At 43.0% G+C, this 49,538-nt stretch carries 53 protein-coding genes (1 of these 53 only partly in view); 40 read left to right on the top strand and 13 right to left on the bottom strand.

Features of this window, described 5'->3' with window-relative positions; all coding sequences use genetic code 11:
• Nucleotides 1-397, top strand: partial view of an SDR family NAD(P)-dependent oxidoreductase gene (locus CHL76_RS11930; protein ID WP_094908678.1) — the 3' portion only. 335 nt of this gene lie to the left of the window's left edge; only the last 397 of its 732 coding nucleotides appear in the window; its start codon lies off the left edge, out of view; it ends in the stop codon at nucleotides 395-397.
• Between the two features lie 835 nt (nucleotides 398-1,232).
• Here the strand turns inward: CHL76_RS11930 and CHL76_RS11935 are convergent.
• The 5 genes from CHL76_RS11935 to dpaL form a co-directional block, all read right to left on the bottom strand.
• Nucleotides 1,233-2,141: a DMT family transporter gene (locus tag CHL76_RS11935; RefSeq protein ID WP_094908679.1), complete on the bottom strand. Its 909-nt coding sequence runs from the start codon at nucleotides 2,139-2,141 to the stop codon at nucleotides 1,233-1,235.
• A gap of 397 nt (nucleotides 2,142-2,538) precedes the next feature.
• Nucleotides 2,539-3,705, bottom strand: coding sequence for a M24 family metallopeptidase (locus CHL76_RS11940; protein ID WP_094908680.1), 1,167 nt, complete (start codon nucleotides 3,703-3,705; stop codon nucleotides 2,539-2,541).
• A 26-nt stretch (nucleotides 3,706-3,731) separates the two neighbouring features.
• Nucleotides 3,732-4,400 carry a GntR family transcriptional regulator gene (locus CHL76_RS11945; RefSeq protein WP_233133392.1) on the bottom strand — a complete coding sequence of 223 codons (669 nt, stop codon included), beginning with the start codon at nucleotides 4,398-4,400 and terminating at the stop codon, nucleotides 3,732-3,734.
• Between the two features lie 92 nt (nucleotides 4,401-4,492).
• Nucleotides 4,493-5,623, bottom strand: coding sequence for an ArgE/DapE family deacylase (locus CHL76_RS11950; protein ID WP_094908681.1), 1,131 nt, complete (start codon nucleotides 5,621-5,623; stop codon nucleotides 4,493-4,495).
• Nucleotides 5,624-5,817: 194 nt separating this feature from the next.
• Nucleotides 5,818-7,044, bottom strand: coding sequence for a diaminopropionate ammonia-lyase (gene dpaL, locus CHL76_RS11955; protein ID WP_094908682.1), 1,227 nt, complete (start codon nucleotides 7,042-7,044; stop codon nucleotides 5,818-5,820).
• A 1,012-nt stretch (nucleotides 7,045-8,056) separates the two neighbouring features.
• Between dpaL and CHL76_RS11960 the strand changes: the two genes are divergently transcribed.
• Nucleotides 8,057-9,226 carry a replication initiation protein gene (locus tag CHL76_RS11960; RefSeq protein ID WP_094908683.1) on the top strand — a complete coding sequence of 390 codons (1,170 nt, stop codon included), beginning with the start codon at nucleotides 8,057-8,059 and terminating at the stop codon, nucleotides 9,224-9,226.
• A 121-nt stretch (nucleotides 9,227-9,347) separates the two neighbouring features.
• On the opposite strand, the gene CHL76_RS11965 is transcribed toward CHL76_RS11960, so the two are convergent.
• The 3 genes from CHL76_RS11965 to CHL76_RS17210 form a co-directional block, all read right to left on the bottom strand.
• A complete protein-coding gene (locus CHL76_RS11965; RefSeq protein ID WP_094908684.1) occupies nucleotides 9,348-9,719 on the bottom strand; it encodes a hypothetical protein in 372 nt (123 codons plus the stop codon).
• Nucleotides 9,691-10,476 (bottom strand): ParA family protein, encoded by a 786-nt coding sequence (locus CHL76_RS11970; protein WP_022795261.1) that lies wholly within the window; start codon nucleotides 10,474-10,476, stop codon nucleotides 9,691-9,693. Before CHL76_RS11970 ends, CHL76_RS11965 begins: the two co-directional genes overlap by 29 nt.
• Before the next feature lie 218 nt (nucleotides 10,477-10,694).
• Entirely contained in the window at nucleotides 10,695-10,847 is a 153-nt protein-coding gene (locus CHL76_RS17210) for a ribbon-helix-helix domain-containing protein (protein WP_022795260.1), read from the bottom strand.
• A 478-nt stretch (nucleotides 10,848-11,325) separates the two neighbouring features.
• Between CHL76_RS17210 and CHL76_RS11975 the strand changes: the two genes are divergently transcribed.
• The 24 genes from CHL76_RS11975 to CHL76_RS12090 all read left to right on the top strand — a co-directional run bounded on the left by CHL76_RS11975 (nucleotide 11,326) and on the right by CHL76_RS12090 (nucleotide 35,068).
• Complete coding sequence (locus CHL76_RS11975) at nucleotides 11,326-12,339, top strand: helix-turn-helix domain-containing protein (RefSeq protein ID WP_094908685.1); 1,014 nt, start codon at nucleotides 11,326-11,328, stop codon at nucleotides 12,337-12,339.
• A gap of 49 nt (nucleotides 12,340-12,388) precedes the next feature.
• Nucleotides 12,389-13,351: an alpha/beta hydrolase family protein gene (locus CHL76_RS11980; RefSeq protein ID WP_233133394.1), complete on the top strand. Its 963-nt coding sequence runs from the start codon at nucleotides 12,389-12,391 to the stop codon at nucleotides 13,349-13,351.
• 2 nt (nucleotides 13,352-13,353) lie between these two features.
• The gene (locus CHL76_RS11985) at nucleotides 13,354-14,721 is read left to right on the top strand and encodes a sensor histidine kinase (protein ID WP_094908686.1); all 1,368 of its coding nucleotides are present in this window, start codon (nucleotides 13,354-13,356) and stop codon (nucleotides 14,719-14,721) included.
• Nucleotides 14,693-15,286 (top strand): response regulator transcription factor, encoded by a 594-nt coding sequence (locus tag CHL76_RS11990; RefSeq protein WP_158219173.1) that lies wholly within the window; start codon nucleotides 14,693-14,695, stop codon nucleotides 15,284-15,286. The genes CHL76_RS11985 and CHL76_RS11990 overlap by 29 nt, the downstream gene beginning before the upstream one ends.
• A 179-nt stretch (nucleotides 15,287-15,465) precedes the next feature.
• Nucleotides 15,466-15,699, top strand: a complete 234-nt coding sequence (locus tag CHL76_RS11995) for a hypothetical protein (RefSeq protein WP_094908687.1) — start codon at nucleotides 15,466-15,468, stop codon at nucleotides 15,697-15,699.
• Between the two features lie 293 nt (nucleotides 15,700-15,992).
• Nucleotides 15,993-16,424 (top strand): hypothetical protein, encoded by a 432-nt coding sequence (locus CHL76_RS12000; protein ID WP_143747457.1) that lies wholly within the window; start codon nucleotides 15,993-15,995, stop codon nucleotides 16,422-16,424.
• A 13-nt stretch (nucleotides 16,425-16,437) separates the two neighbouring features.
• Entirely contained in the window at nucleotides 16,438-16,656 is a 219-nt protein-coding gene (locus CHL76_RS12005) for a hypothetical protein (protein ID WP_094908689.1), read from the top strand.
• A 22-nt stretch (nucleotides 16,657-16,678) separates the two neighbouring features.
• The gene (locus CHL76_RS12010; protein ID WP_094908690.1) at nucleotides 16,679-16,951 is read left to right on the top strand and encodes a hypothetical protein; all 273 of its coding nucleotides are present in this window, start codon (nucleotides 16,679-16,681) and stop codon (nucleotides 16,949-16,951) included.
• A gap of 181 nt (nucleotides 16,952-17,132) precedes the next feature.
• Nucleotides 17,133-18,137: a hypothetical protein gene (locus tag CHL76_RS12015; protein WP_143747458.1), complete on the top strand. Its 1,005-nt coding sequence runs from the start codon at nucleotides 17,133-17,135 to the stop codon at nucleotides 18,135-18,137.
• Nucleotides 18,138-18,149: 12 nt separating this feature from the next.
• Complete coding sequence (locus tag CHL76_RS12020; RefSeq protein ID WP_094908692.1) at nucleotides 18,150-20,708, top strand: VirD4-like conjugal transfer protein, CD1115 family; 2,559 nt, start codon at nucleotides 18,150-18,152, stop codon at nucleotides 20,706-20,708.
• Nucleotides 20,677-20,880, top strand: a complete 204-nt coding sequence (locus CHL76_RS12025; protein ID WP_094908693.1) for a hypothetical protein — start codon at nucleotides 20,677-20,679, stop codon at nucleotides 20,878-20,880. The genes CHL76_RS12020 and CHL76_RS12025 overlap by 32 nt, the downstream gene beginning before the upstream one ends.
• A 24-nt stretch (nucleotides 20,881-20,904) precedes the next feature.
• Nucleotides 20,905-23,976, top strand: coding sequence for a pLS20_p028 family conjugation system transmembrane protein (locus CHL76_RS12030; protein WP_094908694.1), 3,072 nt, complete (start codon nucleotides 20,905-20,907; stop codon nucleotides 23,974-23,976).
• 15 nt (nucleotides 23,977-23,991) lie between these two features.
• Complete coding sequence (locus CHL76_RS12035; protein ID WP_094908695.1) at nucleotides 23,992-24,315, top strand: DUF5592 family protein; 324 nt, start codon at nucleotides 23,992-23,994, stop codon at nucleotides 24,313-24,315.
• A complete protein-coding gene (locus CHL76_RS12040; protein WP_094908696.1) occupies nucleotides 24,316-24,963 on the top strand; it encodes a hypothetical protein in 648 nt (215 codons plus the stop codon).
• 3 nt (nucleotides 24,964-24,966) lie between these two features.
• Nucleotides 24,967-26,931 carry a VirB4 family type IV secretion system protein gene (locus CHL76_RS12045; RefSeq protein WP_233133396.1) on the top strand — a complete coding sequence of 655 codons (1,965 nt, stop codon included), beginning with the start codon at nucleotides 24,967-24,969 and terminating at the stop codon, nucleotides 26,929-26,931.
• Between the two features lie 4 nt (nucleotides 26,932-26,935).
• Nucleotides 26,936-28,039, top strand: coding sequence for a bifunctional lytic transglycosylase/C40 family peptidase (locus CHL76_RS17290; protein WP_233133397.1), 1,104 nt, complete (start codon nucleotides 26,936-26,938; stop codon nucleotides 28,037-28,039).
• A 13-nt stretch (nucleotides 28,040-28,052) separates the two neighbouring features.
• Nucleotides 28,053-28,649 carry a hypothetical protein gene (locus CHL76_RS12055; protein WP_094908697.1) on the top strand — a complete coding sequence of 199 codons (597 nt, stop codon included), beginning with the start codon at nucleotides 28,053-28,055 and terminating at the stop codon, nucleotides 28,647-28,649.
• Complete coding sequence (locus CHL76_RS12060; protein ID WP_094908698.1) at nucleotides 28,639-29,499, top strand: hypothetical protein; 861 nt, start codon at nucleotides 28,639-28,641, stop codon at nucleotides 29,497-29,499. Before CHL76_RS12055 ends, CHL76_RS12060 begins: the two co-directional genes overlap by 11 nt.
• A 285-nt stretch (nucleotides 29,500-29,784) precedes the next feature.
• Nucleotides 29,785-30,057 (top strand): hypothetical protein, encoded by a 273-nt coding sequence (locus CHL76_RS12065; RefSeq protein ID WP_094908699.1) that lies wholly within the window; start codon nucleotides 29,785-29,787, stop codon nucleotides 30,055-30,057.
• A 3-nt stretch (nucleotides 30,058-30,060) separates the two neighbouring features.
• The gene (mobP2, locus tag CHL76_RS12070) at nucleotides 30,061-31,245 is read left to right on the top strand and encodes a MobP2 family relaxase (RefSeq protein ID WP_094908700.1); all 1,185 of its coding nucleotides are present in this window, start codon (nucleotides 30,061-30,063) and stop codon (nucleotides 31,243-31,245) included.
• On the top strand, nucleotides 31,242-31,691 hold the full coding sequence (locus CHL76_RS12075; protein ID WP_094908701.1) for a hypothetical protein: 450 nt from the start codon (nucleotides 31,242-31,244) through the stop codon (nucleotides 31,689-31,691). Before mobP2 ends, CHL76_RS12075 begins: the two co-directional genes overlap by 4 nt.
• Before the next feature lie 2 nt (nucleotides 31,692-31,693).
• Nucleotides 31,694-31,963, top strand: coding sequence for a hypothetical protein (locus tag CHL76_RS12080; RefSeq protein WP_094908702.1), 270 nt, complete (start codon nucleotides 31,694-31,696; stop codon nucleotides 31,961-31,963).
• A gap of 17 nt (nucleotides 31,964-31,980) precedes the next feature.
• On the top strand, nucleotides 31,981-34,080 hold the full coding sequence (locus tag CHL76_RS12085) for an LPD25 domain-containing protein (protein WP_094908703.1): 2,100 nt from the start codon (nucleotides 31,981-31,983) through the stop codon (nucleotides 34,078-34,080).
• A gap of 16 nt (nucleotides 34,081-34,096) precedes the next feature.
• Nucleotides 34,097-35,068: a DUF3991 domain-containing protein gene (locus tag CHL76_RS12090; protein WP_094908704.1), complete on the top strand. Its 972-nt coding sequence runs from the start codon at nucleotides 34,097-34,099 to the stop codon at nucleotides 35,066-35,068.
• 137 nt (nucleotides 35,069-35,205) lie between these two features.
• On the opposite strand, the gene CHL76_RS12095 is transcribed toward CHL76_RS12090, so the two are convergent.
• Entirely contained in the window at nucleotides 35,206-35,559 is a 354-nt protein-coding gene (locus CHL76_RS12095) for a hypothetical protein (RefSeq protein ID WP_094908705.1), read from the bottom strand.
• 285 nt (nucleotides 35,560-35,844) lie between these two features.
• On the opposite strand from CHL76_RS12095, the gene CHL76_RS17220 reads away from it, so the two are divergent.
• Nucleotides 35,845-36,021, top strand: a complete 177-nt coding sequence (locus CHL76_RS17220) for a hypothetical protein (RefSeq protein ID WP_186807353.1) — start codon at nucleotides 35,845-35,847, stop codon at nucleotides 36,019-36,021.
• Between the two features lie 90 nt (nucleotides 36,022-36,111).
• The gene (locus CHL76_RS12100; RefSeq protein WP_222594642.1) at nucleotides 36,112-36,342 is read left to right on the top strand and encodes a DUF6007 family protein; all 231 of its coding nucleotides are present in this window, start codon (nucleotides 36,112-36,114) and stop codon (nucleotides 36,340-36,342) included.
• A gap of 124 nt (nucleotides 36,343-36,466) precedes the next feature.
• On the opposite strand, the gene CHL76_RS12105 is transcribed toward CHL76_RS12100, so the two are convergent.
• The 4 genes from CHL76_RS12105 to CHL76_RS12120 all read right to left on the bottom strand — a co-directional run bounded on the left by CHL76_RS12105 (nucleotide 36,467) and on the right by CHL76_RS12120 (nucleotide 38,592).
• Entirely contained in the window at nucleotides 36,467-36,655 is a 189-nt protein-coding gene (locus CHL76_RS12105) for a hypothetical protein (protein WP_094908706.1), read from the bottom strand.
• A 117-nt stretch (nucleotides 36,656-36,772) separates the two neighbouring features.
• Entirely contained in the window at nucleotides 36,773-37,009 is a 237-nt protein-coding gene (locus CHL76_RS12110) for a hypothetical protein (protein WP_094908707.1), read from the bottom strand.
• Nucleotides 37,006-38,229, bottom strand: coding sequence for a DNA polymerase IV (locus tag CHL76_RS12115; RefSeq protein ID WP_094908708.1), 1,224 nt, complete (start codon nucleotides 38,227-38,229; stop codon nucleotides 37,006-37,008). Before CHL76_RS12115 ends, CHL76_RS12110 begins: the two co-directional genes overlap by 4 nt.
• Nucleotides 38,230-38,244: 15 nt before the next feature.
• Entirely contained in the window at nucleotides 38,245-38,592 is a 348-nt protein-coding gene (locus tag CHL76_RS12120; protein ID WP_094908709.1) for a YolD-like family protein, read from the bottom strand.
• Between the two features lie 152 nt (nucleotides 38,593-38,744).
• On the opposite strand from CHL76_RS12120, the gene CHL76_RS12125 reads away from it, so the two are divergent.
• From CHL76_RS12125 to CHL76_RS12180, 12 genes are all read left to right on the top strand, one after another.
• On the top strand, nucleotides 38,745-38,984 hold the full coding sequence (locus CHL76_RS12125; protein WP_094908710.1) for a hypothetical protein: 240 nt from the start codon (nucleotides 38,745-38,747) through the stop codon (nucleotides 38,982-38,984).
• 17 nt (nucleotides 38,985-39,001) lie between these two features.
• Nucleotides 39,002-39,178: a hypothetical protein gene (locus tag CHL76_RS17100; protein ID WP_158219174.1), complete on the top strand. Its 177-nt coding sequence runs from the start codon at nucleotides 39,002-39,004 to the stop codon at nucleotides 39,176-39,178.
• Nucleotides 39,179-39,361: 183 nt separating this feature from the next.
• Nucleotides 39,362-41,374 carry a type I restriction-modification system subunit M gene (locus CHL76_RS12130; RefSeq protein WP_094908711.1) on the top strand — a complete coding sequence of 671 codons (2,013 nt, stop codon included), beginning with the start codon at nucleotides 39,362-39,364 and terminating at the stop codon, nucleotides 41,372-41,374.
• Nucleotides 41,371-42,744, top strand: a complete 1,374-nt coding sequence (locus CHL76_RS12135; protein ID WP_094908712.1) for a restriction endonuclease subunit S — start codon at nucleotides 41,371-41,373, stop codon at nucleotides 42,742-42,744. Before CHL76_RS12130 ends, CHL76_RS12135 begins: the two co-directional genes overlap by 4 nt.
• Complete coding sequence (locus CHL76_RS12140; RefSeq protein WP_094908713.1) at nucleotides 42,741-45,740, top strand: type I restriction endonuclease subunit R; 3,000 nt, start codon at nucleotides 42,741-42,743, stop codon at nucleotides 45,738-45,740. The genes CHL76_RS12135 and CHL76_RS12140 overlap by 4 nt, the downstream gene beginning before the upstream one ends.
• 414 nt (nucleotides 45,741-46,154) lie before the next feature.
• Entirely contained in the window at nucleotides 46,155-46,349 is a 195-nt protein-coding gene (locus tag CHL76_RS12150) for a hypothetical protein (protein WP_022794996.1), read from the top strand.
• Between the two features lie 10 nt (nucleotides 46,350-46,359).
• The gene (locus CHL76_RS12155; protein WP_143747461.1) at nucleotides 46,360-46,554 is read left to right on the top strand and encodes a hypothetical protein; all 195 of its coding nucleotides are present in this window, start codon (nucleotides 46,360-46,362) and stop codon (nucleotides 46,552-46,554) included.
• Nucleotides 46,555-46,684: 130 nt separating this feature from the next.
• On the top strand, nucleotides 46,685-47,035 hold the full coding sequence (locus CHL76_RS12160) for a hypothetical protein (RefSeq protein WP_094908715.1): 351 nt from the start codon (nucleotides 46,685-46,687) through the stop codon (nucleotides 47,033-47,035).
• Between the two features lie 36 nt (nucleotides 47,036-47,071).
• The gene (locus tag CHL76_RS12165) at nucleotides 47,072-47,731 is read left to right on the top strand and encodes a restriction endonuclease (RefSeq protein ID WP_094908716.1); all 660 of its coding nucleotides are present in this window, start codon (nucleotides 47,072-47,074) and stop codon (nucleotides 47,729-47,731) included.
• An 18-nt stretch (nucleotides 47,732-47,749) separates the two neighbouring features.
• Nucleotides 47,750-48,358, top strand: coding sequence for a recombinase family protein (locus CHL76_RS12170; RefSeq protein WP_094908717.1), 609 nt, complete (start codon nucleotides 47,750-47,752; stop codon nucleotides 48,356-48,358).
• Nucleotides 48,359-48,525: 167 nt separating this feature from the next.
• On the top strand, nucleotides 48,526-49,026 hold the full coding sequence (locus tag CHL76_RS12175) for a hypothetical protein (protein ID WP_094908718.1): 501 nt from the start codon (nucleotides 48,526-48,528) through the stop codon (nucleotides 49,024-49,026).
• 20 nt (nucleotides 49,027-49,046) lie between these two features.
• Complete coding sequence (locus CHL76_RS12180; protein ID WP_094908719.1) at nucleotides 49,047-49,331, top strand: hypothetical protein; 285 nt, start codon at nucleotides 49,047-49,049, stop codon at nucleotides 49,329-49,331.
• Nucleotides 49,332-49,538: the final 207 nt, after the last annotated feature.

A 49,538-nucleotide genomic window follows, 5' to 3' on the forward strand; every position in this document is an offset into this window, starting at 1 on the left:
TTTTGCCGGAATGAAACACGTGGTCCCTTATATGAAAAAACATCAAGAAGGCGCCGTCGTGAACATTTCTAGTTACACCGCTCAGGTCGGCATGGGACTGAATGTTTACACTGCTTCTAAAGGAGCGGTACGAGCCATCTCTCGGGCTGCCAGTGTGCAGTATGGCCCCAGTGGTATTCGTGTCAATGCCGTATTCCCCGGGGTAATTGAAACGCCGATGACGAAAGGATTGCAGGAATCTCAAGAAACGCTTCAACGACTGGTGGGAGCAACTCCCCTTGGACGTTTAGGCAAACCAAGAGAAGTCGGCCAAGCGGTCTTGTTCTTAGCTTCGGAGGAAGCTAGCTTTATTACCGGGGCTGAACTGGTCATTGATGGTGGCTTCACATCCCAATAATTCCCTTTATTCTGTTCCAATTACATTAAATATATTAGAGTTAACATATGTTTTCTTTTGTCAGTACGTGGCTAGCACTAAAAGCAACCGGCGGATCCTTGCGAGCCATCGGTTGCTTTTATAATTTATGCTATTTAATGAATGCTATTAAAATAAATCGAAATTATAACAACAGTTGATTGATTAAAGGAACGATTAACAGTAAACGGATCACATCATTAGGCTTCTAAAATTATAAAAACAACGATCTTCTTATTATTAAACTGACTCCTTTTAAATAGAAATGAGAGCAAGTAAAACTTTTAAGCGGCTTATTCCAGTAATCCAACAGGGATAAGCCGTTTAAATATTCCTGGTATTGCTAGTAGTCGCAAAATTCAATATAGCGATGAGTCGCTTCCGCTAGGTTGTTCTAAATGATATAAAACGAATCCGGCAGGTATTATTCCTCGGATTTCAGTAATTAAAAAAATTTTCATGGGGACCGTTATTTAAACCTCGGGATACCCCGAACAAGAACAAACCGCTGTTTACGCCGTAGCTTTCCACAACAGCCTAAAATTATAAATTTTCATAAGCCGGTACAGGCGTTTTAGTTGATCGACCGGCCAAGTTTACGGCTTGGATGTTGACCCCTCCGCCAGTAGTTATACCCCCACTCCAAGCTCGAATGTTTTGCACGAGTATCGTCAGCGCCTTCTTAGGCTTTTCCTTAGTCGTGGGCGGCTGTTTCCGAGACTGACTATGGACTACCCGGAAAACTAAGATTTCATTTTGCGCATAAGTTTCCTATTGTTTAGCTTAATTTTGCCGTCAGCATCATGAAAAATGAACTTTAAATCTTGTCGTTGTATGAAGAATAGTAAGGTTGTGTGCGGCTTAACATTATTGAACCAATAACAACGATAACACCAATGATCATCGATATTGTTATGCTTTCATTCAAAAAAAACGAACCGAGAACTATCCCCACTAAGGGCACCAAATAGTTCGAAAAAGAAGCAAACACCGGTCCTTCTCTGTGAACTAGAAGCGTATACAACCAATACACGAGCCCTGTTTGAAAAATACCTATGATGAATAAGGGGAGAAGATCCGCTGGATAGAGCCTTGGCCAAGAATTATCCATAACCAACACCGCTGGCCATAAGAGAATGACAGCGCACCATAAAATATTTCGCATGGACAGAACAACCGAGGTCGTCGGAAGATATTGCATCAAAATAAGGGCGCTAGCATAACTAACAGCAGCCATCAAAAGAGCTACCAGTCCAGCGGTTTCTCCAGAGAAGATTGTGGCGTCAGCATAACTAATACGGGGAATGAAAATAATCATGACTCCAATAAAACCAAGCATGACACCGAACGCTTGATTTCGATGTAACCGTTCTCGAAATAATAGCCATACAATCAACACCGTCCATAAAGGGGTGGTCCCAATAAGAATAGAGGCTAGGCTACTATTCACCTGGTTTTGACCCCAGGCAACTAAAAAGAAAGGTAATACCGCTTCTAGCAAGGCGATAACAACATATAAAGTATAACGACGCCAGCGAAAGCCTGTTTTCACTGGAGCTGAAGAATGAGGGAGAAGTATTGCAAGTAACGTTAACGTGCATGCTCCTATCGTCGAACGAATTGCCGCCAAGGCCATCGGCTCCACCGTGTCTAATACTTGTTCGGCGAAATAAAATTGGGAACCCCACATGAGACTAATGCCCAATAAAAAAAGATATTTTTTCATTGTTTTGAGCCTTTCCAGTTTGATTATTGAAATTTTTTAGGATCAACTTTAGGTGCTTTTCATAACATCATAAAAAATGCCAAGATCGGACCCTTCTATCCTTAGCTAAATTTAAAGGCATTTAGCATCCGTTGATGTACGCCCCTTACCTATTCTATTAAAGTCGAAAAAGTTGATTCGTACATATATCATTATAATAACATAAGACCATTTACCAAAGGACATGGCAACAGTCTAGCGAGAGTTCGTATCGTGCCCGCATAGGCGTTTTTTCCTTTGTTGGGATCACTTTAAATTTAGTAGAGACTTGCCTCCCCCTACCATGAGTACTCAAAAACTGAGGAATAGTCATTATTAACTTATACATTTGCTCAGATAAGTCATAATAATTTTTATACTATACAATAAAATGAACATTTCTATTCGCCCCGGATAAAATTTCACAACCATTTTTCGTAATCACAAGGTCTTCTTCCAGAATGAAAGCCCCAAGCTCATTGACTATTCCTGGCTCTAAATTAATAATCATTCCTTCCTCTAAAATGGCGTTGTCCTCTTTCATAATAGACGGAGGCTCAGTACTCATGAGACCCATGCCATGTCCCAGCCGGCCACACTCAAAATTGGTGGAAATACCTGCTTTTTTTATTTCAGCAGTACATATATCTACTACCTCCGTCACAGGCACCCCCGGGCTTATATGTTCTATGGTATTCATGGTTACTTCATGTATTTTGTCTTGATAAAAATTGCGCTGCTCATCTTTCTTGCCCAAAAAACCTGTACGGCTGAAATCTGACCAGTACCCATTGTATTTGGCTCCAAGATCTAAAAAAATAAAGTCTCCCTTGGAAAGCGCACGTTCGGTTGCTGTTTTGCTTAAACGATCGTAATTACCTGCACCTGAAGTGATCAGAACAAACCCTGGATAGTCTGCTCCTCCATCTAACATATATTGTTGGGCCAAACGAGCTATTTCCCATTCTGTCATTCCTGGTTGAATAGCAGCGAAGGTTTGCTCATGGGCGTAACTTGTGGCATCACAGGCTCGTTTTATGCAATTAATTTCTTTTTCTGACTTTATCATTCTTTGACTCCATATCAGTTTAGAAGCATCAAAAAATGTCGCTTGAGGTAAATTCTTTTTTAACGCTTCATACACATTTACATTAAAACCAATCAATTGTTCCTTCCCTTTTTCAACGCCAACTTTCCCCTTTGCCATATCTAATTCCTGCATGATCCCTGCCAATTCCGATTCTATGGCACTAAATAAATTTTCATAATAGCGGACCTCGCATCCTTTGGCGATCATTTTCGCCTCTGGGTATTGAAATACATGAACATAGAGAATTGGAAGACCCGTGTGACCTATAAATAGAAATATCGGCCTAGCCATAGTACTCCAGGGCGCATGAGTTCGGAAGTCAGAGTAGTAATTAATATTAGGTTCTGCGGAAAGGATAAGACCGGTGTATTCTTCTTGTTTCAACCTTTTTTGACAATTGAGTACTCGTTGACGAATGTCGGTTTCTGTAAAGTTTAGTTCCTCCATATAGTCCATGCTTCCCTTCCTTAACAATCACTCGATTATTCAGAACCTTGAGTTTGGCGAATCCTTTGTAAGCTATTTTCCCAATTAGCGCTCACCGTTTTTTTAATTGAAGTTTTATCATGACTTTTCAAGGCCTCAATTATTCTTTCATGTTCGTCATAAGATTCAAGACTATTATCCACCTCACTAAAATAATGAATTTCCATGCGTTGCACTTTTGTTTTTAAATTTGTTAGTAATTTAGTTAGTTCCGGGTTTGCTGCTAACTCTACAATGGTATGGTGGAAATCATTATCTGCTTGTAGAGCAGCAAACTTATCTCCACTTTTAATCTTTATTTTAAAATCTTCATTTTGCATTTTAAGTTTTTCAATGGTTTCGGCAGAGAAATAATTGAACCCTTGTTCAATGGCTAAGTTTTCTAATGATTGGACAATAGGATAAATGTGCTCAGCTTCTTCAAGGTTAATAGAGGCCACTAAAGTCCAACGGTTAGCATAAGTAACAACCAACCCCTCATCTTCTAACCGCAGTAAAGCCTCTCTGACCGGTGTACGACTAATTCCTAACATGTCAGAAAGCTCCTGGTCTCTAAGCTTAAAACCAGGCTCAAGCTTTCCAATCATAATCCATTCACGAAGAATACTGTATGCTTCATCTCGCATAAATGTGCGTTTTATCTTCATTCCTTCATTCTTCACCATTTTTTAATGCACTCCTATTATTAGACATGACGTAGTATGAGCGATTACGCAACGAATGAGCCAGTCTTCACTAAAAACTTCAGCAACTAGATTTATTTCAAAAAACGTTTAGCTGTATCCACCAAGACTCGTTGAATTTGAAGCATAGAATCAAATTCGACCCATTCAACGGGTTCGTGCAAACCATAACCAATAGGGCCCAAATTGATAGAAGGAATATCCCGTTGTTGAAAAACAGCTGCGTCTGTCCAGAAATCCCATCCTACTACCTCTGGTTTCTCTCCTATTAATTCTTGAAAAGACGAAGAAGCTGTTTGAACAATGAAGTCATCTAAAGAGCATACAGATGGTTTTCGTTCAAATACCCAATTGATATGAGCCCATTCCTCCACGTCTTTTATTACGCTTTCTATTTCATTGGTGGTGTGTTGATATTCTTCCGATGGCAGTGTTCTTCGTTCAAAATGCATCTCACTAGTGGCAGCATAGGTGGATATTTCAGTTCCTCCATCAATAAGGCTTACATGCATAGAGGCCGGCCCTAATAAATCATGCGTTTTATTGCGTAATATACTCTTATCAAATTGATCCAGGGCTGTAATAATAGGCCCCATTTTCGTGATAGCACTTTGCCCTAAATCCCACCTGCTTCCGTGAGCACTCTTTCCATGTGTAGTAACTTTCCCCCACAAAAAGCCTTTGTGTGCAGCTACCAGCTTCATATCCGTAGGTTCTGTGATAATGCATGCATCAGCATTATATTTCGATACAAAATGCTCTGCTCCGATGCTTTTGTACTCTTCATCACAAACTAAGGCCACGATTAATTTACCATTTATATTTCCTTCTTCGGCTATGTCAACAGCTGCGCCCATAATCGCCGCTATACCAGCTTTCATATCACAGCTCCCTCTCCCGTAAACACGTCCTGCCTCTAATCTTGGATCAAAGGGATCGATTTCCATTCCCATAGCGCTAACTGTGTCTAAGTGGGCACACAAACACAATGTAGGCCCATCATCTTCACCCACTTCTGCAACAACATTAGGACGTGAACCTTCTATATATTCCAAGCGAGCTTTTATGTCATTGGCGGTCAACCAATCTACAATATATATTGCAATCTTTTCTTCATTATAACCTTCCTGCGGGCATAAACCGGGGTTAACAGACGGAATTTGTATTAATTCTTGCAATAAACGTAATATTTTCTCGCTGGTCATCTGGCTCCTCCTTTAAATCATAAGGACATTCAACAATTTGACGGCGCAAAGTGATTATGAAAAAGAAACGCCCTTTCAGGTATAAAGACAATGGCCATGTTTCCGGATAAAAGGACGATATTTAGAAAAAGTTATTGGCTGTTTCTCAAAACCGATCAATATTTTTAATAATGGCAGAAGTAGTCTTAAAATTATTAGATGCACTCATTTGGAAAACAACCATTCCAGACGATGTTCCTGTAATGCTGTTGATCTGTATCACCTTCGGTGCTGATAATTAACACTCTGGCATTCTGATCCAGGTTAATCGCTTCGCATGTTTTATCTCGTTCCTTCGTGCGCAAGCGATACAGTAATCCAAGTGGTACCGCCCCTGATTCTCCTGAAATAATTCGTGGGTCACCCTGAAGGGGATTACCTAAAATCCTCATCCCTAAAGCTGCGATGCTGTCACCACATGAATACGAAGCAGCAGCATAGTGGCTCAAGAGCCGGAACGCAATACTGCTCGGCTCTCCGCAAGCCAAACCAGCCATGATGGTATCCATTTCTCCTTCTACTATTTCCATTTCATTATGAGTATTTAAAAAAGAACGATAATAGCATTCTGCTTTGTCCGGTTCCACCACAATAATTTTAGGCGCTTGACCTTGATAATGTTGCTTCAAATAGCTTGCAATCCCTGCAGCAAATGAACCCACACCTGCTTGAAGGAAAACATGGGTGGGTGCTGGATCATCTGTTTTATCCATTTCTTGGACAATTTCATGTGCTATCGACGCGTAGCCCTGCATGATCCAGAGAGGGATTTTCTCGTAACCTTCCCATGCCGTATCTTGAACCATTACCCAATCGTTTTCTTTCGCCAGTCTTGCAGCCATTCGTACAGTTGCATCGTAATTTAACTCTGTTATTTCAGCAAATGCTCCTTCATTTTGAATAGCCTCCAATCGAGATGGCTGCGATCCTTTGGGCATATATATGGCAGCTTCCTGGCCTAATTCTCTAGCTGCCCACGCCAATCCGCGTCCGTGATTCCCGTCTGTCGCCGTAATAAATGTAATGTCTCCAAGGGCATTTCTTGTTTCTGCTGATTGCAGCTCTTCAAAGGAAAGGTTATCAACATCTTTATCTAAAAGCTCAGCTAAATATTTAGCGACGGCATAAATGCCTCCCATGACTTTAAAAGCATTTAAGCCAAAACGTGTCGATTCATCTTTCACTTTGATATCTTTTACACCAAGATAGTTTGCCAGATGGCGTAACGAATAAAGCGGAGTGTTTGTATATTTTTTATGAGTTTGTTGGAATCGCCAGACTTTGCCGATTTTCTCTGCAGAAAAATAAGCCGAGTCTTCATGTGTAGTGGAAGAAACATTTTTATTTGTTACGTACGAATACGCTTCGGTCGTTTTTTTCATGTTATTCGCTCCTGATCGATATAACTTAAGTGTATGTATAATGTAATATATCACATGTAATATTTTTTTCAACTACTAGTAACATATAAATTACTCATACTATTCATACTTTAAACTATTACAAAAACGTTTTAGTTTATGTAATAGTTTAAATAAAAGTTCTTACTATTTAAGTAATCAATAATTTTAAGTCACCTCCAATACAACTCATTAAATTTCTAATCCCCCGTTAGATCTGCTCAAAGGACTACAATAAAAGGCACAATAATTAAATGTTTAAGTAAACATAAACATAACAGTTTTATTAATTTGTTAAGTTTACTTTTATATTTTAATTATTGTTATCTAATATCAAAAGTTAAAGTGTATCAATTCTTTGGAAAACTATTTCTTAAAATTGACTCCTCAATGTGTAATAGTTATTAGCATTACATACATTTTACGATTGGTCTTTAAGTTTAAATTCAGTTTGTTCTTCGAAAAAAAAAAATAAAATATTATTATACTTATGCAAAATTCATTAAAACTGAAACATTTACATAAATGTAATAACAAATTTAAACATTTATAACTTTTAAACTCCTCAATGTGTAATAGTTAGAGACATATAATTCACAAAATTGCACTCCTCTTTTTGTAATAGTTGGACTCCCTAATGTGTAATAGTTACTCCTCGATGTGTAATAGTTCACTCCCCTAATTGTAATAGTTCACTCCTCAATGTGTAATAGTTAGACTCCCTTAATTGTAATAGTTCACTCCCCAATGTGTAATAGTTTACTCCTAAATGTGTAATAGTTCAAAATTGAAACCCTTAATACGAGAGGCGTGCAGAGCTCTCTAATTATTAATCATTGTAATTTAGTTGTTAAATAAATAAACGATGTAAACAACAAGGTGAAAATTTGAATAATGTTGTTTCATCGAATAACTATTACAAAAAGAGGAGTAGACAGAAGAGAGAAGCAGTAATTATAATTAACTTACTAATAACTGGGAGGAGTGAAGCGGCATGGTGAGCGAACAGATGAATTTACCTGGAGTCTCTGAAATATCGCCTGAGCATACAGTCACACAGTCCAACGATCTCATCATGTCCCGCCAGGATCTCACTATTCAAGAACGTCGGATCATTTATGCCTTTGCTTCGTTAATACATAAAGAAGATAACGATTTTAAAATACACAGAGTAAAAGTAAAAGATATTGCTGATATTCTGGGTATTCAGACCAAAAACTATTACCGAAAAGTGCAGAACATCGTGCTCGGTTTGCAACAGAAAGGCGCATATATCCAGAAAGAAAAATCGGAATTATACGTAAATTGGGTAGCGTCAAGCGAATATTTTCATGGTCAAGGATGCGTGGAGCTCGAATTTTCTCAAAAAATGAAACCTTACTTGTTAGAATTAAAACAACGCTTTACGCCATTCAAATTAAGGAACGTCCTTCGATTGCGAAGTGAATATTCTATGCGTATGTACGAGTTGTTAAAAAAAGACGAATTTCGCCACCAGGTGAGTTACTCCATTCCAGAACTTCGACAGCTATTAAATATCGAAGAAGGAAAATATGAACCTTATGCCAATTTCAAAAATCGTATTCTAAAAAAAGCCCAAGAGGAATTAGAAAATTACACAGATTTAACGTTTTCATATGTTGAAATCAAAGAAGGTAGAAAGGTAGCAGCTTTAACGTTTGCCATCCAACCCAATGACAAATACGTCGAAAATGCAATCGAAGAGAACGATAACAATGAAATCATTCAGTTGCTCATTACGTATGGAATTGACGAAAAACAAGCAAAAAAACTTTTGACCGAGCATGAAAAAGACAAAGTTATTCGAAACATCGAACACATTGCTTCTCAAAATGAAAACCAGTTTCATAATTTAGCCGGAGCGTTAATAGATGCCATACGGAAAGATTATGCAGCCAGCCAAACACTTCCCTTCGAATCATCAATTGCTGATATTGAATACGAAAAGAAGAGTCTTCCAGAACCTAAAATGGCGGAACTAATTGTAAAAGATCTTATTAAAAAGTACTCAGGAAATAATTCCGGCCCGATTCCAAAATGGATGGTTGAAGATGAATTAGAACGACGGTTAAATGAAGAAGGATATTCTAATGAGGAGCTCGAGACTGTAAAAAATCATTGGCTACCTTATTTAACAAAATAGATAATAAAGAAAGGCGTTCGGTATATTAATATGCTGAACGCCTTTCTCATACTTAAATACGGATCCTTGAAAAAACAATAACGTAAACTGAAACATTTCAGTTTACGTTATTGTTTACATGTTATCTGTTTTGTTTTATTTCTTTAATCAAGTTTTCTAAAGCGTAATTGATAGCTTGCGTTTTAAAGCCTTTGCCTTGGCCTTCTGCAAGACGATTAAATTCTTCAAGCAAATCTTTCCGAATTAAAAATGTTCCCCGTTTATGGGTGTCTTCAACCTTTTCCTTTTTTTGACCAAAGTTAGACCAGAAAGTTTCCTCTGAATTTTCTTTCTCACCAGAGGTGTCATTTTGCTCCCCGCTTGCTTCATCTTTATCCGATGTTTCTTGGTCGTCAAAAAACATATTAGCTGGAGAAGGTCTTTGTTTACGCTGTGTCATGTTTTCAAGTACTTTATCTGTTCCTTTATTGGTTTGTTTTTTCGCTTCTGACACGATCCATCAACTCCTTTACAAATGATTTATGATAACTGAATGCTTGATTGGATTCTGAGTTATTGACGAGACCGTAAATAGGAAGCCGTCCCGTTGTCGCTCGTCGGTGAATAACCGTATCAAAAACATAGTTCGGGTACTCGTTTTCAATTAATTGAATCATTGCCTGGGAATCTACGCGCTTAGCATCAGCAAGGGTTCGCAGAATACCTGCAATTTCAAGATCTGGATTGAGCCGTTCTTTGGTTGTCAAAACGGTATCAATAAAGCGAGGAACTGCTGAATAACAAAATTTGCTAGTTTCGAACATGATCACCACGTGCGTAGAGGTACTCAGTGCATTGATCGTCTGCTCTGAAAGAGCGGGAGGAGTATCGATAATAATAAAATCATAAAACTTATGTACAGGCTCGAGAGTGTGGTGCAATGCAAGGGAACGATTGCCATCATACTCCTGATACAAAAACTGGCCAATGGTCGCCAAGTAATCGTCAGAAGGAAGTAGATGAAGGTTCTCGCTGATTCCTTTGATATATGGCCTGGCATCTTGCTCTTTGATTGCTTCTAAAACTGTTTCATTTTCAAATTCGGATAGGTCATCAATACCAGATATAAACTGTGTTAGATTGCCTTGGGAGTCCATATCTACACAAAGTACTTTGTAACCTGCTTCAGATAGCAGATAGGCAGTAACTCCAGATGTTAATGTTTTTCCTACGCCGCCTTTTTGTATGCCAAATGTGATCGTTGTCGTCATCGTGTCACCCCGCTTATGTAATTGTTTCTATTAAAAGTATACATAATATAAAATGTAAATGCCATAGTTTATTGAAATTTAAATGTATTCATAAACTTAAAAGTTTATGTTTCAGTTTAATGAAACATAATAGTATATTATTCAATAACGAACTTGATTATTAAATAAAAGAGTATCTAAGCTTTTTATAGAAGCAAGGAGTTAGATACTCACTTCTTTTATTTGTTTTTGTCTTTCTCAGATTGCTCCAATGCATATTGCAATAGGTAAATAATGGCTTGGGTACGAGTTTGAAATCCCTTATCTTGTTTAAATTTATCAATTCGATCTAATAATTCTTTAGGGTATCGCATATTTACAATTTGGGACAAAAGAAATTCCTCCTGCTTATTGTGTATCTTTTTAATACACGTTACAATTACTGTATATTATTATAATATACGATTATTCTCAACGAAACAATTTTTAAATTTCTAATTCCTACAATTTTTCTTATTAGTAGGGGCTTATAAAGATAGGGACTTATAAAGAAAGGAACTTATTGCTATTATTAGGAAATATATTAGTAAGTGAAGCTTCGATGAGACGTTTTATAAAAAATAATACATGAAAAAATCCCTGCTCATAGTATCCGGTTTGGCCGCCTAGGTACTATAAACAGAGATCTCTCTAAAAACATCTTGAAATTTAGCGTATCATAGAGATGAAAAATTTTGAACCTTTTGCTAAATTTTATATACTGTTTTTCAAAGTTTGTCATGAATAAATGTAAGAGAAGAACCTATACTTGCATTTTATTCCTCTTTCTAGGGAGTCTCTAGCAGGGATATCTAGAAGGAGGAATTTTGCATGGATACAGTAATTCAATTTGAGGGCACTATTTATGAAAATGGTTATGGACTAATAGCTCAAAGAGTTATGCGTGATAAAACACTTCCAAAACAATCAAAACTTATTTATTCTTATATGTGCTCGTTTGCTGGCACAAATGGGGATGGTGAAAGGACAGCCTTCCCTAGTGTCAGTCTGCAATGCGATGAATTAGGTATGTCAGAAGATACGTATTATAAGTGGCGTAAATACTTAGTTGATCGCGGGTATATTCGTATTACACGGCAACGTAAAGAAGGGGCAAAATTTGATCGAAATATATACTCTATTTTAGCTGTTCCAGTAGAGTCTAAAAAGGAAGAAAGTAACCCGTACCAAAAAATTGCGAATACGGATCCACACCCTAAAAAACCGAATACGGTTAATCCAAGTACCGATAATTTGGGCACTAACAGTAATAACTCAAACAATAATAGCTTTAATAAAAAGAAACAAAAAGAAACGAATTTTAAAGATTTTTCTCCCCAACAAAAATATAATGATAAAGAAAAGAATAAAGAAGAACTGTTAAAAGCTAGTTTAAAATCTGTACTCCCAAATAAAATCTTTTATGCGTTAGATAATTTTAGTGACTCTTATCAAGAATTATATGAGTGGATCGGCATTTTATTTAGATCGAAAAATCAAGTAGAAAAAGATAATGATCAATTAATTTTATTAGAGAATTATGAAGAAACCTTCTTCATAATTCTTCAAAACGCGATTAGAAATATAAAAACCAATGCTAAAGTTAATAAACCTAGCGATTACTTGTTTATCACGATCAAAAGTGAAATAGAAAAGCATATAGCTTCTCAAACAAGGCTGGACGCTATTAAGAATAAAGGAATGAATCAAGACGGAGGATTAGAAACATCTTTATTTGCCGACGAAAATTCTTCTTTAACTTTAGATACGGATAACAATTCAAATTTAGAAATAGAGAAAGCACATTTCAAGGCAATGTTGGCTGAAAGACGAGAAAATAAATAATCAGCTATTCTTTAATTAGATTTAATACTTAGTTAGGATGATTGAAATCATGATAGCAAAATGGATCGATAAATATGCTTTAAACCAACTTCACAAAGTTAAAAGTGAAAATTATCAATATGCTCCTCCCAGGCGGGTGCCAAGACAAGACGAACGAGAACAATTTTATGCTGCAACCGATCTTGATCTTTCATTTAACCTTCTTCCAAGCAAACATTATTTAGAGGGTACATTTCAAGCTCAAAGTGCGATCAAAGCAGAGCATAAAGAGAATCAAATTTTGTCTGGCGAAGCGTATATTCAACATGTGTCAGCTCCTAACATTGTCTTTGTCCACGGATGGCGAGCAGATTCACATGATCGTACAAAAAGTATTTTTCACGAGACGTTTCAAAAGCAAGGATGGAATATGTTTTATTATTGTATGCCATATCACTTAGAACGAGAGCCTGAAGCTTCCTCGTATAGTGGAGAAATGATGATTTCTGCTAATATTGCTCGAACAATTGATACAGTCCAGCAGACCATTCAAGAACTACGAGGTCTAATAAAGTGGCTGAAAACGTATCATGGGGGACCAGTCATTGTCGTTGGAATTAGTTTAGGTGGATTTATTTCTAATTTATTAGCTACATTGGAAGAAGAGATTGATGCTCTGATTTCTGTTTTCTATGCTAATCGTATGTCATACGCTATTTACCACACGCCGGCTGGCAAGTACATCAAACAGGATTTGAAAGATCATGGGGTAGAGTACGAAAATTTAGCGGAGTATTGGCGTATCATTGATCCAAGCGAAGCAACACCTAAAATATCTCAAGATAATATTTTACTTATGAGTGCAAAGCATGACCAATACGTAAGTAATCAGGATGCAAATAAATTATGGGAAACCTGGGGGCGACCGGCACGTTCGATATACAACAGCGGTCATGCAGGATTTGTTTTTAAAAAACGGGCTATTGCGAAAGAAACCAAGGCATTTATTCAAAAATCTTTAGGACCTCAATAACTATGGTAGTACTAGTTATTTTGCTTTGGCTCATGGCATTGGTCTTAATCGCTGTTTATCCATATAGTGAGACGACACGGTGGGCTGCTTCGATCGGGTTTGGTGGGGGGGCTGGTGGCTTGGCCAGTGTATTAGGAGCAGGCACAGATCGGCCAAGCTATATTCTTATTGCCGATAGTATTTTGAGCTCGGTGGGTCACTTTTGGACACCGGTAGCTGTTTTAATGTTTGCGCTTATATATAGTGACATATTTCAAAACCAAAAAATGAAAAAAATATGGACCATTCTTTTTTTAATGCCTGCTATAAGTATGTTATTCTCAACCGAAATTTATCCTGATTTTTTACTGAATCATCAATTTTTTGCCGTGTGGGTTACCCCCTATGTTTTAGTTTGCAACGGTCTGCTTGTATATACTGCATGGAAAGAAACGAGGCTATCGATTAAAAAACAAAAAATATTAACAGCTATTATTATCGTTCCCATTCTTTCTTTTGCACTTGTAACAAACATTCTTTTAGAAGCTATGAATATTTCGGGTATGTGGCGATACAATACCTATATTATTGGATTTCAGTTCATATTGTTTTGTGTATTTGTTGTTAAATACGGATTTCTTGGTGTTCAAGTGCAATTTGTGCAGCAGTCGCGCAGCGTGCAAGCACAGAAATCCGGTACATCGTTATTTAATCACGCAATTAAAAATGAAGTAAGTAAATTGGATTTAATGGTCAAACAATTTAATCAGGATTTACTGTCGGAAAGTCAGCGAGAAAACCTCCACATGATGCAGCAAACCACCCAGCATTTGCGTGAACTATCGCAAAGAGTACAAAGCAAATTAGATACTATTGAACTACGTCGAGAGAATTTCGATCCGCATTTGTTAATAAAAGCTGCTCAAAAAGAACTTTTGTTAGCAGACGACAATATCGAGATCCATACTCACATTCGTTCTAAACATTCGTTTTATGGCGATCCTATTCATATTCAGGAAGTCATTAATAATATTATTAAGAATGCCAAAGAAGCACTGAGAGGAAATGGAGATATAAGTATCGATGTGTACGAGGCGAGAAAGTATATGGTGCTAGATATTACAGATAACGGTCCAGGTATGGATAAATTGGAAAGCCAGCGAGTAATGGATCCGTTCTATTCAAAAAAACAGCAGACGGAAAGCTATGGTTTAGGGCTAACTTATTGTTTCAATATTATGCAGCAGCATGGTGGAGACGTTACAGTTCAAAGTCAGAAAAACCGTGGGACTACCTTTTCGTTATGGTTTCCAAAGTCCAAATATGTCTGGTTTTCGCCTGGCACAAGTAGGAGGTATAGTAATGCCCCAAATACGGGTAGCTATCATTGAGGATGATTCTATATGGTCCACGTTGCTCTCGGAATATTTAGAACAGCAAGGCGGGATGCATGTCTCAGTGATAGCCAAGAGTTATGAAGAAGCATTGGCTATAGATATAAAACAAATAGATATTGCTTTAATTGATTTATCTTTAGACAAGGATCAAGAGGAATTACAAGGACTGAAACTTACGAAAGCATTTCAAGAACGATCGTTTAATCATGCAATCGTCCTAACATCATGGGACGATGAAGACACGATAGATGAAGCTTTCCAAGCAGGCGCGGTAAATTATATTACCAAAAATTCTTATGAAGACTTACCAATCATGATCCAAAGTGTTTATGCAGGCAAACCTCTCATTCACGGGGATGCAGCACAAACGTTATTGAAATCCTATCGTCAAGAAAAGGATATGCGTGATCTGACACCCCCAGAGAAGGAAGTTTATATTCTTCACAAGAAGGGATGTACAAAAAAGGATATTGCCCAAAAGCTTATTAAATCGCCTGAGACAATAAAAATGCAACTCCGAGAGGCAAAGAAAAAGGTTAAAAAAGCCAAAAACTTTTGATAATCTCAATACAGTGAGTAAGCGACTAGAACGAAAGGGAGGGTTAGTATTTTAACCCTCCCTTTCGTTTTTTCTTTTGATTAAAATAAATGTAGAAATGGAAAGAAAGGGTTTCAAAACCACAAATAAAAATAACTAAGATAATAATTTTTACGGATTTTCATATCGAGGTGAGGGAAATGAATCAAAAACAACAGAGAGTGTCCTCATGTGAGTTGGCTTTTCGAGCCAAATTTATCCGCACATTTGATGATGAATACTATGAACTAAAAGGCAGTATGGCAGTGGAACGAAAAGGGAAAGTCGCTCGATTAGCCGACATTTACTATCGAGTACGTTCTGCACAGAATCATCAGCGCTGTCAGATCGCCAAACGAAAAAAACCTGAGGAAGAGTTGATCTTACATCAATAGCACGTCTATAACTACATATTGCGTGTCCTTCTGATTTTCCGGCATGATCTTGAGGATATACGACTTCGATGCAGGTTTGCGAATTCCAGCCTAAAACTCGCCGCTACTTTGACGGCGTAAAATGTCGCTTTTCTTTCTGGTTCTTCGTGCATGCCTAAAACGTTGTGCATTGGGAAGCTACGGCTCCGGCTGTACGCATGTTTCCATAGGGTTCCCGCTTTCAGCCATAAAGTGGAAGTCCCCGAACACCGAACCAGAAGGAAGGGGGAAGTGTACAGGAAAGGATGTTTGTAATGCGAATGAAACGTCTGGCTCTTGTGCCGTTGCTTGGTTCTGTTCTCACGCTGTCGGCCTGCGGCGGTCCGGCCACGGAAGAAATCGAGGACTACGATCAGTTCATGGAAACGATCAATGCTGATGATTTCACCGGGTTTGCGATGTATATTTACAGCCCGGACGTGGACGAAGCCAAAGATAACGTGTTCCAGGCATTTGACGAAACCAGTGCCACGCTCACGTATACGAACGGGTGGGAGTATGACCAAGAAACGAAAGACCGGGCCAATGAAAACAGTGGAAAAATGGATTTAATTCATCCTAGTGATGATGTGGTGTACGTCGAGAACGGTGAAGTATTAGAAGAATTTGAGGTGGACGGGGACGACATTCAACGAGAAGAATACGAGGGTGAACTGCAAGCCTTTGTCGAAAAATACGCTGAATAAACGAGGTGTCTCCGTGGCAGGACGAAAGGAACAAAAACAGAAAAAAGATATTGCTCGAAAAATGATGGAAAAACAGAACGTGAACTACGAGGACTGGTTGCACGAACAGCACACCAAATACATTGACGATCATCTGTTGGATTTTGTCGGCTTGGACGAGGACAGTAACGAGAAAACGCCAGCCAACGAACCAACATCTTCACGCACCGAAGCATCCACCGAACGATACTAACACACTCTTAGGAGGGACAACGATGAAAGAACTAATGGCACAATCTTTGACCGTTGGGGCCGCAGGCGTTGACGGACTGGTATCGACCGGCGAACAAATTTTAAGCATGGCCCAAACAATGGGGCTGATTTGCGCGGCAATTGCGCTGTGTGTCGGCGGCTATTACTTGATTCTCGGCGGCGACCGTGGCCGGACCAAATCGGTCGGATGGTTTATCGGCGCAGCGGCCGGCCTTGTGATCGTGATGGGCGCTTACGGGCTGGCCCAAGCGATTGATTCCAATATATCCTTTTAACGACATCATATAATTATCTAGCATCGAAACAAGAGCCGTTCTGCGGCTCTTTTTTTCATGCTTTTTTTAAGGAGGACGAACCATGCTGCACGTGAATTTTACGCAAGGTAATCACCCGAAGATTCCTCGGCATCAACGGATGCCCTTCGATGAAGCCGTCAAACTCTCGCAGGAGATCGAAATGGACATGCGAGACCAGAACAAGACCATTCCGGCCTATTTCTACGTCTTGGACGATGATTTGAACGAAGAAATGTATGAAGGCCGGTTTACGTTTGGAAGCAAACAGGCCCCGAACCTGTTCATGCACATCAAAAAGAACCTGCCGAAGATTCGCACCAGCAAGGAAAAAGAACGGATACGGCTGGGTTTTCTGGAAGATATGGATGCATTGGTAGAAGAACAATACAAATTCGAGGAACAGATCAGCCCGAACGAGAACGTGGATGCCAACTATGTGTCCCGGTTGAAACGGTGGCAACGCAAAACGGTGTACGGCGTGGCGGCCTTTTTCGTTCTCACGTCTATTGGCCTGTTTTCCTTCTTTATTTTGCAATTATCCTCGGTCAGTGCGGAAATGCAGGAAGTCACGAACACGAAGGAAACGCAGGAAGCCAAAGTCAGCACCTATCAAGATGCGCTGATGGGGGATGAACAGGAATTGCTGGATTACTACAAGGATAAAGACCCGGCCGATCTTTCCACGCAGGAACGCAATATCTATGCCAGTTTTCTGGCCGACAAGGACCAGTTTCAACAGATGAACAAGCTGTTCGACAACAAAGCCACGGCCGTGGAATTTATTCGCTTGAACAAGAATACCGATACATTGAACGCCTATCACGATGCGTTTCCTACGGACGAAGGGGCGTTTGAACTGGCCTATCAGAACGGCAACTACGAGAAAGTGATTCAGACCGACAACGTAGACATGACGAACCGCCGAAGCGAAATGCTGGCAAAAGCCTATCTGCATCAAGACGATGTGGAAGGAGCTGAACAGGTCTATCAGAACCACCAGAATGATGCCGTTCGGGAAACCATCGACACGTATCAAGAAAATCAGTCCACGATAGATGATTTGAACAGTCAGATCGACGATCTGGACGAGGACGAGGATGCGGACAAGATCGAGGAATTGGAACAGGACAAAGAAGAAGCGCAACAGCAACAAGACGACCTTTAAAGGAGAGACAGGATGAAAATACTCAAAACAAAAAAAGCCCACGGCATTTTAGCCCTGCTCGGGGCATTGGTGTTTTTTCTATTATCCAATACGCTGATTAATTTTTGTATCACCAACGTTCGCAACCTGCTTCAAGGGCTTGGCAACCCGGACCCTCCCGGCGTGTCCTTTAACTTCTTAGGGTTACTATTCACGACCTCAGACATTCCGGCGCTTGGTTATTTGTTTCTATTTATCGCAACGCTGATCGTGGGCGGCATTTTCTATTACAAACTAAGGAGTAACTTTAAAGACCTTACCGAAGGGGATGCCAAAGGGTCCAGTCGCTTTACGACCTTGAAAGAGATTCAACAGCAGTACAAAGCGATTCCCGAAAAAGCAACGGAAGAAGAACAGCGCTTCCCCGGTGAAGGCGGCGTCCCGGTTTCTCGGGAAGGCAAGCAGATATACATTGATGATTCCAAAAGCAATAACTTATGGATAGGAACAACAAGAAGTGGTAAAGGCGAAATCGGTATGTTTCCGATGATCGACATTTACTCCCGGGCCGAACAGAAGGCGTCAATGGTTTTAAATGACCCCAAAGGCGAGTTATTGGCGGCATCAAAGGCAACGCTCGAACACCGGGGCTATCATGTGGAAGCCCTGAACTTGATCGAACCGGAAATCCGGTCCATGAGTTTTCAGATCCTCCGCATGGTGATTGACGCCTATGAGGAAGGCGATCTGGGGAAGGCTGAACAACATGCGAAGGCGATTGCTCACATGCTGTACTCGGACCCGGAAGCCAAAGATAAATTCTGGCAGGATTCGGCCAGTTCCTTATGCACAGCGCTAATTTTGGGGCTGTGCGAAAAGAACCTGCCGGACCACCCGGAAAAAATCACGATGTACTCCGTGGCGAACATCCTTAACGAACTGGCAAGCCAACAGACCGCCGATGAAAAAGGCAACACACGAACAGGACTGGACGACTTTTTTGACAGTCTGCCAGCAAGCCATCCGGCCAAACTCCAGTATGCCACGGTGAAATTCGCAAGTGGGGCAGGCCAGACGGTCGCTGGGATTTATGCCAATGCGTTTGATAAGTTGAGCATTTTCACGCTCACGCCGATTGCGAAAATGACCTCGCACCATTCCTTTGATATGCGAAAGGTCGGGTTTGGCAAGCACATCACGGGCATTGCATCGGCGCAGGGCGAAGTCACGGCCACGTTCCCGGAAGGAACGGAACGAACCCGGGCGAACACGAATGGCCTGTTTAAGTTCAGTCATGACCGATCACTGGAAAAAGGCCAGACCGTGACCTTTCACGATCATAAGAAAGACACAACCCTCACGGTGATGGTGGAAGCCATTAACGAAGAAACCGGAACAGTTACGTACAAGGTCCAGAACGAACCACAAGAGGTGATTACGCTCCGGGAATTTGAACACTTCACGAAGCCCACGGCCGTCTTTCTATTAACCCCGGATGATGATACGTCCCTGCATGTGATTGCGTCCCTTTACGTCAAGCAGCTGTACACCGAACTGGCGAAAACGTCGTACTTCACGCCGGGACGGAAATGTATTCGGCAAGTCGTCTTTATTTTAGATGAATTTGGGAACATGCCCGCGATCTCGGACATGGGCAACATGATTACGGTCAGTCTCGGCCGCCGGATTCACTTTAATCTGGTCGTGCAGGACCTTTCGCAGATCAAGCACAAATACGACAAGGAAGCCGACAACATTATTGGCAACTGTGCCAATAAAATGTATCTGCTTTCTACGGACTATGAAACGAACGAGGAATTTTCCAAACTGCTGGGCGAAAAGACAATCAGCTCCAACAGCCGGTCCGGGAGTACGCTTAGTACGGATAAAAACAAGACCGAAGGGACGGACGGCCGCCGCCTGCTCGATGCGTCCGAACTCGGACGATTGAAACCGGGCGAAATGGTGGTGTACCGGGGCATCAAACGGGAGGACTTGAACCGGGAAAACGTGACCCCGTACCCGATTTTCAACCACGGCAAGAGTCAAATGAAATTCCGGTATGAATATTTAAGTGACCAATTTAATACCGACACCGACCTGGAGGACATTAATATTACCTGTGACCATGCAGGGCTTGATCTGACAAAAGTGATTTACCGATTCGAGGAAGAAACCACCGATCACGGACCGGCCAATCAAGACGGGCCAAAGCAAGATCAACCCCAATCACCTTCTTCCAACGACCAACAAAAGGAAGGCGACAACAACCAACCGGCCGATAATAACGCACCGAAACAGGCCGTAGGCATCAGTGAGGATGCGGCGGCCTTTGAAAGCAAGCCCGTTCAAGAGGTGATAGATGCTACGCTCTTGCAGATATTAGACCAGCAAGTTCCTTTAGACGTGCATCAGATGAATGTGAGCGAGTGTGAGGCTTCATTAACCGAATGGAACGAAGCCGAATGGATACCCGAACGAATGATGACCCAAACGAAAGATGCTATTAAAAATGAACGCCGAAAGTATCAGAAATCCATCGACAAAGGGGAGAATGAACATGCCGAACCGATCTCTTCAACGACTGGCTGACGTCTTGCACCATTTTGAAGATATGAAGGTGGGGGGCGAACTGATTATCCGGCTCACGGATGGAACGGTCAAAGTCAAAGAAAAGAACGATGATTCCGGGAATGTGGACGTGCTCGTGGATGAATACGATTATGCGATCAACACCAGTGTGAACGAGTTTTTGACCTGCTAGACCGGGCCGAAAGGAGGGAACGCCGTGAACGATGAACAAATACTGGAATACCTTGAACGGTTTTCCGACGAATTAACGAAAGGCACGATCGTGATTGATCTGCTTCGCATGATGGCATGGATGTTTGTGAAAGGCATGGCGTGGATTGTTGATGCGTTCCAGAACATCACGGATTCGATGCTGGGACTGAAACTCTTATACGATAACCCGCAGATCACCGAATTTGTGAACACGATGCAACCCGTGTTGGTTATCCTCATGGCGATCAACCTCATGTTCATTGGCTATCTGCTTATCTTGAAACAGGACGCTGTGAACCGACCGGCCCTTGTCTCGAACGTATTCATGGCACTGGCGATCATGACCATTTTATCGGTCGGCATGAATCAGGCCAACGAATTTACCGATCAAGCCGTGGATGCGGTGAACTTTGAGAATGGGACCAACACCTTAGCCGATGATGCGATCAAGAACAACATTACCGATGTGGCGCTCTATGATCTACAAGGATGGGAAAGCACCGAATTGGAAGAAGAAAATCAGATCAATCCGTCCTACGCCCAAGACCTTACGATCAATGCGCCGCTGAATGAAGATACGCAGATCAATAGCGATGAAACCTTGAATGATAGAGGACAAGACATTGTCTCGAAAAAAATTCAGACGTTGCCAGACGGGACCCGGCAAGTCACCGACTTGGAGGACGGCGGCTGGATTTCCAACATTACGCAGGAATACTATTACCGCTATAACGTGGATTGGGTCCCTTTAATCGCAACGCTGACGGTCGTTGCCGCCGTGTTAGTGATTATTGGTGTCAAACTCGCCACGCTGTTTTTCAATCTGGCCTTTAACTATGTACTGGCTCCGCTCGTGGCGGCGTCCGACATGCACTCCGGCCAACGGATGAAACAGGTGGTCCAGAACATTATCAGTATTTTTATGGTCACGATCATGGTCTTTTTATCCCTAAAAATCTACATGATTGCGGCCGACATGCTGAACGACAGCACCGATGGACTGGTGTACGTGCTCGGCATGGTGGGCCTAAGTGTGGCCGTGTTAGACGGGCCAAACATTGTCGAACGGCTCTTTGGCCTAGACGCCGGGTTGAAATCCAGCTGGGGCGCTCTGGCTGGCACGTATGCGGCCGCTAAAGGCGCCGCCGGGGTAACGAAAGCCGGCATGAGTGGCGTGAGAAACATCAGCGACAACATGAGCAACAACAAGGAACCAAGCACCGGCGGCTCGGGCGGCTCGGGCGGCTCGGGCAATCCGAACACCGGCAACAGCCAGGACCGGGAGGACGTCTCCCAAGCCGCCGAAGGACAGGCCGGACAGAAAGGAACCGGCAATGTGGCAAACATGGCCGACTACCGGGGCAACAAATCCGGAACGGACAGCCAGAACAATGACACGGCCAACGAAAGCGTCACCGATCAAGGCGACACATCAACCGCCAACGGCTCGGCATCCTCGACCAACGGGGCATCGGCCGCTTCATCGGCCGATCAAACCGATAACCCAACGTCGGACCAAGAAGCGAACGACCAACCAAGTTCCATTCCATCTCTGCATGAGGAAATGGACGACGAACAGGCGAAAGCAACCGGGACGGACGGCCCGACCAAAGGCCAAACCAACCGGCAAGGAACCAACGCCAATGCCACGTCTCCGGCCAACGGGCAACGCCCTTCGTCAACGTCGGAAACCACGGCAAGCCCCGATACGGACGACACCCCGGCCACGGGCGATACTCCGGCATCGGTGGATGCCAACACCGACACGGGAGATACCGCCAGTGTTCAGCACATGAACGGCGAAAGCACCGGCTCGGCCGGAACGCACCGGGAGCAGGTGACGCAGGAAACCGATAGCAGCAGTACCCAAAACGTGGAACAGGACATGCAGACCGTACAGGGGCAACAGTCCGCATCGGGCGGCAACGTCCAAACCAACCAGTCCGGGGCGGCTGGCGCATCGGCTTCCACGGAAACATCGTCCACCGGGAACGCTCCGGCATCGGCCAGTGCTAATACAGATACCGGAGATACCGCAAGCGTTCAGCACATGAACGGCGAAACTACCGGCTCGGCCGGAACACATCGGGAAAGTGTCACGCAGGAAATGGACGGGACCAGTACCCAAAACGTGGAACAGGACGTCCAGACCGTACAGGGGCAACAGTCCGCATCGGGCGGCAACGTCCAGACGAACCAATCCGGCTCGGCATCCAACGCCGGAAGCCCGGAAACGCCGTCCACGGGCAACGCTCCGGCGTCGGCCAGTGCAAACGGCTCCGGCCAAGACACGGCAAGCGTTCAGCACATGAACGGCGAAACCACCGGCTCGGCCGGGACGCACCGGGAGCAGGTGACGCAGGAAGTAGACGGGCAACAAACCCAAAACGTGGAACAGGACGTCCAGACCGTTCAAGGGCAACAGTCCGCATCGGGCGGCAACGTCCAGACGAACCAATCCGGGGCGGCTTCCAACGCCGGAAGCCCGGAAACACCGTCCACGGGGAACGCTCCGGCATCAGCCAATGCGAACAGCTCCAGCCAAGACACCGCAAGCGTTCAGAACGTCAAAGGTGACAGTGCCGGAACGTCTGGAACCCACCGGGAACAGGTGACGCAGGAAGTAGACGGGCAACAAACCCAAAACGTGGAACAGGAGGTCCAAACGGCCACGAACCACCGGCAGGACGGCGGCCAAGTAAACACCACGTCTACGTCTGGCGGCGAAACCGGGGCCAACGAAGATCCATCACCGGCATCCTCGGCCGGACCGGGGCCAAGCGCACCGGCATCTTCGCCAAGGGACGCCGGAGGAAACAGCGTCCGGCAGGAACGCTCCACCGAACAGGGGAGCCGGGGAGGAACAAGCAAGGAAACCATTCATCAAGAACAACAGGTCAACCATCAGGGCAACGATACCGAACAGGACGTTCAGCAGTCGGTCACGCACCGGCAGACCGAAGGCCGGGTAAACCGCCGGGAACGAGTGACGGAACACCAAGAACCGATGAAACGGAACTATGATCTCGGGAAAACCACCCGGAAAACCGTCAAACGAAACAATAAAAAGAACTAGGCAGGGAGGGAGAACATGGCGTCGTACCGCATCCCCAAAGATATGAGTACCGAACTGAAAATCAACAAATGGATGTATCTGACGGATTTTCTTCTACTGATCGGGTTAATTCCCTTCACGATGGTCATGAGCAATCTGGTGCATGGCAATCTGATCTGGGGATTTTACGGCTTCATGGTACTGGTGGCTTTATTACTTGTGATACGGCCTACCAGTAACCCGAAACGCCGCATTTATCAAGCCGTGTACTATGCGATCATGCGCCGCAAAGACACGTACACGGCGATTGATTACTCCCCGGTGGAAGAAGCCGATGAGACGGAAAGGAGCGACAGCTAAATGGCACTGTTTAACGATCAGAAAGGCCGTTGGTTTGGCAAAAAGCCTAACGAAGGGACCGCCATCTTTGTGGAAAGCGATCAAGTCCAGAAGCGAAAAAAGGAAGCCAAGCCCAAAGTGAAATCCAGTTTTGCCGACATTACGCCCGTGATTGATCTCACGGGCAACGGCTTTCTGGAACTCCCGGACAACAAAGGCTATATGGATATGATGCAACTCGCATCCAGCGATATTTATTCGCTGAATGAAACCGATAAAACCAAAAAGATTTATCATTTTGCGACCTTCTTGCAGGGCTATAACCACGATTTTAAAATCATTCCGTTTGATTTTCCGGTGGATACGTCCTCCCAACAACGGCATATCCTTGAAAAAATGCAACAGGCCAAAAAGCCGCAGTACCGCCTATTTTTAGAAAAGAAACTCCAGGAACTTCAATTCATCGAACAACGCCGCACCAACCGGGAATTTTATTTGTTCTTATATGCCGATGATGAATACACGCTTCAATCCCGGCGCATGGAAGTGGAAGGGCACCTCCACGCCGTCTGCCCGGTGATTCCAATAACCGACGACAAGAAGATCAATATTCTCTACAAATTAAATAATATGAACTCCAAAAACCGGCACACGCACGAAAGGGGATAACACATGCTCGCATCCATCATGCAGAAAGTACGGGGAACGAAAGACGAAGAACAGGAACAGGGCCAAACGGACGGCTACAACCGGGAACTGGTGAGTACCATTCAGCCACAGGGCGGCATCAAGTTCAACGAAAGCTATATCCGTAAAGGCGACGGGTATGAAACGTGTGTGCATATTTACGACTTTCAAACGATCGTGAATGACTTCTGGTTACAGGAAATCATGAGCATGGAAAACGTGATTGCGGCGCTCGATGTCGCCACGCCGGACCGCCGGGAAGTGATGTCGAAACTCAACAAAAGCATGGCCGAACAAAAAACCCGGACGATGCAGGCCAAAGAAACGGCCGATGCGATCGAAGCCACGGAATCGTTCGAGGAACTCTCCGGCGTGTACAACGAAATCCGGCAGGGTGAAGTCGTGAAACGCATTGTGTTGCGGCTGTACGTCTCCAATAAGACGCTCGATGAACTGGAAGTGACCGTCAAGAAGGTGATCGACCATCTGGAATCCCTCAACTTCCGGGGGTCCGTCTTTCTGAATGAACAGGAATATGAGTGGGGCAGTTTGTTTGATAGCTTTTCGCATCAGATGAAATACCCGAACAAACGCAAGGGCATCGAACTTCCGGCGTTGTCGCTTGCCGGGGGCTTTCCGTTCCATTACACGTCCCTGGATGACCCGTTCGGGACGCACTACGGCACGACCGATACCCACGGGAATGTGATTTTTGACCTGTTCCACCAAGATCATCAACGCAAGTTCTACAATGCCGTGATGGTCGGGAAAATGGGGTCGGGAAAATCCACGCTGCTGAAAAAAATGGCGCTCGACAATACGATCAAAGGCCACAAGGTCCGGGTGTTGGACGTAACCGGGGAATTTGGCGAACTGGCCGACGCCCTAGACGGCCAAAAAATTGCGCTTGATGGTTCGGACGGCTCGATCAATCCCTTGCAGGTGTACCGGTCGGAAACCACGGACGAGGGAACAATCAAACAGGAAGCATCGTTTGCGAAGCACCTCTCCAAAATGCAGGTCTTTTACCAGTTCATCAGCCCGGACGTGAGCAACGAGGAAATCAAAGAATTTCAGAACACCCTGCGCCGCCTGTACGTGGAACAGGGGTTATGGTCGGACGAGATCGACCCGGAAGAAAACAACATCACGGAACGACAACCGGACGAATACCCGATCTTTAGCGATCTGCTAACCATGATTCAAGATGATCTCTACATCAATAAAGAACAAGGCTTAGTCAACGAAGATGTAAGTGTTCACCGCCGGGAACGGCTGGAAAACATTGAACTCAACATCAAGAACTTAAAGGAAACCTACGGGCGGCTGTTTAACACGCACTCCAGTCTCACGGACTTTGATAAAGAGGACTTTGTGGCGTTTCATCTGCGGAACTTGTCGGAGCTGTCGGCCGAAGTCTTTCAAGCCCAACTGTTTAACGTCCTCAATATGCTGTGGGACGGGATGCTCGGGAACGGCAACCCTCAACTCCGGGCGTTCAACAAACACCGTCTGCGGTTCGAGGATGCGGCGCGGTACTTGATTTTGATTGACGAAGCACACCACATCATTAACACCCGGAAAGGCTCGGAACACGGCGTCACGTTCCTCCAGACGTTCATGCGGGAAGCCCGGAAGTATTTCGGCGGCCTGTTTTTTGCCAGCCACGTGATCGAAGATTTTGTTCCAGCCAATGCGAACGAAGGGGCGGCCGAAGAAGTGAAAAAGCTGTTCAGTTTGACGCAATACAAGTTCATTGGCGAACAGGATAGTGAATCGCTCTCCCGGCTGAAAGATATTTTCGCCGGACAGCTCAACCAGTCGGAATTAGAACGCATCCCTCAACTCACCAAAGGGGAAGTGATGCTTTCCATATCGTCGGTGAAGAACATCAAAATGAAAGTGGACGTCAGCAAACAGGAACTAGACCTATTCGGGGGAGGGGCGTAAGACCATGAACACGGTAGCCAAAGGAGCCGCCAAAGCCGGGGGTGCGTTACTCAAACTGGGAACATTGAAACTGCGTATCATCATCGGATTGTCGGCGCTTCTGGCCGTCTTTCTCACCGTGATGGTGATTGGTTTCTTTCAAGTGATGATGGATACAACCTCGGATAATAACAGTACCTCCGGCACATTCGTGGCCGGAGGAACGCAGAACATTTCAGCCAAAATTGAAAACCTGCGGCCGGTGTATGAACAGTATGCGGAGGAATTTGGGGTCAGCGATCAGGTCAATATCCTCATGGCATTATCCATGCAGGAATCTGGCGGCCGGGTCGATGACATTATGCAATCCTCGGAATCGCTGGGCCTTCCTCCGAACACGATTGACGACCCGGAACGCTCGATTGAACAAGGCGTCCGGTACTTCTCGAAGGTATTAGAAGATGCCAATGGTGACGTGAAACTGGCCTTACAGAGTTATAATTTCGGCGGCGGTTTTATTGATTATGCGAACGCCAACAATGACGGCGAATACTCCAAAGAGGTAGCCATCGAGTTCTCTCGTCAGCAGTATCAGAAAGTCAAAAGTACCGGAAACTATTCGTGCATCCGGCCGGAAAGTGCGGAAACGGGTGCTTGTTACGGCGACATTGGGTACGTGGATGCGGTGATGAAATACGTCACCAATACGGCAACCACAGAGATTCAAGGAGACGTGGCCGAAGTCGTTCAAGTAGGCGAAAAATGGATTGGCAACAGCAACTATGTGTTTGGCGGCGGCCGTACCCGGAGTGACCAACAGGCCGGACGGTTTGATTGTTCCAGTTTTGTGTTTTGGGCGTATGAACAGGTCGGGGTGGAACTCGGAAACCTCGGCTCGGTGAACACGGATTCGCTCAAAACGAAAGGCCAACGGGTCGATTACTCGAACGCCCAACCGGGTGATCTGGTGTTTTTCGATACCTATAAACTGGACGGCCACGTTGGGATTTATGCCGGGGACGGCAAGTTTATCGGTTCGCAGGGAAGCACGGGCGTAGCGATTGAAAGCATGGAAGATGGTTATTGGGGCGACAATTTCAATGGCCGGGTCAAACGGATTTCGTCATAACAGGAGGGACAGGATGGATACGATCAAAACCTTTAAATACTTCTCGATCGTGCTTCTTTTTCTATTATTGTTGTTCAATGGGTTTTTCTTTTTTAGCAACCAGACGAACGCTCCCACGGAAGCCGAAGCAAACGAATTAGAAAGCCAGGTGAGCCAATTACAAGAAGAAAACGACGCCTTAGAACAGCAGGTCGAGTACCAGTCCAAAACCGAACGGGAAGCCCGGTTCGATGAACTGGAAAGTCAAACTGCTGCGTTTATGAATACCGCTTTTGTGCATACCACGGACAATTATGCGAAGCAAAAGGACAAGGCAGAAAACATCATGAGCGATCAACTCATGGACCGATTTTTCTCTGCGGAGATGTACGGGGGCGGCGAAGTCACGACCGATATTGCGAACGATGAATACTTTATTAAAAACATGGAAGATAGCGAACAAGCCCAAGTGATTGTGCGGCTCGATCATCAGATTCATTACACCGAAACCGGCACAGATGAAACCAGTCCGGTACTCATGAAAGTTTATTTTGAACGACAAAATGGCACATGGGTCGCGCAACGCATGGAAGATATTTCAGATACGGAAGGAGGATTCGATGCTGAATAAAGACCGATTAAACCTGCGAAAAAAGACCAGCAAGTGGTTCGGAGTGATCACAGCCGTGGTGGTGTTAGGCTTCATTGTATTTAGCACATCCAACCTGTACATGGAGGAAACCATTGAGGTTCAAGCGTCTCCAATTGGCGAAGAAATCAGCACCAGTGGGACCAGTGATGTGGAAGTGTTGGACTGGATTTACGACCAAGAGAAGCACAAAATGCAGGTCGTTATTGATATGAACGATCTTCGTTTTGAACAGGATTCCCTGCAATTTATGAGCAAACAACGGTCCGACGGCGAAGAACTTCCGGTCGAAAAAACGTACCAGATGAACGACTATGCGGTGGTTGAAATCAGCCAGATTTCGGCCAACTACCAACAGGTATTGCTTCAAATCGACCAGCAAACCGAACAAGAAAATAACGATTCTGCAACCAATTCTGCTTCCGAAACCAACACGGAAGAAGTCGAAATAATGGTTCAACTGTACACCGATTATCGGAAAGTGGAAGAAGCAACGATACCTTCCAATGATGAATACAGCTACGTGAAATACATCATGAACACGCTCATTCAAGACACCGAAGAAACCATTGAAACGAAGAAAGAGGAACGCCAAACCTTAAAACAAGAGATCGCTGATCTCGACGAAGAAGCCAATCAAATTGAACAAGAAAAGACGTACCAAACGGATGAAGAACAAACCGAAACGGACGGTTATTTAAACTCATTGGAAGCTGAAAAGAAACAACTCCAGGGCGATATAGATGCACTGGATGAACAGATCAAAATGGCAAACCAACGCATCGACAGTTACGAAGAACAGAAAAAACAGGAAAGCATTTCGCTCCAATAAGAAACAGGTTATCGGTCAATTTTTGACCGAAACCCTGTAAATGAACAAGGTCACGTTGTTCACAAATCCGTGAACAACCCCCGTTTTTGTTCACAAATCCGTGAACAAACTGTTCACAAATCCGTGAACAAAAGCAATTTTTACGATAGCACTCCAAAAACCCGGCACTGCCGGGTATATCACAAAGTGATATCATTTTTCCCTTATGCTCTTGCAACTATTTTGATCTTGCACCGGGGTTGTTATGAACTGGGGTTATTTTGTTACAGGGAAGGAGCAAAAACAATGAACATTTTAGTGCGTGAATTAAGTCCAATCGTGATTCAAACGATCGACGAACGAGCCAAAAAACGAGGGCTTTCCCGACAACATTATCTGAAAGAATTGATCGAAAACTACGTAATGCAAAAAGAACTAAACGAAACCGATCAAGCCTACAAAGCATTAATAGAAAAAAACACCGAAGCCCTGAACCAATTCAGTGAACAGATGCAACGACAAAATGAATGGCTGACAAGCATGAGTGATGATATCGATGCGGTACGAGAGGAAGGATAACGCATGGAGGTCGGAAGCAAAACAGCCGTCGTGGTGAAGTCGGAATTTACAATGGGAAAAAGCAAAGCCAACAACAGACGATATTCCACGTATCTTGATTACATGGACCGGGACGAAGCAAAAAGCGAACAGGATTTTGCTTCATATAATCACTACATGGATAACGACCAGAAAGCATCATCGTTATTCAATGCGTATCACGATGATTTAACAGACGAACGGAAAGAACAAGTGATGGATGATTTTAAACAGGCCCAAAATAAAGGAAGCATTTTGTATAAAGACGTGATCTCTTTTGACAATGAGTGGTTACAGGAAAACGGCATTTATGACCCAACAACCAAACAGGTAGATGAAAAAAAGTTGAAAGAAGTTACCCGCGCAGCTGTGTCCGATATGCACGAAAAAAATAACTTTAAAGACACCATGACGTGGACCGGAGCCGTTCACCATAACACCGAAAACATTCATATTCATTTGGCTTCCGTCGATACAGAACCGGGAGACGATCAACGGGGAAGACGTAAACTGAAATCATTGGAAGGGATGCGGTCGGCGTTCGTCAATAAGATTCAAGATCGTTCGTTTGAACACAAAGAAATTAATGATCTGATGCGAAACAAGATCGTGAATAAGAAGAAAGAACAACCGGACATGAAAGGCATGGACCGGGGCATGAAAAAAGACTTTCTGGCGATCAAAAAGCAACTGCCCGAAAACAAACGATACTGGCAATACGGGTATCAAAATATCAATCATGTGAAACCCGATTTGGATAAACTAACGGAAAAATATCTGAACAAAAACTTTCCCAAAGAAATGAAACAGCTCGATCAAAAATTGAATAAAGAAGAAAAGATGCTGAAAAAAGTGTACGGAGAAGGGAACGAATCTCGGTACAAAGATTACAAACGAAACAAAAAAGATGATCTGTATAAACGTATGGGAAACACGTTCTTACAGGAAATGAAATCGTATGATTATAAGGAAAAAAATATCGAACAAAAGCAACGTTCTTCTGGCACAAACCAGAAGCGAGTGAACTTTCAAAAGAACCGGGCCTTGAACCAGATACAGTATGGATTGAATCGGGTGGTCCATGCGGAACTGAACAGCTATCAGAACCAGAACGCCTATGAACAGATGCAACGAAATATCCAAAATAACCAGAGGGGGCAATCCTTATGAGTGATGTTATTAGCCGTGTGCGGCTATCCGAAGAAGCCGATGCTTACGTCAAAGAAATGAAAGAAAAACGAAACGAAAGTTCGCAGGCCAAGATCATTGACCAACTCCTGTTAGAACACCAACAGGAACACAAAGATTTGGAAAAGGGAGACTACGTGACATCCATGTTAATGGCTCAAATGAACCAAAAAATTGAACAGGAATTTCATAAATATTTTAATCGGTTACAGCTGGGCGTGAACAACACGGACCGTAATTCGCAGATGCTTCTGGAACTGATGAACGGCTTAATGGTTAGCAGTAATATCTCCGATATTATGCCAACCAGTGAATTTACCTCGAAACCATATACCACGGCCAAAGAAGAAGTGAATGAACGAATTGCGAACCTGCAACAACGAAAAGCCGAATACGAGAAGAAACAAAATCAACCACAAGGAGGATAACGATGAGCCGACAAGAATTTGGGTTTATTCAAGAAATGGGTGAAACAGACGTGGTGGTGGTGGTCGAAAAACAAGAAATGGTGATTCCGTTAGAAGCCAAAGATATGGGCCTTCTGCAACAGATGATGGTGGAAACAGATATGGAATATGTGTTGGTTGATCTGGACGAAAAACAATTAATTTTCGACAGTGATGTGATGGAAGGCGAAGCCAATAATCCGGCCTTAAAGGATCTCGATGTGGGCGTGGATGATGATGGATATGTGCGATAACAAAGGAGGGCAACCGCATGGCGTATAAGAAAAAATCAGCCGAAACGAAACGGCAGGAAGTGGAACAGTTGGCCGAAGATCGGAACGATCAAGTAGACAGTCACTTTCAGTCCTCGGACAACATGAAGGAATACTTGAACTTTATGAGCAAGTTCTATGATTACTCGGTCGGCAACTCCACGCTGATACAAAAACAGTTTCCGGGTGCGAACGCCGTGGGCGGTTTTCAGTTCTGGAAAGAACAGGGCTTTTCCGTTCAGAAAGGCGAAAAGGGAAGCAAGATTCTGGTTCCGGCCCCGTTCAAAACCTTTGAACGACAGGAGAACGGTGAAACCAAACAGGTGGGACTGAACAAGGCCACGAAAGCCGAAAAAGCGAAGATCGACCGGGGCGAAATCAACGTCCAGGAACACCGGCATTATAAAACGGCCGCCGTATTCGATATTTCCCAAACGAACGCCACGGCCGCCGATTTACCCAAGATTTATCCAAACAAATGGCTGGAAGGCTCGGTCGAAAACTATCAAGCCTTTTACCATTCAATGGAACGATACAGCAACAACATGAACGTGGACGTGTTGACCGAACCAATGGAAGAACTCGGGGCGGCCAAAGGCCAGTACATCGAATACACACAGGCCAGCCCCGGAGGGGCATCATCGTTTCACCGGGCGATTCAACTCAATCCCCGAAACGATGAACTCCAGAACGTAAAAACCCTCATCCATGAAGCGGCTCACGCTCAACTGCATGGCCGGGACAAGGAAGGCAAGGACCTGCCGCACTCGGAGAAGGAATTTCAAGCCGAAATGACAGCCTATACGGTGAGTACGCATTTTGGACTGGATACGAGTGATTATAGTCTGGATTACCTGCATACCTACAACCAACAGCATGATACGACCACCGACAAAGTGGCATTGCTTCAAGGCGTCAAAGATACATCGTATGACATGATTACGCATCTGGAAGATGATCTGCAGATCGAAAACACCTACGAAGAAGCAAGCACCAATGAATTACAAGAGCGATTCCAAAACTATGAAGTGGTCGCCAATGGGACCGTTCAAACGATTGGAGAGATGGATGCTGATACCTTCCGGTCCACGTTTGAAGATCGGTACGGCAATAATTTATTGGCACATGGGGATGTTCGAGGGGAAACGGTCGAACAGGAAGTGCAAGCCTTTAACGACCTTAAAGACCCGGCACTGGCTAGTCATAACAACGTCAAGATCGTAGACCCAACGATCGAAGAACCGCAAGCCTATGTGGAATGGTCGGAAACGAAGATGGACGGCAACGTGATGGCTCTTTCGGAGATGGATAAAGCCCTAGCCCAAGCGAATAGGAACAGCATGGGAGACATCGGGTACGACAAAACCAAAGTACAGGTGATGATGCCGCCCGATGAAGCGAACGAACAGCAGGTGATAGCGGCTGATCGGCTGGAGATCGGGGATGGCTCGTACCATGATTTAAAATCAGAACTTGATCGACAGGGCTATTCCTTTCACCGGGAGCATTTGAACGATCAATCGTATCTGCAAGAGATTTACACGCCGGATGCCTTTGAACAAACCTTTGAGGATTTAGCGGTGAAGATTCAAGAACACAAAGACGGACACACAAGCATGGATAACTCTGATCTATACGAAAGCCAACGGCAGGACGTACAGGCGTTTACCGAAGAACATGGGTACGTTCCTGGGGCAACGGCCGAAGCGATTCATCAAGCCACGACTATGGACGTTCAAGAGCAACAACAAGACCGGGCAGCAGTCAATCAAAGCGTCCAGTTAGCATCGGCTTATACGTCCTATCACGATCATGTAACCAACGAACAAGGGCAAAAGAACCCGGACATGGAAACGGTGCTTGATCGGGTGGAAAGCCAAAACGCCTATGAAGCCTTAAAAGAACAAGCCGTCGATCAGAACGTGCTGACCGTGGATACCGTGGACCGATTGGAACAACGGCTGAAAGGCGAAACGATCACGGAAAAAGAACCGACATGGCCGTTTGAACAGGCTGACACGAAAAGCGTCTCGAAAGAGGAAACCGTAGAAGAAAGCCCGACCCGCCAGACGGTACGGCAGAACGGCATGAGCATGTAGAAAGGAGGGAGTATATATGGCCAACCGGCGAGTAAACAGTGAAGAAATCGAACAGGCTAAAACCGTGGGGATTATGGATTACTTGGATGCGAACGGCTTGGAGGTGAAACAGCAGGGCAACGGCCAGCCGCCGTATTATAACTTAGTGGAAAACGACAGCTTGGTCATTCAGGGCGAAAAATACTACTGGAACAGCCGACAGGAAGGCGGTTACGGGGCGATACATTTTGCGATGACCTATCACGATCTCTCCTTTCCCGATGCCGTCCGGCGCATTAATGAACACGAATATGCGCTCGACCGCCAGCCGGTGCAACAGGTGGAGAAAGAGCCGTTTTCCTACCCTTCACATTATGAAGTGGCCGATACCTCGAACGTCCGCGACTATTTGGTGAATGATCGGAAGGTCGATGAACGAGTGGTCGATTGGTGCTTGAACAAAGATTTAATCGTGCAGGACCGGAAAGATAACTGCGTGATGAAATGGAAAGACCGGGAGGGGGAAACGATCGGAGCTGATCGGCAGGGAACACAACCGATGGAGGACGGGAAGCATTTTAAAGGCGTGGTGAAAAGTTCAGCCGAAGATGGCGGTTTTGCGATCAATGTCGGCAAGAACATTGATAAAATTGCGCTGTTTGAAAGCCCGATTGACGCCCTTTCCTACTGGTCGGAGAAAAAGGGAGACGTTCAGAATACCCGATTGCAGAGCATGAGTGGCTTGAAAATACAGGCGGTGAAACGGGGCTTACAGGACTTACAGGCCGACGGCCACAAAGTCACGCAGGTGATCTCGGCCGTGGATAACGATGCGGCCGGAGAGCATTTTCACGACAAACTGAACGACTATATCAACCCGGATGCGATTGTCGATCACCGGCCCACGAACACGAAAGACTGGAATGAGGAACGGGAGCATGGGCTTCAACAGGACCAGAAACGACCGCCACAGGCTAAACAGTCGTCTCTGTCGATGGGTTTGACTTAAAAAAGCTCAAAAAAATGTTAGAATCAGGAAGAAGAGGTAAGGATACACTTCCTTCCACCTATTCCCCTATGATTTATCAAAAAGTGAGAAAAAGGCCAATCGTAGGTTTTCGGTTAGCCTTTTTCGTATATTTAAGGTTATTCAATCCAATAATCTAAGGCTTTTTTTAGGTCCTTCATTTCATTTTCACGTGCCGATGTTAAAACTTTTTCTTCTGTGACTATTCCGAAACCCTCATAAAGTGTTAAATGGTCGGTTTCAGATAAGAAAATACTGAATACTTTAGAGTTCCTTCTAGGCTTTCTGTTTTTTTCTTCAAAAATGATAGAAAATCCATCCCATCCTAGAGGAGATAAATCTACTTGTGTAACATTAGATACAGAAAACGGAGTACGAATATTTTCCGTTCCAGAACTATCTTTACCCACGCAGTCCTCGTTTATTAAATCGACATAAAGGTAAAACCCATTCTCTTGATCATTGGATTGCATATGAATGACACCCTTTCCATATTCCATGTATTACTGACATCGTAGCAAATATGCGTAGAAAAGGATGGAACGTATCTTCGGGTGAACGGCTCCTATTTTAGAATAGGGTATAGCCTATCTTAGAATAGCCCTGGGGTTTTTGAAGATAGGGTTTATCTTAAACCAAAGGAGAGAGCTACTATCATCAAAGGGAATAGGTAGGACTATGGCATTAACCTATTTCTTTCCGTTTTTATTACATAGTGGGAAAGGGAACTTATAAAAGGTAAAGAGGTGATGACATAAATGAATAAAAACGATACCGTCTTCTGCCTTATGCTTATGGTAGTATCAATCATGGGTGGGTTAGCATTAAGAAGTCTTTGGGAGTATTCGATGATCGTTGGAATTAGCTTAGGAACGATTTTTCTTTTGAGTGCTGCATTTTTTGCAGGTAAAAGACAGAAAAACTCTAAGACGTAGTAATTTGTCATGCCCTTTGATTGTTCCGATCATTCAAAGACTTGAGCAATATCAGTGAGAAGATACTTATATACATTGGGAGAAATCATTATGAGGGATGAAGAAAAAGAAAGAGTAGACGAAGCCTTAGAAGGAATGGCTATTCTTGACTTTATATATATCATACCTATGTTTATGCTATTTTCGTATTTACCTACTTACGGGTTTTGGAGCGGTTTGTTAAATTTAGTCATTATCGTTTTAGTTGGTTTCGGTTTAGCTTATCTTACTCGTACCATCATTTCGTTATATAAAAAGCGAAAAACAAAAAACATTGAGTAAGCAATCGTTTAGGAATGAAAGGGAATAGAGAAGGATATGCACCTATACTTAGCCTATCTCTCTTAGAAGCATCATAGTGGATGGAACGGACCTGTGACGGGTCCGTTCTTTTGCTTTTCTGCTATCATCTAGCGTTTTCTTTATGCTTTCGTCTGCGATCGAATACTTTATTACACACCATGGTAGCTAAGACGCCCATGGTGACAGCGATAAGTGCCTGAATAACATAAGGCCAAGACGCTAGGGAATCTATCGTAAAAACGATGATGATAGCAAAAATCCCGGATAGTAGTCCTTGTTGCCATTCGCTCATTACCCAACGCTCCCTTCAACAACAAAAACGAATGTAAAATAATCCCTTTTGTTATTCTACTAGGAAATAGAACCAAAAGAAATGAAAGGTGGGACTAGAGCTTAAGCCTTTGTGATTTTAATCATACGGACACATTAACGTATCTAAGGAAAGGTCTAGCAGCGTGGCTAAGGCTTCAGCTTCCCGAAAACCGATGTTTGGCACTCGGTTCGCTTCATAGGCTTCATAGACAGGCTTTGATACCAAACACATGGTACAGACATCTTTAACGGTTAAATCTTTGGACGTTCGAGCGTGATACAATAGATCGCCAATGTAATGAGGGGAACGGGCGTCCCGGATAGATTTATTCATTTATAATGACCTCCAATTTTTTTCGACCGTTCGAGGGCTTGTCCGGCATCGGTGAGCGAAGATGCGTACATAATAATGCCGCCGCCATACCGGTCTTTTAAGGCATCAAGCGTCTGGTTGAGGGATGACCGGTCCTCGACCTCATCAAATAAACTTAACTGCCGGTGCGTGTCGGGTTCGACCTTTTCAAGGGATAGGCCGATGCGCCGGACCGGTGTGCCAACCCAGTGCCGATCAAACAGCTTCTGACAGGCATGATAGATCACCCGGCCGTCATTGGTCGCCATGTTTAAGGTTAGTTGTCGGGAAAAACCGACCGGGTTCTCATACGTGCCGCCGATGCCTAGCGACAGTTGATTTCCGATTAATCGTTCGTCTCGGGTGCGGCGGGCCACTTCTTCGGCCAGTTCTCGCAGAATCACGAAAATCTCGGTTCGTTGATGGTAGTCCCTCGGCAGGGTCATGCCGTGGCCGATGCTCTTTTTCTGCTGATGGGTGTCGGGAGTAACGGGAGACGGGTCGATGCCGTTCGCATACTGCCACAACAGCTCCCCGTTGATGCCCCACCGATGCTGTAATTCCTCCACGGGATAATTGGCTAAATGGCCGATCTTGCGGATGCCCGTCTGCATGAAGTGTTTTTCCATGCGGTTGCCCACACCAAACAGCTCGCCAATCGCAAATGGCCAAAAATCATTGGCTAGGCGGTTCTTATGAAGATGAAAGATTCCTCCAGGGCGCTTTTTGGCTTGCAGATCACATGCACTTTTCGCCAGAATTTTATTTTCGCCAATGCCGATACGGGCATAGATGCCAAATTGTCGCAGGATGGCTTTTTGAAGGCTTTTAGCGGTTTGCTCGGGCTGGGATTGATGGACGGTTCCGGTGAGTTCGATAAACGATTCATCCACGGAGAACGGCTCCACTTGATCGGTATACGTTAAAAACAGTTCATTAATCTGCGTGGATATGTCGATGTACAACTGCATCCGGGGTTTGAGGACCGTTACCTCGGGACAAAGGGCCTGAGCTTCCCAAAGGGCTTGGGCGGTCTTGATGCCGTAGCTTTTCGCCACGGGACAGGCGGCTAAGATCACGCCACTGCGCCGGACCGGGTCTCCGGCCACCACGACCGGATGCTGGAACAGGTGCGGATGATACACTTTTTCGACCGACGCATAGAAACTCATCATGTCGATCAGAAACACCACTCGTTTCATCGGTTCTCCCTCCTTTTACGCCTGCCACGCCACGGCTTGTAGATGTTCGACAAAAATCGACAAGACGACTTCCCCCACTTGAATCCATATCTGCGGTGGTCGATCCCGAAAACGGGCGATATAACCGGTCGCCGTGTGGAACTGGCCGTCCTGCCAATACGTGACGTCCAACAGCCACGTATACGCCATACCGTCATGAATCATCTGCATCACTTCCTCGATCATCTGGTCGTCCAGTTCGGGAGGGTGCTGCCATGTTTGGGCTTTCTGCCGTTCAAGCCATTGTTTGCGCCATTCCGGGAGAATCATGCGGCTACTTTCCCAACGAAGATTGCTGTTTGGCGTTAGTTTGTTTGGTTTCATGGGTATCACGTCCTTTCGTTACTATCTAGTATACACGAACGTGCGTTCGTTTAAACAGGTATTTTTATATAAATGTATTATTGTATAATTTACTCAAAAATGCTAAAATGAATATAGAAGTTGAGGTTAGATCGAAAAAATGAGGAATTGGCATGAATCAAGACTGGAACATGGAAGAACTAGAAGCCAAGATTTACAACAGTGCCAAGCAATTATTAATGGTTAGTGTCATACTCATTGTGGTGTCCACGGCATCCCTTTGGTTGCAACAGTGGTTCTCATGGCTGGCGATTGCGTCCGTTCTTCTGGCTCTGTCGTTGTTCACTTTTATCAAGGTGGTTCAAATCTTTCAGTGGCAGAAACGGATTAATAAATTGATGCGAAGAAAATGAGAAAATAGGAAGGATGAATGCCGATGCAACAGTTTGCTTTTGCGATTACAGACAACTTTTTTCCAAACGCTTTAGAGGGAGAGATTCAAGCCGAGCATGAAGAAGCTGCTAAAGCGAAAATTAAAAGCATGTACGCCCAAGAATTAGATACAGAAGAAAAGGATATTGAAGTTTTGACGCTTTATAAGGTGTAAGTAGTATAATGATGAATAAGAGCCAATTGAGAAACTAGTCTCTCGATTGGCTTTTTACTGAGCACGCAATTAAATGGGAAAAAATCACGGTGAAATGATAAAAACCAACGAAGATACCAATATCAAAAGATAGAAATTGCAAAAGAATAGCTCGATATTATGACTTAAAGGAGAAAAATACATATGAACAATTTTCAAGAAAAAGTAAACTTTTTGTGGTCGATTGCAGAGATACTCAGAGGACCTTATAAACCAGACGATTATGGGAAAGTCATCCTCCCGATGGCTGTTTTGCGTCGTTTTGATAATGTACTGGAAGATACAAAAGAAGAAGTACTACAACAATACGAACAATATAAACATCTATCCGAAGAAGCACGTGAGCAACTTTTGAATCGTGCATCCCAACAACGCTTTCATAATACGAGTAATTATGACTTTCAAAAGCTGTTGAATGACTCGGATAATATCGCAGAAAACCTGCGCGATTACATTAATGGCTTTTCCAAAACGGCTCGAGAGATTATCGAGTATTTTGATTTCGACAAACAAATCGAAAAGATGGAGCGGAATGACCTGTTATATCTAACAGTCAAACGCTTTGCGGAAGTGAATCTGCATCCCAATACCGTATCGAATGCAGAAATGGGTTCGATTTTTGAAGAATTGATTCGGCGCTATTCGGAACATGCTGAAGCTGGGGATCACTATACGCCAAGAGAAGTAGTACGTTTGATGGTAGGGCTAATGTTTAACGAAGACGATGACGTTTTAACCAAGCCTGGCATAACGCAAACGCTGTATGACCCATGTGCAGGAACAGGCGGAATGGGTTCCGTGGCCCAGGAATATTTAGAAGAAATGAACGATTCGGCGGAATTGGAGTTCTTTGCGCAAGAATTCAATGAAGAATCGTTTGCGATGTGTAAAGCAGATACGTTAATTAAAGGCGAAGAAGCGAGAAATATCCGCTTTGGGAATACCTTGTCGCGCGACGCTTTTCCAATGGAAAAGTTCGATTATTTGATCACGAATCCGCCTTACGGGGTGGAATGGAAGCCAGTGGAGAAAGCAGTGAAAGAAGAGTATGAAGACTTAGGAATGAATGGCCGTTTTGGTGCCGGACTTCCACGTATTGGAGACGGACAGCTATTATTTCTTCAGCACTTGGTTTCGAAAATGAAGCCAGTAACAGAAGAAAATCCGAAAGGCTCGCGCTTGGCCATCATTATGAACGGTTCACCATTATTTACAGGGGACGCGGGAAGCGGAGAGAGCGAAATTCGCCGTTATGTGATCGAAAACGATTTAGTGGAAGGCATTGTCGCCATGCCTACAAGTTTATTCTATAATACGGGCATTTCCACCTATATTTGGATTTTAACAAACCATAAGGCAGCTTGGCGGAAAGGAAAGATACAGCTCGTTAACGCAGTGAATTATTACCAGAAAATGCGAAAGAGCTTGGGAGAAAAACGACATGAAATTACTCCTGACCAAATCAATGAAATCATTCGAATGTATGGAGAATACAAAGAAAACGAAAACGTGAAGATTTTTGACAATGAAGACTTTGGTTTCCAAAAGATTGTAGTCGAACGACCACTGAAACTCAATTTCAAAGTTGATGATGAACGTATCGATCGGTTATATGAGCAAAAAGCATTCCAGAACCTAGCAAAATCAAAGAAACAAGGCGAAGCAGGATTGAAAGAAGAAGAAGCTGGAACCAAGCAGCAACAAGTCATAATTGAAGCATTACAGAAGTTGAATGATGGAACGATTTATAAAAACCGGGAGATATTCACGGAGAAACTAAAAGCAGCGCTGGGCCAAGCGGGTTTAGACGTGAAAGCTCCCTTACAAAAAGCAATACTAGCAGCTTTCTCAGAAAAAGATGATACTGCAGAGGTTTGTACGAAAAATAAAAAAGGCGATGCAGAACCTGATCCGGACTTGCGAGATACGGAGAACGTACCACTTAAAGAAAATATTCATGAGTATTTTGAAGAAGAAGTCTTGCCACATGTGCCAGAAGCTTGGATCGACGAAGAGAAAACAAAAATTGGGTATGAAATTCCGTTTACTCGTCATTTCTACAAGTATCAAGAGCTTCGGTCGTCTGACGAAATTAAAGCTGAAATTCAAGAACTCGAATCAAGCATTTTAGAGAAGTTGAAGAAGGTGATAATGTGAGTATTAAAAAAGAAAGTGGAGTTGAATGGATAGGAAAAATACCTAAACATTGGAAAGTAGAGAGGCTCAAGAACTCTGTTGAAAATTCAAGGAATGGGGTTTGGGGGGAAGAGCCCAAAGGAAATAAACTAGATTATCCTTGTGTTAGAGTAGCCGATTTTGATAGAGATAATCTATCTGTACAAAATAAAGAATTGACTATTCGAAACATTGAAATGTCAAACATCGAAAGTGTTCTATTGGTACACGGAGACTTATTGATTGAAAAGTCTGGTGGAGGGGAGAAACAACCAGTTGGTTTTGTTGTCCAATATACGAAGAATCATCCAGCAGTATATGCTAATTTCATAGCAAAGCTTTCAATAAATGACAAAATAGCTGTATCTGGATATCTAAAATATCTACATGCGACATTGTATAATCAAGGATTAACAAAAAGGTCTATTAAGCAAACTACTGGCATTCAGAACTTAGACTTACAATCATATTTAAACGAAATCGTTGTTTATCCGAATATATCTGAGCAATCGATTATTGCGAACTATTTGGATCAAAAAACTAGTGAAATAGATAAATTAATTGCAGATAAAGAAAAGCTTATCGAATTGCTTAAAGAAAAACGTCAAGCGATTATTACGGAAACCGTTACGAAAGGTTTGAATCCGAATGTGAAAATGAAAGATTCTGGAATGGAATGGTTAGGGGAAATTCCGGAACATTGGAAAACAAGCAAAGTTAAATACACTACTTATGTAAAGGGAAGAATAGGATGGCAAGGTCTAAGGTTTGAAGAATTTGTAGATGAAGGGCCGTATTTAATAACAGGAATGCATTTCAAAAACGATTCAGTTAACTGGGAAGCATGCTATCATATTTCACAAGAAAGGTACGAAGAAGCTCCTGAAATTCAAATTAAGGAGGGAGATCTTTTATTAACGAAGGATGGAACAATTGGAAAATTAGCATATATAAATTATTTACCAGGTAAAGCATCATTAAATAGTCATTTACTTGTTATGAGACCTAGTAAGAATTTATATAAAAACAAATTTATGTATTGGTATATGAAATCGATATCGTTTATAAACTTTATAAATATTAACCAAAGTGGGACAACTTTTGCAGGGATATCTCAACAAAGCATCGAAAATTTATCATTTCCTCTACCTGGGTTAGAAGAACAAGAAAAAATTGTCAATCACTTAGATAATGAAATTAGTATGGTAAATAAATCTATTGAAATGGTATCAGAACAAATTAACAAACTAAAAGAATACCGACAATCCCTCATCTATGAAGCAGTAACAGGGAAAATTGACGTTCAAGAAATGATGAACGAAGCTGGACAAGAGGAGGTGCCTTCCTCATGAGTATCGACACAACCGAAAAGGGATTTGAAGAAAGTATTGAACAAGAGTTAATGCAAGCGGGATATAGGCAACGAACGTTGTTAGGCCCCGCACTAGCTGCCTTTCAAAAATGGGCCATCGATCAAGAAGTGTTCTTTGAATTTTTAGAAGCCACCCAGTTTAAAGCGATGGAACGGTTACGAAAAGTGTATAAAAACAACATGCACTTCAAAGTGATGGAGCGCTTAGATAAAGAACTTAATCGACGGGGCATGATTGACTGTCTGCGTCATGGTATAAAGGATTACGGTGTAACCTTGCAACTGGCGTATAATAAGCCGCCGACAGATATGAATAAAACGTTGGTAGAAAACTATGCGAAAAATATATTTACAGTAAGTCGCCAAGTGTATTACAGCTCTAGTAATCGAAATTCGATTGATATGATGCTTTCATTAAACGGGTTGCCTGTAGTGGTCATGGAATTGAAAAATCAATTGACGAGCCAGACGGTGGAACATTCGATCAAGCAGTTCAAGAAGGATCGAGATCCGAAAGAACTGCTATTTCAATTCAAAAAAAGAGCGATCGTTTATTTCGGGGTAGATACAGACGAAGTATACATGACGACCAGGCTTCAGAAAGACAGTACATTTTTCCTTCCCTTTAATAAAGGGAATAATGGAGGAAAAGGGAACCCGCCAGTGAAAGGAGACTATCGCTCCTCCTATTTATGGAAAGAAGTACTGCACCCGGAGAGCTTGATGGATATTCTTTTTCGCTTCGCCTATGTGCAAAAAGAAAACGTTCGTGACAGTAATGGTGAGATTATTGATGAAAAAGAAGTCGTGATCTTTCCGCGTTACCACCAGTTGGATGCGGTGCGTAAAATTGAGCAGGATGTGACAGTGCAGAAGGCTGGACACAATTATTTAATCCAACATTCCGCTGGCAGTGGAAAAACCAACAGTATTTCTTGGCTCGCTCATCGATTGGCAAAGTTGCATGATGAAAGTGATACGTCTTTATTTGACAGTATCATCGTTATCACAGACCGTAGAGTGTTGGATAAACAGCTTCAAGATGCCGTCTATCAACTGGAGCATAAAGCGGGGATGGTCGAAAAAATTGATGAAGACTCCAATCAATTAGCTCAGGCTATTCAAAGCAAAACCAAGATTATTATTACGACTCTGCAGAAATTCCCCTTTATATTAGATAAAGTAGGAGAATTTCACCGAGGTACATATGGCATTATTATTGATGAAGCGCACAGCTCTCAGGGGGGGAAGGCTTCCAACGCCATGACTTCGCTTCTTTCTAATAAATCACTAGAAGAGGCATACGAAGAAAATATTCTGGAAGAAGGGGAAGCGACCGACGCAGAGGAACGAATGATTGAAGCGATTGCCAAAAGCGGTAAGCAGTCGAATATTTCTTTCTTCGCCTTTACCGCCACGCCGAAATCGAAAACAGTGGAACGTTTTGGAACCGAAAGGGAAGACGGAACCTATGGGCCGTTCCACTTGTACTCGATGCGCCAAGCTATTGAAGAAGGATTTATTCACGATGTGTTAAAAAATTATGTAACGTATAACACGTTTTATAAAGTCGAAAAGAGCATTGAAAATGATCCGGAAGTAGCTAAAAGCAAAGCATCCAAACAAATTGCGCGTTATGTTTCTCTGCACCCGCATAACATTTCTCAAAAAGCGGAGATCATGGTGGAGCATTTTCGCAGGGTTACTAGGCATAAAATTAATGGCCGGGCAAAAGCCATGGTTATTACAGGCAGCAGGCTTCATGCTGTTCGATATAAGCACGCTTTTGATAAATATATTCGCTCTCAAGGGTACACGGACTTACGTACGTTGGTCGCTTTCTCTGGGACAGTTGAAGATAATGGGCACCCCCACACAGAAGCAGGAATGAACGACATCAATGAAAAAGAACTGCCTGAAAAATTTCATTCAGATGACTACCAAGTGTTAATTGTGGCTGAGAAGTATCAAACCGGTTTTGATGAACCATTGCTGCATACCATGTACGTGGACAAACCATTGGATGGTATCAAAGCCGTTCAGACATTGTCGCGGTTAAATCGTACTTGCAAAGGTAAAGATGATACGTTCGTTTTAGATTTTGTAAATGACCCAGAAACGATACAAGCTGCCTTTCAAACGTACTACGAGGTTACTGGTCTTAGTGAAACGACCGATCCAAATATCCTCTACGAATTACAGCATGATCTGGACGCGATGCAGGTATATACCGAGGAAGAATTAGAAACTGTAGCAAATCTAGAGTATAGCGATCAACCTGGCAAAAGTGCGCGTTTCCAAGGACAATTGAATGCAGCGATTGATCCAGCTGTGGACCGTTTTAATGAGCTCAGCGAAGAAGAACAGGAGCATTTTAAATCTTCCGCCATGAAATTTATTCGCACGTACGCATTCATCCTTCAAATAGGCCCATTCTCAGACGTGGACCTTCATAAGCGTTTTATTTACTTGAGTTCATTAATGAAAAAACTACCACGTAAGGCAGAGGACCCTGTTTATTTGTCCGATGACGTGGCATTAGAATATTACCGAAATGAAAAAAGTTTTGAAGGAAGTATTTCTCTAGATGAAACTGGAGGAGAAAATCTAGATCCAGGCCAGCACGGCGGCGTAGGTAGCAAGGAAGAAGAAAAAGAACGTTTGTCTTCGATCATTGATCGTATCAATGAACGTTTTGGGACAGAGTTTACCACGGCAGATAAACTGTCTAGAGATCAATTGGTTGAAGACATGAAAGCGAATGAAAAATTAGCTGAAAAAGCTCGGAATAATACAAAAGATAATTTTAAATTCGGTTTTAACCGTACGTTCATGGATTTTGTGATCAGTCGTATGCAGAATAATGAAGAATTCTTTAAAAAAGTTCTTGAAGATACGGAGTTTAAAGAGTTTTTAATGGAAGATATGATTGATGAAGTATATGAAGGATTAAGAGAACAAAGCCCACCAAACTAGAAAATCAAAGACATAGTGATCTATAAGAAGAAGTAAGTATTTCTTAAACTTGCTTCTTCTATTCTTGTTTTGGTTCATTTGGGTATACCCTAAAGGTCAAAAGCGAAATGCTGGCATATCAATGTTTTTTAGGGTTCTTTTAAATGGTTCATTTACATTCAACAGTATGGAGGGGATAATATGGAAATAGTAATGAATATATTTATAAGTATATACGGGCTTCAAATGGTTTTGTTCGTGCCGTTGGCCCTGTTTAATGAACTAGCCATCATTAGTGATCGAGGAATGAAAAAGTATATGGTCAGTATAGGCGTCAATGCTTTATTTCTCCTTTTAATCGCTGTAATCGTAACTTCATCAAACCCGTTCATATAGATACGGCCACCATCACTATATCGAAAAGGAGTTTTTACTATGAACATCATAGAACTATTTAACAGCATTGATCGCCAGACCCTCGGAATGATTATTGTCGGTTTCATCGTTGTTCATCTGATCGTGTTTGGTTTTATCTTTCATAGCCGTTCTCATGCTATTATTAAGGTTATTTTTGGGACGGCGGCCGGATTGCATATCGCATTTATGACGATAATCTACTTTGCTATATAAGGAGCTGTTGATGATGTTCTCCGTGGAAGAATTAAAAGAGTTTTTTTATGCCGCTTGGACCTTTGTACTGATTAGCGGCATGGCGATTCTATTCATCGTCCTCTATGTAACGAAAGGACAAGCGTATGCATTCGTTCTTACAGTCGGCATTGCTTTTTTAGTGCCAATGATGCTTCTTTATTTTTTCGCTCAAGTATTGATTTGACCAATGAGTAGATCATTAGGACGGCGAATAGCATAGGAAAGAAATACTTCTGGAACAATCGAAGAAAACCAGTTGTTTTTCTATTAACATTAAGCGCATAGACATAAACGAAAAAGAAAGGAGAAATGTTGTGATACTTATTGGCAATATCGTGTGTTTGATTTTATTCGTGTTCTTATTTATTCACTTTTACCGGAAAGCTGAATGGCTTTCGTTTGGTATTACCTGCTTGGTAACGGTGCTTGCAGTGGTGAATATCATTCTCTATGGGATGGATATAGATGGTTCGATCACAACGACCATCGAGACACTGGAAACGATCGTTAATGTTTTATGGAGCATCGCTATGGTGGTAGTGATCGGGGGAACAGCTTTCTTATTCTTCGTGAAGCAAAAGAAAGAACTCGCTACGAAACTTGGCATGACAGGCATTATATTGTTAATGATTGTGTTTCTTGCGAAAGAAATGATTCCCGTTTAATAGGGAAAATCGGATAAAAGAAAAGGAAGCGTTACGATGGAAGGCTTTTCGATTTCAACTCTTATAACAGCTGTGCTCGTACTGGTGGTTTTGGTGTTCCTGGTGCAAGGGATGGTTTATCTCTATCAATGGTGGCAGAAAAAGCGGCAGTTCCAGCGCATCATCGACAGCGGCCTTCCGTCCATCGACCAGATGGACGGGGCGCAGTTCGAGTATTTTCTGGTCGAGCTGTTCCGGCAGTTGCAATACAGGGCCAAAGGCTCGAAGGCGTCTCACGACTACGGAGCGGATCTCATTTTAGATAAAGAGAACCGGATTGTCGTACAGGCCAAACGGTACGGCGTGAACAAGAAAGTGGGTATCAAAGCCGTACAGGAAGTGTATTTTGCTCAAACCTATTTCCAAGCCGAGGAAGCGTGGGTATTAACGAACAGCTTGTTCACCCAAAGTGCCAGAAAGGGCGCTGATAAAACCGGGGTGAAGCTGTTTGATCGGAAGGACTTGCAGCGGTGGCTCTTGCAGGTCAATCCGGCCCTTGATGCCAAGACTGTGGTTGAAACCGTGAAGCCGAAGGAACGGAAATGTCCAGCCTGTGGCGGCCGTCTGGAAAAGCGTACATCGAAACACGGGGCGTTTATGGGATGCAATCATTATCCGAATTGCACACATACCGAACCAGTCAATGCCAAGAACTAAGCAAAGGAGAGTAACCGAATGGCTGGCAAACATATCGGCTATGCAAGAGTAAGCACGAACGAACAAAATTTAGAGCGGCAGATGCAGTTACTCCGGGAAGCCGGATGCGAAAAAATCTTTACGGATAAAGATTCTGGCCGACAAATGAAGCGTAAAGGCTGGGAAGAAGCGAAAGCCTTTTTACGGGAAGAAGATATCTTATTCATCCATGACCTTAACCGGCTCGGTCGGAGCATGGAAGGCATCAAACAGGAATGGGAAGCCTTAACGAAAATGAAAGTGCATATCGTGGTGCTGAACATGCCAATTTTAGACACCCGGAAGTACGGAGAAATGGAAATCGTGGGCCAGATGGTGATGAACCTCTTAAGAGAAGTGTTTGCATGGATGGCCGAAGAACAATGGAAGCAACGAAAAGAAGCCCAAGATCAGGGCATAGCGATTGCAAAGGCACAGGGCAAATACAAAGGCCGTCAAACCGAATTTAGTCCCGAAGGTAAACACCGAGACAAATACTACATGATTTTAAATCTTCTGGAGCAGGGCTACGGCCAACAGGAGATTGCCAAACGGATGAACTGCGGCCTATCTACGGTCAAACGAATCAAGAAAAGAAATGATCTCTAAAATCTCAGGAATCTTTAAACTGAAAAATTTTTAAACATAGAGTTTTCCTTACAAAACTAATTGGCTGGTGGTTTTCGTATAGTATATTCATTTTTATATAATTGTATAAATGTATTAAAAATGATAAGGTTTATATAATTAAAATTTGAGAAAGGATGGTCATAAATATGACGAGTAAGAACTCAAGCAACGGTGATTTAACGAATGAAGAATTTCACAACAAAACCCGAAAAAGAAACCCAACTGAAGAGATAGAGAACCCGTTTGAAGAAGCTGATAAGCAGAACGAAAATACTTCAACGTCAGCGCGTAATGTAAAAATTACGTCTGACAAAGAACCGATTGAGAAAGCTGAGACATTTAATAAAAATCAAAACAAGTATGTGACTGTAAATTGTACTCGAAGAGATCGTGATAGACTTAAAGCCATTGCGGTAATGAATGACACTACCATGATTCACTTAACAGAAATGGGAGTCTCTCATTTAGTTCATAAAGAAGATTTGAGTATCAAAAATAATATTGAAGAAAACGATCGACATACTACTATACGTGTGTACCCAGACGATAGAAGTTTATTGAAAAAACTATCCTTCAAACACACAACGACTATGGCTAATGTTATTTCTAACATGATCGACTACTTAGAAGAACGGTACGATTATTAAACAAGGGAGACTTATTATTTATGGTGGGCATTGAAGTATTAGATAAAGGTAAACAAAAGATTGCCGAACAGCCATTAGGTATAAGGTTCTCCTTATTCTTTGGCTTCCTTTTGATAGTCTTTTTACTGTTTTTAATATTTCCACAAACGTTTATAGTGGTTACTATCATAGCCCCAATAGCACTCGCTTTAGGCATTGCTATTGTATACACTATGGCTCGTATTTTAATTGGTCTTATAACGATTATTATTTGTATTACTGCTTTTGTATTGCTTTTCCTCGGACTTAGTAATCTTTTATTTTAAGAATTATTGTGACTTTTATATTTTTTAAGGCTTTGGTGTTTAATAGCCTTACTCATAACTGAGAGCATAAAATAGTTTGTGTAAACGATCGATCACCAAAAAAGGAAGTCCTTTTCTAGTAGAATGAAGTTACCGACCACATCCACAGAAAAGAGGACTTCCCTATGAATAATTTTACTACAGATATTGCTCACGCTCTAGTCCAAC

The sequence above is a fragment of the Marinococcus halophilus genome (assembly GCF_002265875.1).
In the GTDB taxonomy this organism is placed as follows: domain Bacteria; phylum Bacillota; class Bacilli; order Bacillales; family Marinococcaceae; genus Marinococcus; species Marinococcus halophilus.

What these genes read in the sequence shown, in the direction of transcription:
- CHL76_RS11935 (WP_094908679.1), bottom strand. Translation starts at nt 2,141, where the DNA reads ATGAAAAAATATCTTTTTTTATTGGGCATTAGTCTCATGTGGGGTTCC.
- CHL76_RS11940 (WP_094908680.1), bottom strand. Translation starts at nt 3,705, where the DNA reads ATGGACTATATGGAGGAACTAAACTTTACAGAAACCGACATTCGTCAA.
- CHL76_RS11945 (WP_233133392.1), bottom strand. Translation starts at nt 4,400, where the DNA reads ATGGTGAAGAATGAAGGAATGAAGATAAAACGCACATTTATGCGAGAT.
- CHL76_RS11950 (WP_094908681.1), bottom strand. Translation starts at nt 5,623, where the DNA reads ATGACCAGCGAGAAAATATTACGTTTATTGCAAGAATTAATACAAATT.
- dpaL (WP_094908682.1), bottom strand. Translation starts at nt 7,044, where the DNA reads ATGAAAAAAACGACCGAAGCGTATTCGTACGTAACAAATAAAAATGTT.
- CHL76_RS11960 (WP_094908683.1), top strand. Translation starts at nt 8,057, where the DNA reads ATGGTGAGCGAACAGATGAATTTACCTGGAGTCTCTGAAATATCGCCT.
- CHL76_RS11970 (WP_022795261.1), bottom strand. Translation starts at nt 10,476, where the DNA reads ATGACGACAACGATCACATTTGGCATACAAAAAGGCGGCGTAGGAAAA.
- CHL76_RS11975 (WP_094908685.1), top strand. Translation starts at nt 11,326, where the DNA reads ATGGATACAGTAATTCAATTTGAGGGCACTATTTATGAAAATGGTTAT.
- CHL76_RS11980 (WP_233133394.1), top strand. Translation starts at nt 12,389, where the DNA reads ATGATAGCAAAATGGATCGATAAATATGCTTTAAACCAACTTCACAAA.
- CHL76_RS11985 (WP_094908686.1), top strand. Translation starts at nt 13,354, where the DNA reads ATGGTAGTACTAGTTATTTTGCTTTGGCTCATGGCATTGGTCTTAATC.
- CHL76_RS11990 (WP_158219173.1), top strand. Translation starts at nt 14,693, where the DNA reads ATGCCCCAAATACGGGTAGCTATCATTGAGGATGATTCTATATGGTCC.
- CHL76_RS11995 (WP_094908687.1), top strand. Translation starts at nt 15,466, where the DNA reads ATGAATCAAAAACAACAGAGAGTGTCCTCATGTGAGTTGGCTTTTCGA.
- CHL76_RS12000 (WP_143747457.1), top strand. Translation starts at nt 15,993, where the DNA reads ATGCGAATGAAACGTCTGGCTCTTGTGCCGTTGCTTGGTTCTGTTCTC.
- CHL76_RS12010 (WP_094908690.1), top strand. Translation starts at nt 16,679, where the DNA reads ATGAAAGAACTAATGGCACAATCTTTGACCGTTGGGGCCGCAGGCGTT.
- CHL76_RS12015 (WP_143747458.1), top strand. Translation starts at nt 17,133, where the DNA reads ATGGACATGCGAGACCAGAACAAGACCATTCCGGCCTATTTCTACGTC.
- CHL76_RS12020 (WP_094908692.1), top strand. Translation starts at nt 18,150, where the DNA reads ATGAAAATACTCAAAACAAAAAAAGCCCACGGCATTTTAGCCCTGCTC.
- CHL76_RS12025 (WP_094908693.1), top strand. Translation starts at nt 20,677, where the DNA reads ATGCCGAACCGATCTCTTCAACGACTGGCTGACGTCTTGCACCATTTT.
- CHL76_RS12035 (WP_094908695.1), top strand. Translation starts at nt 23,992, where the DNA reads ATGGCGTCGTACCGCATCCCCAAAGATATGAGTACCGAACTGAAAATC.
- CHL76_RS12040 (WP_094908696.1), top strand. Translation starts at nt 24,316, where the DNA reads ATGGCACTGTTTAACGATCAGAAAGGCCGTTGGTTTGGCAAAAAGCCT.
- CHL76_RS12045 (WP_233133396.1), top strand. Translation starts at nt 24,967, where the DNA reads ATGCTCGCATCCATCATGCAGAAAGTACGGGGAACGAAAGACGAAGAA.
- CHL76_RS17290 (WP_233133397.1), top strand. Translation starts at nt 26,936, where the DNA reads ATGAACACGGTAGCCAAAGGAGCCGCCAAAGCCGGGGGTGCGTTACTC.
- CHL76_RS12055 (WP_094908697.1), top strand. Translation starts at nt 28,053, where the DNA reads ATGGATACGATCAAAACCTTTAAATACTTCTCGATCGTGCTTCTTTTT.
- CHL76_RS12060 (WP_094908698.1), top strand. Translation starts at nt 28,639, where the DNA reads ATGCTGAATAAAGACCGATTAAACCTGCGAAAAAAGACCAGCAAGTGG.
- CHL76_RS12065 (WP_094908699.1), top strand. Translation starts at nt 29,785, where the DNA reads ATGAACATTTTAGTGCGTGAATTAAGTCCAATCGTGATTCAAACGATC.
- mobP2 (WP_094908700.1), top strand. Translation starts at nt 30,061, where the DNA reads ATGGAGGTCGGAAGCAAAACAGCCGTCGTGGTGAAGTCGGAATTTACA.
- CHL76_RS12075 (WP_094908701.1), top strand. Translation starts at nt 31,242, where the DNA reads ATGAGTGATGTTATTAGCCGTGTGCGGCTATCCGAAGAAGCCGATGCT.
- CHL76_RS12080 (WP_094908702.1), top strand. Translation starts at nt 31,694, where the DNA reads ATGAGCCGACAAGAATTTGGGTTTATTCAAGAAATGGGTGAAACAGAC.
- CHL76_RS12085 (WP_094908703.1), top strand. Translation starts at nt 31,981, where the DNA reads ATGGCGTATAAGAAAAAATCAGCCGAAACGAAACGGCAGGAAGTGGAA.
- CHL76_RS12090 (WP_094908704.1), top strand. Translation starts at nt 34,097, where the DNA reads ATGGCCAACCGGCGAGTAAACAGTGAAGAAATCGAACAGGCTAAAACC.
- CHL76_RS12095 (WP_094908705.1), bottom strand. Translation starts at nt 35,559, where the DNA reads ATGCAATCCAATGATCAAGAGAATGGGTTTTACCTTTATGTCGATTTA.
- CHL76_RS17220 (WP_186807353.1), top strand. Translation starts at nt 35,845, where the DNA reads ATGAATAAAAACGATACCGTCTTCTGCCTTATGCTTATGGTAGTATCA.
- CHL76_RS12100 (WP_222594642.1), top strand. Translation starts at nt 36,112, where the DNA reads ATGAGGGATGAAGAAAAAGAAAGAGTAGACGAAGCCTTAGAAGGAATG.
- CHL76_RS12105 (WP_094908706.1), bottom strand. Translation starts at nt 36,655, where the DNA reads ATGAGCGAATGGCAACAAGGACTACTATCCGGGATTTTTGCTATCATC.
- CHL76_RS12110 (WP_094908707.1), bottom strand. Translation starts at nt 37,009, where the DNA reads ATGAATAAATCTATCCGGGACGCCCGTTCCCCTCATTACATTGGCGAT.
- CHL76_RS12115 (WP_094908708.1), bottom strand. Translation starts at nt 38,229, where the DNA reads ATGAAACGAGTGGTGTTTCTGATCGACATGATGAGTTTCTATGCGTCG.
- CHL76_RS12120 (WP_094908709.1), bottom strand. Translation starts at nt 38,592, where the DNA reads ATGAAACCAAACAAACTAACGCCAAACAGCAATCTTCGTTGGGAAAGT.
- CHL76_RS12125 (WP_094908710.1), top strand. Translation starts at nt 38,745, where the DNA reads ATGAATCAAGACTGGAACATGGAAGAACTAGAAGCCAAGATTTACAAC.
- CHL76_RS17100 (WP_158219174.1), top strand. Translation starts at nt 39,002, where the DNA reads ATGCCGATGCAACAGTTTGCTTTTGCGATTACAGACAACTTTTTTCCA.
- CHL76_RS12130 (WP_094908711.1), top strand. Translation starts at nt 39,362, where the DNA reads ATGAACAATTTTCAAGAAAAAGTAAACTTTTTGTGGTCGATTGCAGAG.
- CHL76_RS12140 (WP_094908713.1), top strand. Translation starts at nt 42,741, where the DNA reads ATGAGTATCGACACAACCGAAAAGGGATTTGAAGAAAGTATTGAACAA.
- CHL76_RS12150 (WP_022794996.1), top strand. Translation starts at nt 46,155, where the DNA reads ATGAACATCATAGAACTATTTAACAGCATTGATCGCCAGACCCTCGGA.
- CHL76_RS12155 (WP_143747461.1), top strand. Translation starts at nt 46,360, where the DNA reads ATGATGTTCTCCGTGGAAGAATTAAAAGAGTTTTTTTATGCCGCTTGG.
- CHL76_RS12165 (WP_094908716.1), top strand. Translation starts at nt 47,072, where the DNA reads ATGGAAGGCTTTTCGATTTCAACTCTTATAACAGCTGTGCTCGTACTG.
- CHL76_RS12170 (WP_094908717.1), top strand. Translation starts at nt 47,750, where the DNA reads ATGGCTGGCAAACATATCGGCTATGCAAGAGTAAGCACGAACGAACAA.
- CHL76_RS12175 (WP_094908718.1), top strand. Translation starts at nt 48,526, where the DNA reads ATGACGAGTAAGAACTCAAGCAACGGTGATTTAACGAATGAAGAATTT.
- CHL76_RS12180 (WP_094908719.1), top strand. Translation starts at nt 49,047, where the DNA reads ATGGTGGGCATTGAAGTATTAGATAAAGGTAAACAAAAGATTGCCGAA.